Consider the following 57,671-nt stretch of genomic DNA (forward strand, 5'->3'; position numbering starts at 1 on the left):
TGTATTGTTTTTCATATCCGCCTATTTTTATGGATTTTCCTTTATGGACTATGCTGTGGAACGTCGGCAACTCAATGTGCGTCAAAGCGTACGTTATGCTTACCGTAATAAGGTAACCGTCACCGGCATCGGCATTGTCTTTGCCTTGGCGCTGATGGTGCCGTTGTGCAGTTTTGTTGCCTGCGCTTTCGTATCACTGCTTTCCGTGATTGCCGGTACGTTGGCGGTTGAAAAGACCTTTCCCTCTGATACGCTGTCTGTCAGGATTGAATGATACCGTAAAACATCAGGTCGATATACTCCAGAATCGTTCGGGAATTTTTATCCTTGCGTCCGGTAATGATAAATGCTTGTTCCAGGCTTTTGAATGTCAGCAGGAGATTGCGGGCAAAAACCTCCGGGTCGCTTACCCGGAAAATACTGCTCTCTTTCCCTTCCTGGATGATACCGGTCAATAATCTTATTTCTTGTTTATCTATGTCCTTGCGCAAATGTTCGATGCGGATGTTATTGAAAAGAAAATCATAGCGGATATACCGGTTACTGCGCACCAACGAATCGATAACTCCGAAATGTTGTAATATATACAGTTTTAATTTCCGGTCGGCGGGCAAGCATGAGTTTGCCGCCTTTTGCAGTTTTTCGTTAATGCTTTTGACTTCGTCTTCCACTACGTACGTGTACAACTCTTCTTTGCTCTTGAAATGGGTGTACAGTGTACGTCGGCTCATCTGTGCGGCTTTGGCAATATCGCTCATTGTGGCCTTGTAGGCGCTGATTTCTTTGAATAATGCCTTGGCGACATCGATGATTTTGTTTTTGGTTTTGCTCATAGACTGCAATAATACTTATTTTTATTAAGAAAACCATGAAAAATAATTGGGCAAAAAATTATCTTTGCGTTCGTATAGTGCAAACGAATTTTAATAATATGAATGTAATTAAAGCCTCTTTCTACAAGGAAAAAATCTTTTCTGCACAGTGGTTTCGTACATGGGGGACGCTATTGTTGGGCTCAATGGTCATTGCCACGGGATATACATTTTTTATGACCCCTTATCAGATTGTGCCGGGAGGAATCTACGGTATATCCACCATTTTGAATTGGAAACTGGGATTTCCCATCGGTATGGCGGCTCTCTGTTTCAACTTGCCGTTGAGTCTGATAGGCTTTAAAATATTGGGGCGGGATTTCGGGTTCCGCACGTTCATCTGTTTTTGGCTGGTGGCTTTCTTTGCCGATGGTTTTCCGTGGATGCTGGAACATCTGTGCGGTTATTCGTCCGCTTTTGCCCATGATCCTTTGCAATTGGTAAAAGGGGGAATCGACAATCCCGACGCGACCAAAGAGGGCGTTTTGTTGGCGAGTATATTCGGCGGGGTGGTTATCGGTGTCGGTGCGGGATTGATATTTAAAACCCGTTCTTCCAGTGCGGGTACTGATGTGGTGGCGGCTGTATTGCACAAACTGACCCGTCGTCCTTTGGGCATGATGCAGATGACTGTCGATTTGATTATCGTCGTATTGGGATTTGTGGCCTTCCCGGATTGGAAAACACCGTTCTATTCATTGATAACCATATTCATTATGGGTAAAGTCATTGACATCGTTATCGGCGGTTATTCCAGTGATAAGACCTTTTTTATCGTTTCGGAGAAAACCGAAGAGATTCGTAATTTTATCCTGGCGGAACTGCACCGTGGCGGCTCTATCGTGCCGGTTAATGGAATGTGGAACAGACAGGAAAAAGAGATGATTATGACGGTGGTAAACAGAAAAGAGGTGACCACTTTGCAGCGTGCTATTCAGCATATCGACCCGCACGCCTTCACCATGATATTTAATGCGCAGGAAATTATGGGTGCAGGATTCAAAAGAATGGGTTGGGACGATAATAACGGCTAAAACCGGCATTAAATTAATGGTACAACTCGATATCCTCGGCTTTGATAGGAGAGTTGCATAAAATAATCAAACGCTCCACGACGTTGCGCAATTCGCGGATGTTGCCCGTCCATTCGTATTGTTTCATTAAGTCAATAGCTTCCGGGGCAAATTGCTTGGAGGGAATCCGCATCTCTGCGCATATCTCTTCCGTGAAGTGTTGCACGAGGTCGTCAATATCTTCCGTCCGCTCTTTTAACGGGGGAACATGGATGATAATCACACTCAACCGGTGGTATAAATCCTCCCGGAAATTCCCTTTGGCTATTTCTTCTTTCAGATTTTTGTTGGTCGCTGCGATTACCCGCACGTCCACGTGTATATCCGAATCGCTTCCGATGCGGCTGATTTTGTTCTCCTGTAATACCCGCAACACTTTGGCCTGGGCGCTGAGACTCATATCTCCGATTTCATCCAAAAAGATTGTGCCGGTATGTGCCAACTCGAATTTTCCTTTTTTCTGTTTGATAGCGGAAGTGAAAGAGCCCTTTTCGTGCCCGAACAGTTCGCTCTCAATCAGCTCGAAAGGGATAGCGGCGCAATTCACCTCCACAAAAGCGTTGTCGCGGCGGTCGCTCTTTTCGTGCAACTGGCGGGCGACTAATTCCTTGCCCGATCCGTTGGGCCCTGTGATAAGTACTCTTGCATCCGACGGGGCTACTTTGTCGATAATTGACTTGACATGCTCCAGAGCTTCCGAATGGCCTATCATTTCATATTTTTTGCTTACCTTGCATTTTAGGGATTGTGTTTCCTGCACAAGGCGGTGTTTGTCGGTGGCATTCTTGATTGTAATCAGAATACGGTTCAGATCCAGCGGTTTTTCGATGAAATCGTAGGCTCCCTTCTTAATCGCCTCGATGGCGGTGTCGATCGTGCCATGTCCGGAAATAATGATAATCGGTGTTGTGGTGGAAAACTCCTTGATGCGTTCCAATACTTCCAGCCCGTCTATCTGGGGCATTTTTATATCGCAGAATACCACGTCCGGCTTCTCGGTCTTGAACATGACCAGTCCTTCCATGCCGTTTTCGGCCACCAGCACCTCGTGGCCTTCATAGGTAAGAATGTCCTTCATGGTATTGCGTATACTACGCTCGTCGTCGATAATTAAAATTTTAGCCATGTGCACATTGTTATTTACTGTGGTTTCTTTAACTTTACGAAAAAAGTAACGTATCTCGGTTTAGAATCCGGTAAACCACTGTTTCCGACAAAAATAATCAATTATTTATAACTTTTTTGAGTAACTTTGTTTTAATATTTGCTAAAGCATACCTGATGAGAAAAACACTGATATGGGCGGTTATTTTGTTCCTGGCATGTCATTATTCGTATGCTGAGAGGAAAAAAGTCGGTTTGGTATTAAGCGGAGGAGGAGCAAAGGGGGTGGCACATATCGGGGCGTTGAAGGTATTGGAGGAAGCGGGAATCCCCATTGATTACATCGCGGGTACCAGTATGGGATCTATTGTCGGGGGGCTTTATGCCATTGGTTATGATGCTGCTCATTTGGATAGCTTGGTACGGGTGCAGAACTGGCCGTTTTTGTTGAGCAACAAAGTATACCGTTACGACCTTCCTTTCTCCGAAAAGGAAAAAGACGAGAAATACCTCCTTTCCATACCCATGTTGGGCAGCAAGCTCATACAGATGCCTGTCGGGTTTATCAGCGGTCAGAACATTTACAGCCTTTTTTCGGAACTGACGATAGGATACCACGATTCCTTGTCGTTTGCGGATCTTCCCATACCCTTTTCTTGTGTGGCGGCAGATTTAGTCGATGGGAAAGAAATTATCCTCGACCGAGGCAACCTTTCGCTGGCCATGAGGGCGAGTATGGCGATTCCGGGTGTTTTCTCGCCGGTAATCATGGATTCTATGATGTTAGTGGACGGTGGTATTGCCAATAATTATCCGGTAGACGTTCTGCGGGCAATGGGGGCGGATATCATTATTGGGGTGGATGTATCCGCCGGATTGCGGACAATGGGAGAACTGAATTCCGTGTTGGACATCGTGGATCAGCTTACCAATTTTATGGGGATGGAGAAGTACGAAGAGAATATCAAGCTGACCGATTTGTACATCAAACCGGACATAACCCCTTATTCGGCGGCAAGTTTCGAGCCGGAGGCCATAGATACGCTCATACTGCGGGGAGAAACAGCGGCACGGGCACAATGGGAAGAGATAATCGGTCTGAAAGAAAAGATTGGTATACCGGCCGGAGAAATGGGGAAAAACGAGATTGAAAACCTTTTTATCGCCACAGACTCTTTGGCTATCGGCAAAATCGAAATAGAAGGTGTGGGGGCATCGGAAAAAAACTGGGTGAGAAAAAAAGCTGCCTTGCAGGAACATTCTGTCATTTCCATGCGGGATTTACACAAAGCTATAGCCGTGCTTTATGGTACAGGGGCTTTCTCGGCTGTCGATTACCGGTTGAGCGGGCGGCAGGAGTATGATTTGACCTTGATACTAAGAGAAAAAGGTATGAGTACTCTGAATTTGGGGTTTCGCTTCGATACGGAGGAAATGGCGGCTATTCTCGTGAATACCACGATACGCAACAGGCACTTGCGGGGCTTCCAGTTGTCCGTGACGGGGAGACTCGGCATGAATCCCTACGCAAGGGTTGAATATTCCCTGGGTAACACTTTTTTGCGCAAAGCCGGATTGGCGTATATGTACAAATACAATGACATCGATTTATACCGCAATGGATACAAAGTGGACAATGTCACATTTTCCTATCACATGGGGGAACTGGCATTTTCCGATATTTACCTTCGGAATCTGAAATTTGAATTGGGATTTAGATATGAATACTTTGATTTCAGTTCCTTTCTTTACGCGCAACCCGGTGAGCGGGAGAAAGTAAAGCCGGAAGGTTTCCTGAGTTATTACGGATTGATGTATTACGAGACTTACGACCAGAAATACTATCCGGAGAGAGGGTGGTCGTTGAAAGGGGAGTACTCTTTGTACACCAGCAACGGATGGCGTTACGACGGGGGCACCCCTTTCTCTGCGTTGTCGGGCAGTCTTGAAACCGTTCTTCCCGTGACCCGTCGTTTTGTCTGCCTCCCTTCTCTGTATGGGCGGGTATTGATAGGCAAGCGGATTCCTTATGCGTATTTGAATAATATGGGGGGGATGGTGGCAGGACGGTATTTTTCACAGCAATTGCCTTTTGTCGGTATTCACCGTCTGGAAATGGCTGAAAATTCACTGTTGGTGGGAAGTGTGAAATTCCGCTATCGGCTAGGGAGAAAAAACTATTTGACGGCAGTTGTGAACTATGCCAAGCAGAAAGATAATTTTTTTGATATATTGAGCGGAAGCGATATTTGGGGCGGGGGTATCAGTTATTCTTACAATACTCTGATCGGTCCTGTTGATTTGTGGCTGGATATGTCGAATTGGAACAAAACTGTGGGTGTGTATTTTAATTTAGGATATTATTTTTAATTATCATGAAAGCGTGTGCTATTTTTTTATGTGCGATAATCCTTTGCGGATGCGGTCATGACGTATACCGGTATACTGAAGGCAAAATATATGGTACGTATTATCGGGTCGTCTATGAATCTCCCCGTGTATGGGATAAAGAACTCAAAGACTGCATGGAGGAGGTGAATGTCTCGTTGTCTATGTTCAACCCCGAATCTGTCGTTTCCCGGTTAAATCGCAACGAAACCCGGCAGGTGGATTCGCTTTTCGTCCGTCTTTTCCGGATGGCGCAATACGTGAATCGTGAAACGGACGGGGCTTTTGATATTACCGTGGCGCCATTGATTAATGCTTGGGGTTTCGGATACAAACAGGGCGTTATGCCCGATTCGGGGCGCATCGATACCTTGTTGCAGTGGGTGGGGATGGAAAAACTTGAACTGCGGGGGGATACACTTGTAAAAATGGTGAAGGAAACCGAAATCGATGCCAGTTCCATCGCTAAAGGCTTGGGAGTGGACCGGGTGGCTGAATTTCTGGAAAAACAAGGCGTGAAAAATTACATGGTGGATATCGGGGGGGAAATCCGTGTGAAGGGTATGAGCGGAAAGGGCAGACCCTGGAGAATCGGCATTGACCGTCCGGAGGACGACCCCCAGGTGCTGAACCGACAACTGCAATTAATCATTTCCCTGCAGAACGGGGCATTGGCGACTTCCGGCAATTACCGCAACTTCTATGTGAAAGAGGGTAAAAAATACGCCCACACCGTCAATCCTCGCACGGGTTATCTGGTGCAGCGGGATATTGTCAGCTCCACCGTATACGCCTCCACCTGCATGGAAGCCGACGCGTACGCAACCGCTTTCATGGTATTGGGGTTGGAGGAAAGCCGGGAAATCATTGCCGCCCATCCGGAACTGGAGGCCTGTTTCATCTATACCGACGGACAAAACCTGAAGATATGGATGACAGACCGGTTTAAGACCTTTGTTTTGGAATAGCTTATAAACACAAAGTTGGCAGTGGGAAAAAAAGTTATCACCGGAATACTCCTGATTTTTAGCTTGACGGCGGGATGCTTCGTGGCTGCTGCACAACAAATAGACTCGTTGCCTAGGGTTTTTCTGCCTGACAGTCTTATACGGGATACCCTGCGCTATGAATATACCAAAATCAAGAATATGGCTGGGAAAAGCGCTTTTACTAAAGAGCTGTACAAATTGTTTTTTGTAAACCCAAAGAAAAACCGGGTTAATGTCATGCGTACCCAAAACAGTGAGGAGCGTTTTAAGGCATTTGCAGGAGACACAATCCGGAATATAACCATCAAAGTACTGCCGCCGTACGGCACAAGCGTGTACGATACCACCTATTCGGAACAGGATTTGGGCTGGTTGCGGGTAGCTGCCAATAAAATACACATGAAAACGGCCGAGCGGGTCGTGCGCAAACAATTGACGGTCAAATCGGGTGACAGGCTGGTGCCTTTTGATTTGGTACAGAATGAAATACTCTTAAGGCGTCTGGCATACATCGAGGATGTGTCCGTTTGGGTAACCCGAGTACCCGGTACGGAAGGGGAAGTGGATTTGACTGTTATCTGTAAAGATGACTTCTCCTGGGGTATGGATGTGTCCTCCAACTTCCTCAATTCCGCCCGTATTGGCGTGCAAAACAAGAATTTCCTCAAAATGGGGCATCAGGTGGATTATAGAATCAGTTACCGGGGTACTAAAGACCGGAAATGGGGAAACATTGTCCAATACAGGATAAACAGCATACTGGGAAGCCATTTTGATTTGCTGGCCTACTATCAGAACGACTATGCCGCCAAACAGGTTTTCGGAACTCTGGAACGGCAGTTCCTTACGTCCTCCGTAAAATGGGCGGGAGGTGTTACCGTCAGCAGGGTATACAGGGCGGACAATTTGCCGGATGTGGATTTTAGACACGAAGAATATTGTTTCAACTATCACGCACAGGACATTTGGGCGGGGAGATCATTTCTCTTGCGGAACAACAGACGGTATACTCGGAATCTCTATCTGACGGGACGGTTTTCAAACACCATTTTCAACAGCCGTCCGGACATATCGGCGGATACAAACCAGTTTTATTACAACCGCCACGGCTATTATGCTGCCTTGACTTTTCGGAGACTGAGTTATTACAAGGCAAATCTGATTTATGATTTCGGACGGACGGAAGACATCCCTGTCGGACTTTCCTCCGCTTTTATACTTGGATACGAAAACAGCGACTTCCAGAACGCTACCTATTGGGGCTCCCAATTCCGCTATTCCTATTTTAACCGGCACACCGAGCGTTACTATGCGGCGGATGTCGCATTGGGCTCTTATCTGTACGGCGGCAAATTTCAACGGGGTGTTTTCAAAGCGGGATTGCACCATATCAGCAATCTATTGAGCATCGGAAGCTATCGTTTCCGTTTCTATAACGACGTTAGCTATGTGACGGGAATCCGGCGCTATGAAGCTGATTATCTCTACTTTCAGGACAGCGACATATTGGGCTTCGACTCGGATACTCTGCGGGGTAAACAAAAACTCTCCTGTTCACTTTCGACCACGTTCTTTTTTCCCTATATATACAAGGGATTCCGGATGTCTTTTACCAACTTTATTGATTTCGGGGTTATCGTACCGGAAAATACCTCCATACTGAAAGGAAAAACCTATTGGGGGATAGGGGTGGCGGTAAATCTGCGCAACGACAACATTGTGTTTAAAAACATCAGCCTGCGCCTTTCTTTCTATCCCAATGCTCCCGCGGACATGCGGAATTTCGGAGCCTCCATGTCCGGCAATCTGCAAAACGGATTTTACGATTACCAAGTGGGAAAACCGCAGGTAATTCTGTACGATTGATTACTTCTTCTTTTTACCGAACAGGTTGCCTATCTTTCTGAAAAAGCCTTTTTTCTCCTTCTGGGGAGTACTGTCCTGCTCTGTGGCAGGAAGCCTTTTTTCCAGTTTTTGATTCTTTAATCGGTCAAACAGGTTGATATTTTCCTTGAACTCCGGTTTATCTAGTTTTTTCTGCTGGCTGTCAGGAATAAGGGGGAACGTCAGTTGCTGCCATGCCCGGTAAGTAGGACTTTGCAGGCATTTCTGCATGAAAAGGCCGAAAATTGGCAGAGCCATGTTGGCTCCCTGACCCAGACTCGTGGAATTAAAATGAACATTTATATTATTGGCACCCACTCTAACTCCCACGACAAGACGGGGCGTATAACCGATAAACCAACCGTCCGCCTGATTCTGCGTGGTACCCGTTTTACCTGCGATGTCATTTGTCAGCCCGTAGAGCGTGCGCAGCCGTCTGCCCGTCCCCTCATTGACGACGGCCGAAAGAATATCCGACATCAGATTGGCTTCTGCGGCGGGCAACACTTTTTCGGCTTCTTTTTCGGGTGCCCGGTAAATCACGGTTCCTTCGCGGTCTCTGATTTCCGAGAGATAATAGGGAGAAGCCGCTTTGCCTTGTCCTGCAAATACGGTATAGGGTAGCACCATTTCGCTTAATGAAATATCCGCCACCCCTAGGGCGAGGGAGGGATAGGGGGGCAAATCCGACCTGATACCCAGGTTGCGGGCATGCAGCAGCACCTTTTCGATGCCCGTCTGCAATAAAACCTCCACGGCAATTGTATTGATGGACTTGCTGAGCGCGCCTTTCAGCGTGTAATATCCCGTATAATTGTTATCCGAATTGCGGGGACTCCAGTTATCGTACTCCTCATACGTCTTTTGCTCGTTTTTGTAATAAGCGTCCAGCCGGGCGCCGTGGTGAATGGCTGCACTGTAGACCACTGGTTTGAACACAGAACCTACCTGCCGGGAAGCGGTCACTTGGTCATATTGGAAATACTTGTAATCCAGTCCGCCGACCCACACTTTAATCTTACCGCTTAATGGCTCGACGGCAAGCATGCCCGGATGCAGGAGTTTCAAATAGTATTTGACGGAGTCAATGGAGGACATTTCCATGCGTGCTTCGCCTTGGAAAGGGCTGTATACCATAATGGCCTTGGGGGTCTGCAAGGCTGCCTGAATCTCTTTGTCCGAATATCCCTGGTTTTGTAGTGAAAGATACGCGCTACTGCTGCGGATGGCCTGTTCTAGTACTTGCGGATTGTTTTGCCACGGCTCCTGTTCTCCCCAATGGGTGTAAAATTGTTCCTGAAGTTTCTTCATGTGTTGTTCCACAGCTTCCTCTGCATATCGTTGCATTTCGGCATCCAGAGTTGTTGTCAGAATCAGACCGTCTTTATACAGGTTATAGCTGGTCAGGTGCGAGGCATTGTACTCATCAATGAGTTTTACGGCATCCTGTCGGATTTTTTCGCGAAGATAGGGGGCTAAGCCGGAATAGTGGTCAATCGCCTTATATTGCAGGTTCAGTTCCGTATCTTTGTAAGTCTCTCCGGCCTCCTCTGTCAGGAATTCGTATTTCACCATTTGGTTAATCACCGTATTGCGCCGATTCTGTGCCCGCTCCGGATGCAGCCGTGGGTTATACCGCGAAGGCCCTTTCAGTAAGCCGATAAGTGTAGCCGCTTGGGGAATGGTCAAATCGGAAGCCGAAGTGGAGAAATAGCGTTGCGAGGCACTTTCGATGCCGAACGTGTGCTCGCCAAAAGAAACCGTATTCAGGTATAACGTCAGAATCTCGTCTTTGCTGTAGATTTTTTCCAGCCGGTAAGCTGTGAAAATCTCCCGCAATTTTACTACCGGCATAAACTTAATTTGCTGCTCCTCCCGCGGGTAGAGGTTTTTTGCCAACTGTTGGCTGATGGTACTGCCTCCTCCTGCACTGCGGTTTCCCAAAAGCAATGTCTTGAAAAACACTCGGAACATACTGGTTTTGTCAATACCCTTGTGCTCATAGAAACGCACGTCCTCCGTGGCAATCAGTGCTTGTACCGCATAGGGGGAAATCGTATTGTATCCGACATTTGTCCGGTTTTCGATATAATACTTCCCGATAAGTTCCCCGTCATCACTGTACAATTCGGACGCTTCGTAATTCTGGATGCTCCGTAATTCCGCATAATCGGGGAGACTGCCCCACAGACCGGCGTATACCGAATAGACAAAGAGGGCAACACAGGCAGCCCCAGTAAAGAGCAGGAGCAGTAACCCTTTGATGAGCCCGATGTTTCGTCTTTTGTTTTTCCCTTTGGACTTTTTTTTGCTGTTTTTTTTCTGTTTGGTTTTCATGAGCAATTCTTTGAATGACAAAAATAGGGCAAAACCTGTTTTGTTATGCGAATGCGGCGGGGTTTATTTTTCATTTAAACGATTGTTTTTTATCTTTGACAAAATTTATCGGATTAATATAAAAACAGAACGGAGTTATGTTGAACATTGCATTATTTGGACCTCCTTGCGCCGGAAAGGGAACACAGGCTAAACGGCTTGTAGAGAAGTATAATTTGGCTCACCTTTCTACTGGAGATATGATCCGCAAAGAAATTGCGGAAGGTTCGGAATTGGGAAAAATGGCCGCCGATATTATTAATAGTGGACAGTTGTTGTCCGATGAGTTTGTGATTGAGCTGATACAGGACAGTATCAAAAAGAGCAGAGGAGTAGAGGGCTTCCTTTTTGACGGATTTCCCCGTACGGTGGCTCAGGCTGAAAAACTGGACGAAATGTTGAGGGAAAGCGGTTCGCCTTTGCGTTGTCTGTTGAGTATCGACGTGCCGGTGGACGAATTGAAGCGTCGGATGCAAGAGCGGGCGAAGATAGAAGGGCGTGCCGATGACAATGAAGAGGCTATCAACAACCGTTTTAAGGAATACCATGCTAAAACCTTGCCGGTGGCACAACACTACCGTGCCATTTCCCATCCTGTCAAAGGTGACGGCACCATGGACGAAGTATTTGCTGAAATGTGCGCCATCATTGAGAAAGTAAAATAATTGTCACGCGTATCGTATCTGTTGTTCCCGACAAGTGTATCGCGGACGGGTTGAGAAGATAAAAAACGGTATAGAGAACACTCTATACCGTTTTTGCCTTTTATATAAAAGGCTTATTTTATGAATCGGGCTATTTCTTCATATACTTGCTCATCCGTGAAACCGAATTTTTCATCCAATACTTTGGCAGGGGCGGAGTAGCCGAAATGGTTTACGCCGTGTATTTTTCCGTTAGGGCCGACTAAACTTTCCAAGGTAACGGAGAGACCGGCAGTCAATCCGTATTTGGGTTTATTAGCCGGAATTACTTTTTCCCGGTACTCATCCGGTTGTCTGCGGAATAATCCTTCCGATATGACGGATACGACTTGGGCAGATATGCCTTTGCGTGTTTTTAACAGGTTGGCGGCTTCCACCAAGGTGTTTACTTCCGAGCCCGAAGCAATCAATGTTATCTGCGGGTCGTTGCCGGTTTTGCAGAGCACGTATGCTCCTTTTTCAGCCTGTAAAGCCTCCTGATAGCGGTTTTCACCCGGCAGGTCATTGACATTTTGACGGGAGAAAATCAAAGCGGTCGGGGTAACGGTATTTTCCATGGCCATTTTCCATGCCACGGAAGTTTCGGCAGCATCCGCTGGCCTCAAGGCCAGTAAACTCATGCGTCCGGAATGATTTTCTACTTTTTCCAGCAAACGGATTTGTGCTTCCTGCTCGATAGGTTGGTGTGTAGGCCCGTCTTCGCCTACCCGGAATGCGTCGTGACTCCAAAGGTATTTCACCGGTAATTCCATGAGGGCGGAAAGCCGTATGGCGGGTTTCATATAGTCAGAGAAAACAAAGAATGTTCCGCATGCAACAAATATTCCGCCGTGCAATGCGATACCATTGCAGATGGAGGCCATAGTCAATTCCGCTACACCTGCCTGCAAAAATCCTCCGCTGAAATCGCCTTTTACAAGAGGACGGGCACCGCCTTTGATGAAACCGTCGGTTTTATCGGAATTACAGAGGTCGGCAGAGCTGACAATCATATTTTCTACGTGCTGTGCCAGGTAGGTCAATACATCGGCAGAGGCTACGCGGGTGGCTACATTAGCTTTATGCTGAATGACACTGTAATCGAGTTCGGGAGCTTTGCCCGACATGAAACGGTGGTATTTGGCTGCCAGTTCTGGATTGGCTTTTTCCCACGCGGTTTGTTCCGCTTTTTTCTTGCGGGCATATTCTCTTTTTCGCTCCAATACCTGGGCGTAATATTCTTTTACTTCAGGGAATATCTGGAAAGGATTTTGCGGGTCACCTCCTAGGTTTTCCACCGTTTTTTCAATGGATGCGCCCGCTCCCGTCAGCGGTTGGCCGTGGGTAGACACTTTATTGGAAAAATCTTCTCCGTTGGGGCCGAGGGCACCTTTCCCCATCAAGGTATGTCCGATAATAAGGGTCGGGCGTTGGGTTTCGGCGTTGGCTGCGGTCAGTGCTTCACGTATTTGGTTTACGTCGTTGCCGTCGATTGTTATGACATTCCAACCCCAGGCCTCATATTTTTGTGCGGTATTTTCAGTCGTTACCTCTTCGACGGTAGTGGATAACTGAACATTGTTGGCATCATAAAACATAATTAGATTGGACAGTCCCAGCGTCCCGGCAATACGTCCGGCGCCTTGTGAGATTTCCTCCTGTATGCCGCCGTCCGAGATGAAAGCATAGGTTTTGTGTGCCATCCATTCCCCGAAGCGTGCAACTAAAAAGCGTTCGGCAATAGCCGCACCGACAGCCATTGTGTGGCCTTGTCCCAAAGGACCGGAGGTATTTTCGATACCGTGTTTCCGGTCTACTTCCGGATGGCCGGGGGTAATGCTGCCCCATTGGCGGAAGTTCTGCAAGTCTTCCATGGAGTAGGCGCCGACTAAACTTAATACGGAATAGAGCATCGGCGACATGTGTCCGGGGTCTAAGAAGAAACGGTCGCGGTTTTCCCAGCTTAAATCGTCCGGGTCGAAGTTCATAAATTCCGAATAGAGGATGTTGATGTAATCAGCACCACCCATAGCACCACCCGGGTGTCCCGATTTGGCTTTTTCTACCATTGAAGCGGTTAAGATACGAATGTTGTCCGCTGCTCTGTTTATGATTTTGTTCATTATTTTAGGAATATTTGTTGTTTGGACAAAGATAATCTTTTTTCTTATTTAATTGTTTTAATACATACACTAGAAAAACGGCGGTAATGATAGCGGCGATTAAATCGGATAGCGGGTTGGCGAGCCATACGCCGTCTAATCCCATATACAGGGGAAGTATGTATATTATCGGGATAAGGATAATGACTTGCCGGAGGAGTGAAAGGAAGGCGGCAATGCCGGCTTTCCCGATGGATTGATAGTAGCTTCCCGTGATGATTTGGAAACCGATTAGCGGGAATAAGATGGTGAATTTTCGTAGCCCTTCTTTGCCTAATTCCAATAATTCCGGATTGTCCGTGTTAAAGATGCGGACAATGGCATCGGGGAATAGTTGGGTAATTATGCATCCGAGGGTGGCCACAATGGTTGCCGAATACAGGCAGAGGATAAGGGTTTTGCGAACCCGTAGCCAGTGTTGTGCCCCGTAGTTGAAGCCGATAATGGGTTGTGAAGCGATATTGATGGCAATGATACTCATTACCAGCAATTGGGCGATGCTATTGATGATGCCCATGGCACCTACCGCCAATTCTCCGCCATATTGGATAAGCCTTGTGTTTAACACAGCCTGCACGGCGCTTGCGGCCATTTGCATGGAGAAAGGGGCAAAGCCTATTGTAAGGATGTTGTATATAATCTGGCGGTTGGGGCGCAGGTTGGATAAATGAAGTTTTAAAACGGAGCGTTTGCTGATGAAGTGACAGATGACCCAGATACATAAAACGAATTGTGCGATGATGGTGGCGATGGCTGCTCCTTTGACTCCCATATCCAGCCCGATGATGAAAATAGCATCCAGGAGAGTGTTTGTTCCTGCCGAGATAAAGAGTGAATACATCGCGATTTTGGGATTTCCTTCTGCCCGGCAGGCGTTGTTCAGGATAAAGCCGAGGGTGCCGAATACATTGGCAAAAAGTATGTATTCAAAATATTCCAGGGCATAGGGCATGGCTTTTTCGCCGGCACCGAAAAGTGTGAGAAGGGGATAGCGGTATATATGACCGAAGAGGGTGAGCAGTATTGAGATAATGATACCCAGAGTTATGGCATTACCTAGGACCCATTCCGCTCGTTTGTATTCCTGTTTGCCCATGTTGATGGAAATGCGGACATTGGCTCCGATAGCGACGAGGGTACCGAATGCGAATATAATCAGCATGAGAGGAAATACGGCGCTTAATCCGGAAAGGGCCAGGGCATCCACTCCCCGTCCGATGAATATGCGGTCTACGATGTTATATAATGCATTTACAACGACTCCGGTAAAGGCTGGCAGGAAGTATTTCCACAACAATAATTTGATGTCAAGCTCCTCTAATTCTTTTATATTTTTATGCATTTCTTTCATGGCTTCGCAAAGATATAAAAAAGATTATTTAATTTTTTTTTGGCATTATTTTTGTAATATTCTCGTATGCTTTTAGAAAATGAAAAAATATCGGAAAAATGAGACGATTAAACGGTTTAGTGAAACGGAGAATTTTTAGTGTCGTATGTTGTTTGGCGTGTTGTTCACTGTATGCGCAGCACAGACGGGTAGAGTTGTTGAAATACGGGGAATTAGATAAATGGATGGTCCGGGAAATAAAAGAGTCCTTAATCATAGGGGGAGATACGAAATATCTTTACGAAGTGACGGAAGGAGATACGTTAAAGGGGAATGTCCCTTATAAGAGTACGGAATCCCCGTGGGCGACCTCTTCGGTGTTGGCGAAGGTGAGCGGGGTGGTGAAAACCAGTCTTACCGTATTTCCGGAGAAACGGGGTGAGGGTTATTGTGCCCGTTTGGAAACCCGTCTGGAACACTGCAAAGTGTTGGGTTTGTTCAACATTCGGGTATTGGCGAGCGGGACGATATTTCTGGGGGAAATGGTGGAACCTGTAAAGGATACGAAGAATCCGCAGTCGAAATTGGTATCCGGCATAGAGTTTACCGGCCGGCCGGTAGCGTTGGTGTACGATTATAAAGTCATTACAGGGGGGCAATGCCGGTATGTTCCGGGCTTTGGCCGTTCGGAAGTGCGGGCGGAGTCGGATATGGCGGAGACGTCCGTGTTATTGCAGAAGCGCTGGGAAGATGAGGCTGGGAATGTATATGCCAAGCGGGTGGCTACCGGTTGGGAGCGTTTCGACAAGTCGCAGGAGGAGTGGCAGAACGGGCATCGGTTGAAACTCCGTTACGGCGATATAAGCCGGGAAGAGGATTTCGAGCCGTATATGGGACTGGTGAATGGGGAGCATGCCTATTATACCCGTAACAGCAAGGGGCAGATGGTGCCGATACAGGAGTCGGGATGGGCGGATGCAGAAGAAGAGCCTACGCACATTGTATTGCGCATGTCGTCCAGTAACGGGGGCGCGTATATCGGCAATACGGACAGTAAGTTCTGGGTGGATAATGTCGGGTTGGAGTATGAAGACCAATAGGATGATGATATTAAAAAGATAAGACAGATGTATGCAGTTATTATTACAATCGGGGACGAGATTTTGCTCGGACAGATTCTGGATACCAATTCCCGCTATATGGCGAATTGCCTCACGGGAATAGGCGTGGAAGTGGTGGAGATGCTGACGGTGTCGGATAAACATGAGGAGATATGGAAAGCGGTGGACCATGCGATGCGCGTGGCGGATTTGGTGTTGGTGACGGGGGGATTGGGGCCGACGAAGGATGATGTAACGAAGAAGGTATTGGCGGAATATTTCGGGTGCCGGCTGGTGTTTAACGAGGAGGCGATGGAATGGTTGAAGGAGTTACTGAAAGGGCGGGGTATTGCTTTGAATGAGAATAATAGAGGGCAGGCTGTTTTGCCGGATAATTGCCGGATATTGCGGAATTTTAAGGGGACGGCGTCGGGCATGTGGTTTGAACGGGAGGGGAAGGAGTTGATTTCCATGCCGGGTGTTCCTTTTGAGATGGAACATTTGATGACGACGTATGTTGTGCCCGATTTACAGAAAAAATACCCCCGTTTGCAGGTGGCGTACCGGATGTTGCGGGTGTATGATATTCCGGAGTCGGAATTGGCGGAACACCTGGAAGCATGGGAGGATGCCTTGCCGCAGGGGATAGGGCTGGCTTATTTGCCTTCTCCCGGTTGGGTGAAATTGCGGGTGACTGCCAAAGGCGAGGCGATGGGATTGCTGGATACCTATTACGGGACGTTGAAAGAGGCTTTGCAGGGCTTGCATTATAATGAAGGAGAAGAAGAGAATATAGAGAAGCGCTTCGGGCGGGTTATGCGGGAAAAAGGCTTGACGGTGGCGACGGCGGAGAGTTGCACGGGGGGCTATATCGCCCATCTGATTACACAGGTGGCGGGTTGTTCGGATTATTTCAAAGGGAGTGTGGTGGCTTATTCCAATGAGGTAAAGGCCGGAGTGTTGGGAGTGGATGCGAAAGATATAGAGACGTATGGAGCGGTAAGCGAAACGGTTGTCAGGCAGATGGCGGAAGGGGTGAGACGTGTGACGGGTGCCGACTGTGCCGTGGCGACTTCCGGTATTGCGGGACCCGGTGGCGGTACGGAGGAGAAACCGGTGGGAACGGTATGGATTGGTGTGGCGATGCCCGACCGGACGATTGCCCGGAAGTTTGTTTTTTCGTCTGTACGGGAGAGGAATATCGCCAAGGCGGCGGTGAAGGCGCTGGAGCTATTGATGGAAGAGATGTAGTGCCATTATGGCAGTATTTTTCTTTTGGCACAACAATTGTCGGGAGAGTGTCGTAGTTTATATACAGTACGTTTAAAATATAAAAACATAACGATATGACAACAGGTAAAATTGGTGTTTCAACAAAAGATTTATTCCCGATTATCAAGAAGTTTCTTTATTCCGACCACGATATTTTCTTGCGGGAAATTGTGTCGAATGCAGTGGATGCCACGCAGAAACTGAAAGTGCTGGCTTCCGGCGGCGAGTTCAAAGGGGAATTGGGCGATGTGAAGATTCGGGTGAAGGCTGACAAAGAGGCAGGTACTTTGACGATTTCCGACCGGGGTATCGGTATGACTAGGGAAGAGGTGGAAAAGTACATCAATCAGATTGCTTTTTCCGGTGCCGAGGAGTTTTTGGAAAAGCACAAGGATGATGCCGCTACGATTATAGGCCATTTCGGTTTGGGATTCTATTCCGCTTTCATGGTGAGCAGCCGGGTGGATATTGTCACCCGTTCTTACAAAGAGGGTGCGCAGCCTGTGAAATGGAGTTGCAGCGGTGACCCGGAATACTCGTTGGAAGATGTGGAAAAAGAGGAGCGGGGAACGGACATTGTGATGCACATCAACGAGGAGGACAAAGAGTTTTTGGAGGAGAACAAGATTAGCGAACTGCTGAATAAATACTGCAAATTCCTGCCGGTAGAGATTGTGTTCGGAAAGAAAAAGGAGTGGAAAGACGGCAAGCAGGTGGATACGGATGAGGACAATGTAATCAATGATGTGAATCCGGCATGGACCCGCAAGCCTTCCGATTTGAAGGAGGAGGATTACCTGAATTTCTATCATCAGTTGTATCCGATGGCGGAAGACCCGTTGTTCCATATCCATCTGAATGTGGATTATCCGTTCAATCTTACCGGAATCCTTTATTTCCCGAAAATCAACAATAAGTTCGAGATACAGAAGAATAAGATACAGTTGTACAGCAACCAGGTGTATGTGACGGATTCTGTGGAAGGAATTGTGCCGGAGTACCTGACATTGCTGCACGGGGTGATTGATTCGCCGGATATTCCGCTGAATGTATCGCGTTCGTATTTGCAGAGCGACCGGAATGTCAAGAAGATTTCCAACCATATTACCAAGAAGGTGGCTGACAGCTTGAGCGATATTTTTTCTTCCACCCGGGAGGATTACGAGAAGAAATGGGATGATTTGAAGATTTTCATCCAATACGGTATGCTGACGGATGAGAAGTTTGCGGAGCGTGCAAATACTATTTTCCTGTTTAAGGATACGGACGGCAAATATTTCACTTTTGATGAGTACGACAATCTGGTGAATACCAACCAGACGGACAAGGATAAGAATATCGTGTCTTTGTACGCGACGGATGCGACGGAGCAGTTCAGTTACATCGAGCGGGCGAAGGCGAAAGGCTATAACGTGCTGTTGATGGACGGGCAGCTTGATACCCATTTCATCAATTATCTGGAGCAGAAACATGCGGATCACAAATATTTGCGTGTGGATTCGGATGTGTTGGAGAAACTGATACAGAAGGAGGAAGTACGCGGCACGGATTTGAGTGAGGCGGAACAGGAGGAGTTGCGACCGGTATTCTCTTCCCAATTGCCGAAAGAGGGAGGCATGTTCTTCGTTAATTTCGAGGCATTGGGAGCAGACGGTGACCCGGTGGTGGTGACCCGTTCCGAATTTATGCGCCGTATGAAAGAGATGGCGGCAATGAATGGCGGTATGGGATTTTACGGAGCCATGGGTGACCAGTATACTTTGGTGGTGAATACGGACCACAAGTTGGTGAAAGGGGTATTGGAGAACGAGAAGAGCGAAATGACCGCCAAACTGGAGCCGATTAATTTTGAGATAAAGGAAGTGGAGGGAAAGAAGACCGAGTTGGACGAATTAAATAAGGGCAAGAAAGACGAAGAGATTCCGCAAGTAGACAAAGACCGGTTGAAAGATTACCGGGAGAAACTGGATGAATTGAAGAAGCAGAAAGAGGGATTGTTGGAGGAATACGGTAAGGGCAACAAGATTGTCGGTCAGTTGATAGACCTGGCCTTGTTGGCGAACGGTCTGTTGAAGGGGGAAGCTCTTAATAACTTTGTGAAGAGAAGCGTGGATTTGATAAAATAAGTAGGGAAGAGCGTATAGATAAAAGAGCCGGTGGTAACACCGGCTCTTTTTTTATGGGTGTAAAATAGCCATCTGTGAAAATGGTTAATACTGCTTATAACTGGTTGTTTTTAAGTGGAATACATGACCAAAAAAAGGGTAGGTTTAAATAAGCGAAGAGTTTCGCAAAATTAACAATTTTTTAAACGTGTCAAAGTCTTCATACTCAAAACGATAATTTTTTTCCCTGTTTCGCAAAACTCCGTCCATTTAAACCTACGTTTTTTTGGGCGGAGTTTCTCGAAAACCCCGTATTTCCTAAGGAAGGAGGTTTATAAAATGGAAGTACGTTTATTTATTCATCATTAAAAATTAAAGACTATGACAAAAAAAACTTCCTTTTGGTCCGGTTGGTTACAGGATAATGCCGTAACGGAAGACCCGAACGATTTTTATTTTCAGGTGAAATCAAGCAAAATGTTTACAACGGAGGATGTCGCCAAGGCGCTGCAAGCCGAGGGGACGGAGTTTAAACTTGAAACCCTTGTCGATATTCTGAACCGGGGAGACCGTATTATCCGGAATGCGCTGCTTGCCGGTACGTCTGTCGGTACCGGCGTTTTTTATGCCTATCCTTCGGTGAGCGGCACGTGGTATGGCAAAGACGATACATTTGACGACACGAAACACAAAGTGGGCGTTAATTTCCAACTTTCCGCTTCTCTGCGGGAAGGCCTGAAGGCTGTCGGTGTGGAAGTACTGGGGCTGGCGGAGACCGGCCCGGCTGTTTCCACCGTTACCGACCACTGGACGGGAGAGGTGAATGGTGTGATTACGCCGCAGGAGGATTTGATTGTGAAAGGACGTTGCCTGCGGGTGGACGGTGATAAAGAGGGGGTTGGCATACGGTTTGTGCGGGTGGATGACGGTACGGAAACCCCTGTGGAAATACGGCGGCTGACGGTAAACAATCCGTCGCAGCTGCAATTCCGTATTCCCGCTCTGCAACCCGGCGACTACTGGCTGGAGGTGACGACCCAGTACAGCCAGGGAAGTGTGCTGACGAAAGAGCCGCGTACCGTGCGTTTCAGAAAAGTGTTGAATGTGGCCGTGCCCGAAGCGGCACAGGAGGGATAGCCTATACCGTCTTATAGAGGGAGCCTTTACAATGCAGTAAAGGCTCCCTTTACTGACCGATAGACCGATGTTATCATGTACAGTATATACAATCACTATTAATTTTTAGCTATGAAACATGTTTATTTTTTGATTTTCCTGCCATTGCTTTTATGGATAGGAACGGGGTGTGGTAAAGACTCAAGCATAGAAACCCCCGACGAACCGGATGTACCGGTGACTCCGGTTACTGTCACCCTGGAATTGTCTGACGCGGATTTGGTTTTTGATGCGGAAGGCGGACAGAAGACGTTCACCATTACAAGCAATGCGGAGTGGACGATTACCAACGAGAGCGAATGGTGTACGACGGATGTTACTTCCGGAACGGGCAACCGGACGGTGACGGTCACTTCCCAAACTTACGGGGAATTGGAAGACCGTAATATGAACCTGACGGTGAAAGCGGGTGACAAGACGCAGGTGTTGGGCGTGACGCAGAAAGGCAAGGACGCCATTATCCCCGACAAAGCGAAATTCGAGGTGCCGCAAGGGGGAGGTGATTTGGCCATCAAGGTGAGAAGCAACGTGAGATACGAAGTAGTTATCCCCGAATTTTGTAACTCCTGGATACAGCCGGCACCGGAAACGCGGTCGGAGGTCAGCGACACGACATACCGTTTCCTTATCGCCGAGAATGAAGAGGACGACTCCCGGACGGGTTTCATTGTCTTCTCCGCCGCTTCTTTTCAGGACACTGTCCGCATCTTTCAGGCACAGAAAGACCGGTTGGTGCTGACGCAAACGAAATACAACCTGCCGGCAAAGGATACCATGATTACGGTAGAACTGAAAACCAATGTAGATTATGAAGTCAGCATCGTGGGAGATGACATTTCGTGGATTAGTCGGGTGGAAACGAGAGCCAGCCGCGTAGACCGTCTGCTGTTTCACATCGATGAAAACACCTCCGGCGTCCTCCGCAGTGCCAAGATAGCCGTACAGGATAAAAATGGCACACTCTCCGATACGGTCTACGTCCGGCAGTCTCCTGAAAATACGTTGGTTTTAAGTGAAAAAGAGTTTGAGGTGGCAGCAGAAGGCGAAACAATCAGCGTCGAACTGACAACTAATATCGAATACGACGTCGTAATTCCCGACAGTGTGAGCGGATGGATTTCCTGCCCGCCGGAAACACGGACGTTACGTACGGACATCCTTAAATTCCTTATTGCCGAAAATGACCGGCCGGATGAGCGTTGGGCCGTGGTCATTGTCAAAGACCGGAACAGCGGACTGACAGACACGTTGCGCATACGGCAACTATCAAACGATACGGACATTACGGATAAGTTTGACCCGGAATTTGCCAAAGTATTGCAGGAAAAAGGCTATATCCCCGATGCCACCCATATCACATTGGGAGAGGTAAATAAAATAACAGACCTCTCTATTTATAGTGACACGGAAGATACCCCTCTTCCTCTCACGTCTTTACGAGGAATAGAATATTTTACTGCATTGACAGAGCTGGGAATCTATACTACTTCGCTTACGTCATTGGATGTAAGCAATAATACAGCATTGACAAAGTTGTATTGCAATTATAATACTCAACTCACAACATTAGATGTAAGCGGTTGTGCGGCATTGGAGTATTTACAATGCTGTAATAACACCCAACTCACATCATTGAATATAAGTGGTTGCACGGCATTGACATTTCTGCACAGCTATGACACTCCTCTCACGTCGTTGAATGTAAGCAATTGTACGGCATTGACACAGCTAGTCTGCGCTAATAACCAATTCACGACGTTAGATGTAAGCAACAACACGGCATTGACAGAGCTACAATGCGATAACAACCAACTCACGGTGTTGGATGTAAGTAAGAATACGGCCTTGACAAGGCTACAATGTGGTAATACCCAACTCACTTCATTGAATGTGAGCGGTTGTACGGCCTTGACAAGTCTGTACTGCAATAAAAATCAACTCACGTCGTTGGATGTAAGTAGTTGTACGGCATTGACAAATCTGTACTGCGTTGATAACCAACTCACGTCGTTGGATGTAAGTAAGAACACTGCCTTGACAAGGCTAGACTGCGGTGGTAACCAACTCACGTCGTTGGATGTAAGTAAGAACACTGCATTGACAAATCTGAACTGCGTTTATAACCCACTCATGTCATTGGATGTAAGTAAGAACACTGCATTGACAAATCTGAACTGCGTTTATAACCCACTCATGTCATTGGATGTAAGTGCCTGTACGGCATTGACAGAGCTACAATGCGGTTACTCCCAACTCACTTCGTTGAATGTGAGTGGTTGTACTGCATTGACAGGGCTAGCCTTCACTGATACCCAACTCACGTCATTGGATGTAAGCAGTTGTACAGCATTGACAACTCTATGGTGCCTGCGCAACCAACTCATGTCATTGAATGTGAGTGGTTGTACGTCATTGACAGAGCTGCACAGCGATGATAACCAACTCACGTCGTTGGATGTGAGTAGTTGTACGGCATTAACAGAGCTGTGGTGCTCTAACAACCAACTCTCATCGTTGGATGTAAGCAACAACACAGCATTGACAAATCTAAGCTGCGGAGGAAACCAACTCTCATCGTTGGATGTGAGCAAGAACACGTCCTTAACAAATCTAGGCTGCTCTAATAACCAACTCTCATCGTTGGATGTGAGCAAGAACACGTCCTTAACAAATCTAGGCTGCTTTAACAACCAACTCTCATCGTTGGATGTAAGTAAGAACACAGCATTGACAAGGCTAGACTGCGAAGAGAATCAACTTACGTCGTTGGATGTGAGCGGTTGTACGGCATTGACATACTTGGCCTGCTACAACAATCAACTCACATTGTTGGAGGTAAACAGTTGTACGGCATTAAATTCTTTAACTTGCGAAAACAATCAACTCACATCGTTAGATGTAAGCAACAACACAGCATTGGAAATGTTACTGTGCGAAACTAATCCTGGAGATGGAACCATTTTCCCGCTTACAGTTTGGTCTGGTGAAAGCTATAACTCTGCAGACCTGCCATATCGCAAACAATGGACATATAACGGTAATTCTATCACTATTCAATTAATAAAGAAATAAAACTATGGAACAGCCATTACTGGATCTTTGGGCGGCATACCGCGGACAGATGGTTACGAAGGAGTTGAACAAGATTCTGGAGCGGGGTATTTGCTATTCGGAAATCAAGGAAGCGCACCGCATCTTGGTGACGGGAATGAACCCGTCGTCCCGGAAGGGCGACCCGGCATGCAAGGAGTATGTTTCACGATACGACTATCAGGCGGTGGTCAAGGGCGGAAAAGACCGTTATTTCACGACGTTCGACAAGCTGTTCCCCGCGGAGTTCCGGCGGGAAGTCGCCTACCTGGATTTGCTCAATATCCGGAAAACGAACCAGCAGGCGGTGTGGAAGTTCTGCAAAGACCCGCAGGGGCTGCAATTGGTGGCAAATAACCTGCGGATAACCCAGTTGTTCATAGAACAGGTGGTGCGCCCGCGGCTGATTATGGTGAAAAACCGCGGCTCGTGGTGCTTCTGGGGCAAGGAGGCGACAGCGGACGCCAATATTTGGATGGGCTACCGCTTTGAGCGGGTGGAAGGTTTCGAGCACCTGTCCTGCGGCGAACTGCTCCGCATCACCGGCCTTATCGACCACCCCGACCGCGTAAGCCATTCCGCCCTCCAGGAAACCAACCTGCGGGGAACGCTGGTGCTTTTCACCAACCACTTCCAATACCGCTCCGCCGCCTTGCTTCCCACTCCGGAGCTATTGGCGGAACTATGCAAAAAGATGGGATGATGACATCGTCCGGCAATCATTGAAAAAGGGGGAATTTTTCCCCCTTTATTTTTTTCTTACGATATATAGTATTTCGTTGCGGAGACCGTACATAAGCCGTTCCGATTCAGAGAAGCGGGCGGCATAGTCTATTTCCTCAACGTCGAATATCGCTTTTTGTGAAAAAATTCTTAATTTCGTTGGGTCAATTCCGGAGGATTCCGGGTAATATTAAAAAGATATGAGAATAATTTATAGTAAAACGACTTTCCGGAATGTTATCTATCGGGCGCTGATTTCGATTGCCGTCGGGATTGTTTTGGTTGCCTGGCCGGATGTGGCATTGAAGTCACTGGTGATGTTTATCGGGTTCCTGTTTTTATTGAGCGGCGTGATGTCGTTGCTTATTTCTTATCGTCAGCAGCAGCTGGCGGAGCATGCCGGCGGCGTGGTGCCGTTGAATGGGCTGGGAAGTATCCTATTGGGCGTGCTGTTGATTTCGATACCCCTGTTTTTTACAACGGTGTTGATGTTTCTGTTGGGATGCGTGTTATTGCTGGCGGGGACGGCACAGTTGGCGACGCTCTCCATGGCAAGGCAACTGGGAAAAGTGGCTTCCGTCAATTATCTTTATCCGGTAGTGATATTGCTGGCGGGGTTGGTGGTTATCTTCAAGCCTTGGGGAAGTGCCGCTTACGTGGTGATTATCCTGGGATGCACAGCTATCTTTTACGGCATTACGGATTTAATCAGCCAGTACCAGATTAATAAGTTGCGCAAATTGCATGATACAGAGGAGCATCAGCACCGGGGCGCCGATAATGCCGAAATAGAAGATGCGGAATACGAGGAGGTGAATTAAAAGAAAGAAAAAAGGAGCATCAAAAAGAAAAATACAAAGACTGCCAAAATAACGCCCTTTGCGGCGTTATTTTTTTTCTCCCGCAGGAACAGGTAAAAGATACCCAAATCGGCAAAGAAAACACCGATGGCGATGATTTTCAGATATACTTTCAGCACCAATGCCTGCCGGATAAATTCACCCGGAGTCAGGTACGTGAAGCGGAAAAGGTAGAATAAAACAATGACTAAAAAAGGAGCCAGGATGCCGGTAGCCAGACCGAGATAGAGATTGTCTTTCATGGGTATTATTTTTGAAATTCTACTTCCGTAAAAAATGCCGGAACGTGAAAATTGGGGGCAGGCGTGTCAATGGGCTGCCAGGAGAGGAAATGAGGTTTGCTCAAATGGTCTCCGCATTTGTATACGTTGGCAGTTGCTTTAAGTCCGCCGAATTGCCGGATTTTATGTTTGAACAGGGCGGTAGCGGGAATGGCGACGGTCAGCGACCAGCAGTTGTCGCCGGTGCGTTCGTCGAAATTTTTGTTGCCGAGAGAAGAATGGCGCTTGATGGTGTGCATGACTTCCGGCGTGCCGTGGGTAGCGTTGTGCCGCTCTTTCCGGAATCCCGCCAGAGCTTTCCCGATGCAGGAGAACTCGAAATTATAGTAACCGGTGTCGTCCAGTGCCAAAAAGAATTCGACACAAGAGTCTGTCCATACTTCGCCGTTGTCTTCCGTTACTTTTGCCATGGTATAGTTTTCCCTGACATCGAACCGGATGAATACGGCTTCGTTGTTGTGGGCTATCCGGAAACTCACCTGGGGCGCATAGGGAAACTCTTTCTCCCAGTTGTTGCATGCGACAGGTTGTGCGGGAAGGGTATCAAATAAATTATCTTCCTCTTGCATGCAGGAGGAAGATAATTCGGGTAGGTAGGGTATAGAATACATGAAATTATTTTCTTTTCTTGATTTCTTCTTTGACTACCTCGCACATTTGGGTATATTGCGCTTCCATGCTTTGCAGAAGCTTGTATTGTGCCCGTGCGCGAACGAGGTTGTGCTCTTTGCTTTTCACTTTGTAATAGTGGTCTCCGTCGATGTAATCCATGAGGAAGCGTAATACCTGTTCGTAGGTGATATATTTGGCAGAGAAAGCCAGGTAGTCGATTTCGCTTTGGTTAAGGAAACTGGCTGTTTCGGACAGATAGCCCTGGGTATATCCCCGGAAAATATCCATATTCATGGATACGTTGTCCAGATTCTCGTCGTCTTCCAGTCCTGTGTTGGTATAGGAACGCATGGCGTCTCCGTAGTCATTCAGGCAAGTGCTGCTCAATACGGTATCGAGGTCGATAACACAGAGAACATTGCCCTGTTTGTCAAACAGGATATTGTTGATTTTGGTATCGTTGTGGGTAACACGTGTCGGGATGGTGCCTTTTTCAACCAATTCCCAGAAGTGCAACATTTCTTCCCGGCGGCTTTCTATCCATTGAATTTCGGTAGCAACGGCAGCTTTCCGTCCTACGGGGTCTTTCGCCAATGTTTCGTCCCATTGTTTGAAACGGTAGCGGATATTGTGGAAGCCGGGCAGGATGTCAGCCAACGGTTCTTTGAAATCGGACAGCATGGACTGGAACTTTCCGATACCTTTTCCGCCCTGATAGGCAAGTTCGGGAGTGTCGGCCTTCTGGTAAGCGATGGTATTGTCGATGAATACGCATACAGCCCAATATTCGCCATCTTCGTCCTGATAGTAGAATTTACCGTCGTGGGTCGGAATAATGGTCATGGCTTCCCGCATGGGGTCTCCGCCTGCTGCAATGATTTTTTCTTTCAGGTGCGTGGTTACCCGATAGATGTTGTCCATCATGGCAGGTATGTCCTGAAATATATTTTTATTCTTCCGTTGCAGAATATAGTTGGGGGCGGTCGCCTCCGAGGTCGTGATAAGTAAAGTGTCGTTGATGAATCCTTCGCCGAGCGGTTTTACGGATAAGATTGTGCCTTCCAGCCGGAATTGTTTGCAAATATTGTTTAGTTTGTTTTCCATGGTTTAATATGTTTTATTTTGATTTTTTGCTTATGCGTGGTAAAGATATTAAAAAAGGATAAAAAACCACGCTATAAATAAAAATAAACATTGCCTGCGCCGTTTACGTATCAGTTGTTTTATATCGTATGAATTATGGACTTTGTCGGTATTTTACGTTCTCTGGGAGTTCCTGTCCGGGGAGAGCATGCGGAAGCTACGGCAACAATATTGGGTGAATTTGTCATGATTCTCCTGATAGCCTTTCTGGTGACATGGGTATTGCGGAGATGGCTTTCGCTGCTGATTTGGAAAATAATGCAAAAAAAGCCCAACAAATGGCATGAGGCGTTTTATCAGCAGCGTTTTTTCAGTAAACTGTCGTATCTGGTGGCACCGGTGGCGTGTTATGTATTGTTATCCAAATTAACACGCTGGGAATATGCTGATATTGTGCGGCGGTTCCTGGATATATGGCTTGTCCTTGTCTGTATGGTCATATTGTTTTCCTTACTGGAGATTATCAATCGGATTTATGACAGCTACCCGGTGGCGAAAAATCGTCCTATAACCGTTTTTATTCAGGTGTTTAAAGTATTTATATATACAGTGGTTTCTATTCTGATTATAAGTATTCTGGTAAATAAATCGCCGGAACATCTGTTGGTCGGAGTGGGGGCGTTTGCTGCCGTTGTGTTATTGGTTTTCCGGGATTCGATACTGGGCTTTGTCGCCGGGGTACAATTGATAGCCAATAAGATGGTGCGGATAGGGGATTGGATAGTCATGCCGAACAATCACGCTAACGGGACGGTGCTGGAAATTAATCTCTATACGGTTAAAGTGCGGAACTGGGATATGACGATTTCCACCATACCCACGTATCAGATGGTATCGCAGTCTTTTATTAATTGGCGGGGCATGCAGGAATCCGCCGGACGGCGTATAGAACGTTATGTGAATATAGACATCGGCACGGTGCATTTTTTGAGTGAGGAGGAAATAGAGGTATTTCGTAATTCGCTTTTTCTCCGGGATTATATCGGGCAAATGGAGGAGACCCTGGGAAATTACAATAAAGATAAGAATAACTTCATTGATGAGCGGAAATTAACCAATCTGGGTGTCTTCCGGCAATATATGGAACTGTGGTTGAATGCTAACCCGAATATAAACAAGGATATGACGCACATGGTAAGGCAGTTGCAACCGACAGCTACCGGAATACCGATAGAAATCTACTGCTTTTCCGCTAAACAGGAATGGGTCTCTTATGAAAAGATACAATCCGATATTTTCGACCATGTGCTGGCGATTATTCCTCATTTTAATTTGAAAGTATTCCAATACCCGAACGACTGTCTGCCCTTGCAAAAGAATTGAAATAGTTTTCGTTTTTTCAATTTGTTGTGCTAATTTTGAAGGCTAAAAATGAGGGTATGACGAAAAAGAAAAAAGTAGGTTTCTGGGGTAAACTGAAAAATAGATATAAACTTTCTATTCAGAATGAGGCCACCTATGAGGAGGTTTTCAGAATGAAACTTTCCCGTTTACATGTTTTGATTGTGTTGTGTATGTTGGCCGTTATTTTGGTATCGTTGACAACATTGCTGATTGCTTTTACCGGATTGAAGGAATTTATTCCCGGGTTTCCTGATGGGAATATGCGTCATGTGATTACCGAACATGCTTTGCGGGTGGATTCGCTGGAAGTAGAGTTGAAAAAGCGGGATAATTTCTTGAAATCCATTCAATTGGTGCTTCGGGGAGAGGATGAAGGACAAGTGCAGCACCAACAGCATTTTGTACGGGGAAATTATGATACCATACAGTTTAATATCACACAGGAAGAAACTGCTTTCAGATCGGCAATAGAGGAAAAAGAACGTTTTAATTTGACGGTAGACCAGCCTAAAAGTGAGAGTGGTGGTTTTTTCCATTTTTTCCCGCCCATAGCAGGAATCGTTACGCGTAGCTTTGATGAAAAAGTCGGGCATTACGGTACTGACTTAGTGGCCAAAGCAAGTGCCAAAGTGAATGCCGTGATGGATGGGGTGGTCATTTTTACGGACTGGACGATAAAAACAGGTTATGTCATTCAGCTACAACATGCCAACAATTTGGTCTCCGTTTATAAGCATAATTCCACCTTATTGAAGAAACAAGGGGATTATGTGCGTGTTGGGGAAACAATTGCCGTGGTGGGAAATACCGGCGAGGAGACAACGGGACCTCACTTGCATCTGGAGTTATGGCGTGCGGGTAATCCGTTGGATCCGGAACAGTTTATTCAGTTTAAATAGTTTATGGCGAAAAATATAGCGATACTTGGTTCCACTGGTTCGATTGGAACCCAGACTCTTCAGGTAATAGAGGCACATCCGGAACTTTTTACGGTAGAAGTCTTGACGGCGAATAATAATGTGGCGCTATTGATAGAGCAGGCGTTGAAATTCAAGCCGAATGCAGTGGTCATCGGTAACGAAGGGAAGTATGCGGAACTAAAAGAGGCATTAAAGGATGAAGACATTAAAGTGTTTGCCGGTAAAGAGGCTTTAGCTCAAATCGTTGCTTTCGGTACGGTCGATGTTGTGGTAACGGCAACTGTCGGGTATAGCGGATTGCTGCCTACCGTAAACGCTATCAAAGCGGGTAAGGTGATTGCTTTGGCGAATAAAGAAACACTCGTGGTCGCCGGAGAATTGATAAATGAATTGGTGACCCGGCATAACACGGCTATTCTGCCCGTGGACTCCGAACATTCGGCCATATTTCAGTGCTTGACGGGAGAAAGCGGTAATCCTATAGAAAAGATAATATTGACGGCTTCCGGAGGCCCTTTCCGGGGAAAGACTTACGAAGAGTTGAAGCACGTGACGCCCCGGCAGGCGTTGAAGCATCCGAACTGGAATATGGGAGCGAAGGTTACCATCGATTCGGCTTCGATGATGAACAAGGGATTTGAGATGATAGAAGCCAAATGGCTGTTTGGTGTCAAGCCGGAACAAATACAGCCTATTATCCATCCGCAATCCATTATTCATTCTATGGTACAGTTTGCTGACGGAAGTATAAAAGCCCAGCTTGGCGTTCCTGATATGCGATTGCCGATACAATATGCACTGACCTATCCCGATCGCCCCAAATCCGCCTTCGGAAGAGTAGATTTTTCACAATATACTTCTCTTACTTTTGAAGAGCCCGACCGGAAAACATTTCGTAATTTACAACTGGCATACGACTCCATGTTGCAAGGAGGAAACAGTTCCTGTATTTTGAATGCGGCGAATGAAATTGCCGTGGAAGCCTTCTTGCAGGAACGCCTCTCTTTTACTGCCATGCCGGAAGTAATAGAAAAGACGATGGAAACAGTGAATTTTATAAAGCATCCTTCCTTGGATGATTATGTAGAAACGGATAAGGAAAGCCGGAAGGTAGCGGAAGAATGGGTGGAAAAAATTAAATAGCAAGGAGTAAAACGATGGATATATTGACAAAAATACTTCAACTTGTATTGAGCCTTTCCATATTGGTTGTATTTCATGAGTTCGGCCATTTCCTTTTTGCCAAACTGTTTAAAACTCGGGTAGAGAAATTTTATCTCTTCTTCAATCCGTTTTTTTCTTTGTTTAAATTCAAGAAAGGAGAAACAGAATACGGTATCGGTTGGTTACCTTTGGGTGGATATGTGAAAATTGCCGGAATGATAGATGAATCGATGGATACGGAACAGATGAAGAATCCGCCCCAGGATTGGGAATTCCGTTCAAAACCGGCTTGGCAACGCCTGTTGATTATGTTGGGAGGGGTATTGGTCAATGTGATATTGGCATTTCTTATCTTTATTATGGTGTTGCAGGTATGGGGTGAGACATATTTGCCTGCCGGAAACGTAAAACATGGGGTTGTTTCGGAATTAGTGTTTAAAAACATGGGACTTCGGAACGGAGATAAAATCATTTCATTGGATGGAAAGAAAATCGATGACTTCTTTGATATCGTTCCGGATATTCTTTTAAACAATCCCCGGTATATGGAAATAGAGCGCGAAGGAGAGTTGATAATCTTGCCGATACCTGAATCATTGGTGGCGGAATTGGTTCATATCTCTTCTGAGAGGAATTTCCGGGCAGCTTCTTTGGTGGCTCCCCGTTGGTTAATGGATAGTGTGTATATTAACGGATTTGCAGATTATTCGGCGGCGTATGATGCCGGAGTCCGGGCTCATGACAGGATATTGAAGATAAATGAAGTAACCCCGCGTTTTTATGATGAATTTATCAGCGAATTGGATGCAGCCAAAGGGAAACAGATAGAATTAACGGTATTGCGTTTGCAGGATACTTTGAAAATTCCGGTACAGTTGGGAAGTGACGGGAAATTAGGCGTTTCTTTTGTCAATATGGAGCAACTTGAATATGTGACAAGGAATTATTCTTTCTCGGAAGCGATACCCGCCGGAATAAAAAAAGGAGTAGGGACATTGTCTTCTTATCTGAAGCAATTGAAACTGCTCTTTACTCCCCAGGTTAAAGCATATAAATCTGTCGGGGGAATGATTTCAATCGGAAATATATTTCCCGGTGTATGGAACTGGCAGGCTTTTTGGGAACTTACCGCATTTCTTTCCATTATGCTGGCGGTAGTAAATGTATTGCCTGTTCCGGCTCTTGATGGAGGACATGTGTTGTTTTTACTATATGAGGTTATAACGGGACGTAAACCCGGAATGAAATTTTTAGAGTATGCCCAGATAACGGGAATGCTCTTTTTATTGGCATTGTTTATTTTAGCGAATGTCAATGATGTACTGCGTTTTTGGAACTAAATGAAAAATATATGAAAATACGAATTCTCTTATTGGCAATAGTGTGGTGCGCTTCCCTTTCGGCACAGGAAGAAAAAATACATTGGTTGACGCTGACGGAAGCAGATAAATTGTATCAGGAAAATCCCAAACCATTAATAATTGATTTTTATACGGATTGGTGTGGATGGTGCAAGCGGCTGGATCAGACAACTTATGCCAATCCGGACGTAATCAGTTTTGTCAATCGGTATTTTTATCCGGTGAAAGTAAATGCGGAGGGAAAGGATACGCTCTATTTTCAAAACAAAGTGTATGCGCCGGTGCAAAACGGTTCTCGTACGCTAAGCAGTTTGGCGATAGAAATGTTGAACGGGAAACTCTCTTATCCAACGACTGTTTTTTGGCATGGCAAAGAAAATGTAAATCTGGTCGTACCGGGATACCTGGAAGTACTTAAGATGGAGGCTTTTCTCGTCTATTTCATAGAGAATGCTTATATGTCCTCCAATGTTAATGACTTTGTATCTGATTTTGAGAAAGTTTTTTCCGCCAAAAATCCGGATGATAAGGTAGTAAAAAACTATTGGACGGACTTCAAAGACTTGGATGACAAACAGAAACAGGAGAAAAAGAAAATATTGCTTTTTATGTCGGCATCCTGGAATAACTCCTCCCGCATGATGGAACGGGAGGTATTTGCGGATTCCGCTTTTTCCGAATTGGCACAGCGGTATTTTTATTCATTGCATCTGGATGTACAGTCTCAGGACTCGATAACATTTATGACCCATAAGTTTGGCAATGCCGGGCAGGCAAATAATAATCTGCATCAATTGGCAATAGCATTAAGCGATAAAGTATTGCGTGTCCCCAGTATCTATATCTTCGATATGGAAGGTAAATTAATGGAGCGTTTATATTTCTATGTAGATAAGCGGCGGGGACGTATGATATTGGATTACATTGGGTCAGATACCTATAAAACCATGTCGTGGGGAGATTATGTGAAAATAAAAGAACGCGAAGGCATGTAATAAAATCAAATAGAGGTGATGTTGCGTAGGTGCATACTAATCGGGAGTATCGGATGGTGCTTGCTTTCCAGTGTTTTGGCACAAGAGCGTTACCGGGTGGTCAGCTATAATGTGGAAAATCTGTTTGATACCCGTCATGATATTGGTAAACGTGATGAGGAATTTACGCCCGAAGGACGGTTGCATTGGACACAGTCACGATATACGGAAAAATTACAGAAAATATCCAGAGCCATTTATGCGTCGGGAGAAGGGCAGATGCCGACATTTGTCGGGCTGTGTGAAATCGAAAACAGGCGGGTTTTGGATGACTTGACGACAAAAACAGTCTTGGCAGAAGCAGATTATGGTATAGCGCATCGGGAATCTTCCGATCGTAGAGGGATAGATGTGGCATTTTTATATAAACGCGCCTGTTTTCGTATATTGAGGGAAAATGTTATCCCGGTGAAAAGTGAGCAGGATACGACTTTTAGGACACGTGAAATATTATATGTTTCCGGTATTCTAACGACGCCGGATTCATTACGTCGGGATACGTTTCACTTTTTTGTGTGCCATTTTCCCTCCATGGCAGGGGGAGAGAGCCAAAGCGAGTGGAAACGTAAACTGGCGGCTTCTTCACTTAAAAATTGCATAGATTCGATTCAACGGCAAAATCCGAAGGCAGCTATAATATTAATGGGGGATTTTAATGGGAAAGCCGACAGACCTGCGCTGAAAACAGTTTTAAAAGCTAAGAGGTCAGATGCCCGTAAAATAGAAAATACGGGATTGTATAATACTGGCTACTATCTGTTGTACGGAACTCATGGAAGTTATAAATACAAAGGCGAATGGCAGACAATAGACCATATCATCGTCTCTGGCATACTCTTGAACGGGAAACATATGTTTCAAGCGGAGAAACATTTAACTCCTTATGCAGCCAAATTCCTTTTGGAAGAAGATAGTTCATACTTCGGATATAAACCCTGGCGCACCTTTGTGGGACCTCGTTATGTGGGCGGTTATAGCGACCACCTTCCGATATACCTCGACTTACATTGACATGCTAAATCAAATCTTCCCGGCCGGAAGTGTAGATACGCCATTTTTCAATCAGCGCTTGCATATCTTGTGGAAGTGGAGAATCGAAATCCATTTTTTCCCCTGTAGCGGGATGGATGAATCCGAGAGTCTTGGCATGTAATGCCTGGCGGGGACAAAGCGTAAAACAATTGTGAACAAACTGCTTATATTTAGAAAAAGTAGTGCCCTTTAAAACCTCGTTTCCACCGTATTCCGCATCATTGAACAGAGGATGTCCGATATGCTTGAAATGAGCTCGGATTTGATGGGTACGGCCTGTTTCCAGTATACACTCAACGACATTCACATAGCCTAGTTTCTCGATAACTTTATAATGCGTAACAGCATGCTTCCCGTGACTGCCGTCGGGAAAAACGGCCATTGTCTTCCGGTTTACCGGATGGCGGCCGATATGCCCCGTTATTGTATCGGTATCTTCTTTCAGATTTCCCCAGCACACCGCGATATATTTACGGTCAGACGTCTTGTTGAAAAATTGAAGAGCCAGATGGGACTTTGCCTCTTCGGTTTTGGCGATAACCAAAAGTCCTGAAGTATCCTTGTCAATGCGGTGGACTAATCCGGGGCGGAAATCATTTCCTTGAAAAAGTGGATTATCCTTTAAATGCCATGCCAAAGCATTGACCAACGTTCCGTTGAAATGTCCGAAAGCGGGATGTACCACCATACCAGCCTCTTTATTGACGACGAGCAAATGCTCATCCTCATAAACTATATGGAGGGGAATGTCTTCCGGTGTGATTTCAAAATCCCGTTTCGGATAAGCCATCACAATAGAAACCACATCATAAGGTTTAACCTTATAATTGGACTTTACGGATTTGTCGTTTACTCGGATATTTCCCGCTTCAGCCGCCTCCTGAATTTTTGTACGGGAAGCATGGGGGAGTTTACTCATCAGGAATTTGTCAATGCGTAGGGGAATTTGACCGCGGTCGGCTTCTATGCGGTGGTGCTCATACATCTCATGCTCACCTTCCCGATTTTCATCATCGAAATCCAGATCGTCAATATCCTCGTATTCTTCTGTCATAAATTATTCTGTAACGATGAGAAGAGAATCCAACTCTTGAATCTTCTGCTTGTCTAATGTGATATATAGATTGACATAGGTTCCTGCCTTTACTTGAGGCTGTTGTTGGGCATCTGGGTTTTGCCTGTAAACAATGGCCATGGAAGTTGGGGTTCCTTTAATGCTATTATCCGGAATGATTTTTCCGATATTAAGGTAATTTTCTTTCAGATTCCCGATAGCTTGATTTAACAACAAACCTTGTACTTTGGGCATAGCGACAAAGTTTTTGCTTCTGCCTTCCCCGAGAACAATATCAATGGTGCTTCCCTTTTGAATTAACGTACCCGGTTCGATATCTTTTCCGTGAAGCTGTAATGTTAGTACTAAATTCTTAAATTGTGACGGAGCATAACTGATATGTCCGATTTTGAATCCTTTGCTGTGTAAAGTTTGCAACGTCTGACGGTAGGGGGCATTATTCAATTGAGGAAAAGGAACTCGCTCAGGTGAATGGGCATTGGTGATTAGCCGAATCATGCGGTTTTCTTTGACATGTGCGCCGTTTAAGGGATATTGTTCCAAAACAACACCCGGTTCTGCGCTGTCATCATAGATAGAATCAACAATCATCACTCGCAGTTGATGTGCAGAAGCAACCTCTTGGGCTTCTTCCGGCGATAATAATTGAAAAGCCGGTACGGAAATATACTCTCCGTGAGATGTATACACATCCAGACGGGACAAAACAAAATATCCGCCTACAAACAATAGAATAACAGCAACTAATAAATTTAAAAAGAAAAAAGTTAATCTCGGATATTTAGACAATTTCGCCATAATTGCTTTAGGTTTTATGAAAATCATTATTGTGCGCAAAAATAGTTCAGATTTTTAAATTTTCCGCTTCTATTTTGTAATTTTGTCACTTATAAGTTGAATAGAATAAACGATGAATAACAGAATTGTAAAAGTTGTATTATTTATATATTTCTTCCTCGTATCCGGAATCCTTTCGGCACAATCTCCGGTCGTAAAAAAATCAACAGATATTGTTGTGATAAAAGGAAAAAGTTACTACTTGCATGTCGTGGAAGAGGGACAAACGCTTTTTGCCATTTGTAAGGCTTACGGAGTGAATATCGAAACGGTAAAACAGGAGAATGACAAACACGACAATATCATTAGTATATTTGATGTATTGAAAATTCCATATCAGGAATCGACTGTCGAGCGAGATGCCAAATATTATTACCATAAAGTGGAAAAAGGAGAAACCCTCTATTCCATATCCAGGCGTTTCGGAGTTAAAATTAAACGAATTTTAAAAGATAACGATCAGTATGTGCAAGGAACATTGAACATCGGCGATTTGGTTCGTTTACCTTTGGAAGAAATACAAACAATCATACCTAAAGAAAAATCCATTGCAGAACATAAAACAGAGCATGAAGCAGAACAGGAATCCGGACAGGAATTTGTTGAAGAGCAGACGATAGATAGTGATACGCTCTATTTGACAGGAGAAGGACCGATATATGCCACTCCGGTTCGCGAAGAAAAACCGGATTTTATTTCCGATACTTTTATTCCGGACAATAAATATGTGAAAGTCGCCTTATTGCTTCCTTTCTATGCCGTGGAAAATATGAATCTGAACTCTCTGAATAAATTGCAAGATAGTTTAGGAACGGGGAAGACAAAAAAACAAATTCTGCGCAAATCGGAACAATTCCTTTATTTTTATGAAGGAATTTTGCTGGCGGTAGATAGTTTGAAAAAAGAGGGATATAAAATAGATTTACACATCTATGATACGGAAAAAAATACAGCAAAAATGTATCGGATTACAGAAGAACTCAATCAATTGAATCCCGATTTGATTATTGGACCGGTCTATGCTTCCGAATACAAAATAATAGCGGAAAACTTAATGAATAAGACGATACCCATAATTTATCCGTTATCGTCAAGAGGAGAAAACTTCAGCCGTTATCCCAATTTCTTGCAGGTAAATCCTTCATTTAACGTATTGACGGGAGAAATGGCTACCTGGGTTGCAGCTCAAAGCGAAAAGGCCAATATAATCAGTATCAGCTGGACGGGAGGGGAATTCAATGACGAACAAATAGTGTCGGAACTGACGGAAAAGAAACTTTTTGCAGACAGAATAAATAGGATACAGGCTATCCAGTTTTATAAATGGGACTTTCAGGAAGAGCAGTCTGACACATTTAAACTGTTATTAAATCCGGATCAAGAGAACATAATCATTTTACCCTCTTCCAAAGAGGCTGATGTAAGCAAAATGTTGCCTGTATTGTCTGCTTTTGCCGATGAATTTAAAATCACTGTACTTGGTTTCCCTGAATGGCAAAACTTTACTTCCGTAGACCATGAGACTTTTTTTAAACTGAATGTAAAGCTCTTTGCCTATAGTTATGTTGATACGCAGAGTGAAAACGGTAAACGTTTTGGAGATACCTATCGTAAATATTTTTATACAGAACCGAACCCGTTGGCTAATAAAGCGTATGATATAGGATTGTATTTTATACCTTTAGCTGCTAAATATGGAAACCGGATGTTGGATGCAGTGTCTTTTTATGAAAAAGAGGGGATATTTTCACGTTTCCGCTTCTTCAAGACCTGTGAAGACTGCGGAAGAGAAAACTATGGTTTTTATATAGTCAATTATGGCTCGGACTATCGATTAAAAATGGAGAAATACCAATAAGTCATTTAAAAAGAATATAATAATATGCAGGAAAAGATTTTGATACTGGATTTCGGATCGCAATATACTCAGTTAATAGCAAGAAGAGTACGCGAATTAAACGTATATTGCGAGATATATCCCTATAACCATTATCCGGTCCTTGACTCCTCCGTTAAAGGAGTAATTCTGTCGGGAAGTCCTTTTTCCGTGCGGGATGAAAAAGCACCGCAGCCGGACTTGTCGGCTATAAAGGGGAAATTGCCCTTATTGGGAGTATGCTTCGGAGCCCAGTATCTGGCACACCATTTCGGAGGAGAAGTAAAAGCCTCCAACAAACGGGAATACGGGCGTGCCAACTTAACTTACATTGATAGACAAAGTTTGCTGTTTGACGGTATAGGAGAAAATACGCAAGTATGGATGTCGCATGGGGATACCATCGAAAAACTACCTGCCGGTTACCGGATTATTGCAAGTACAGCAGATGTTAAGAATGCCGCATTCAAAGTAGAAAACGAAACAACTTACGGCATACAGTTTCATCCGGAAGTCTATCACAGTACAGAGGGAGCGCATTTATTACGCAACTTTGTCGTTAATATCTGTGGGTGCAAACAAAAATGGACGCCCGACTCTTTTGTAGAAACGACTGTTACAGAATTAAAGCAAAAATTAGGTGATGACCGGGTTATACTCGGACTATCTGGAGGAGTGGACTCTACGGTAGCGGCAATGCTGCTTCATCGGGCGATAGGGAATAAATTAACCTGTATCTTCGTAGATAATGGTTTATTGCGCAAAGATGAATACAAAAATGTATTGGAAAACTACAAAGAACTCGGATTGAATGTCGTTGGCTCCGAATCGGGTGACTTGTTTCTCAGTCGTCTGGCAGGAGTTACTGAACCGGAAAAGAAACGTAAAATTATCGGTAGTACTTTTATCGATGTTTTTGATCAGGAAGCCTCCAAAATCAAAGATGCCAAATGGTTGGGACAGGGTACAATTTATCCGGATGTTATTGAATCCTTATCGGTAAACGGACCTTCGCAGACAATCAAATCGCACCATAACGTAGGCGGATTGCCGGATTACATGAAACTAAAATTGGTAGAACCTTTGCGTTTGCTTTTCAAAGACGAAGTGCGGAGAGTGGGGAAAAGTCTCGGACTTGCGGATAAATTTCTGCAAAGACACCCGTTCCCCGGGCCGGGCTTGGCTATTCGTATACTTGGAGAGATAACTCCGGAAAAAGTGCGCTTGTTGCAGGAAGCCGACCACATATTCATTTCAATGCTTCAGGAAGAAGGATTATACAATCAGGTATGGCAGGCAGGCGTCATGTTATTGCCTGTACAAAGTGTCGGCGTTATGGGGGATGAGCGTACCTATGAAAGTGTAGTTGCCTTGCGGGCGGTAGAGTCTACGGACGGAATGACTGCCGATTGGTGCCACTTGCCTTACGAATTTCTTGCACGGGTATCTAACCGTATTATAAATAATGTCAGGGGGATTAACAGAGTCGTTTACGATATCAGTTCAAAACCGCCTGCCACAATCGAATGGGAATAAAATTATCGTATGATTAGAATGAAAGAAGTACTCCGAACGATAGACAGACTGAAAAGATGTCTAAGGAAGAGTGATAATATGCGGGCCGTAATCATTCCTCATATCTCTGCCGACGGAGATGCAGTGGGGGCTTGTTCCGCTTTTTCAATGGCATTGGAAAACAATGGTATCAAAGCTTCTATTATCACGTGTGATTTCTTTCCGGAATACTTGAAATGGTTGAAAAATGCGAATAAAGCCGTCTCATTGCAAGACAGATCGGAGCAGTGTAAAAAATTAATAGCCGAAGCTGATATCATATTCATGCTTGACCATAATACGATATTGCGGGAAGGAGACTTGCAGCCTTTACTACGGGATTATAAGGGGCTAAAAGTGATTATCGACCATCATCCGGAACCGGAAGAGGTAGACTTTATCATATCCAATACCCGGGTATCTTCCACATGTGAGTTATTATATACTGTTATCAGCAGAATATGGGGTGACGAAGCAATTACTCCTGATATGGCAAATGCTCTCTATACGGGAATAAATACAGATACCGGAGGATTAAGCCACAACTCTTCTCATCCGGAAACTTACAGAGTGGTAGCAGATTTATTGGACCGGGGACTGAACAAACAGTATGTACATGAAAATCTTTATCAACACAATCGGCTTTCACGTTTGCGGCTGATTGGAAATGCTCTGTTAAATAAATTGACCATTCATCCCGATTATCCGTTGGCGCTTATACCTATTACCGGACAGGAATTAGAAAAATATGATTTCAAGGAAGGGGATTTGGAAGGACTGGTCAATATACCCTTGTCCATTGAAAAAGTATTGGTCTCCATACAAATTACCCAACGAAAAGAGAGAGTAAAACTCTCTTTCCGTTCCAAGGGTAATATACCGATTAATCTTTGGGCAAAAGAATATTTTAACGGAGGGGGACACCTAAATGCTGCCGGAGGGCAATCAACAGAGCCCTTAGAGCAAGTCGTTCAGAAAATCAATGAGACGGCTGCCTGGTTTTTTGACCAATGCAAATGCCATTCCTCAAAACGTTCCGCTTCAGCCCAGAGTACGGAAAATTAAATAGTGCCGATAAAACGGCTGTCGGAATAGATATTTTCGTATTGCTTTTTGAAAAATGCGAACAGATGTACTTCATTCTTGATACCTGCGGGTAGTTTGAAAGTGTATTCTCCTGCTTTTCTTTTTACCGTCTCCTGTTCGATGCCGTAAATCTTATAATTTCTTTTCTCATTTCTGTCATAAACGGCAAGATACAGTAAATCGCTCGTATCGCTGTCTCCCGGACAACTTGCGTCCCATCGTAAAGTCACGGTATCGGGTGTTGTATGGACCATGGCTATATTGTCCGGTATGTAAAGAGGACCATAGCTGATTTTTAATTTGGCGAAATCTTCCGCTTCCCCTTCAGGGGTGAAATTATGTATATTCTCCTTGATGAAAAGATTATATCCGCTTAAATCTGTTCCGCGGACGGATTCCTGCCAGGATAAACGCATCGGCATACCGATATTCCGGAAAAACAGAGAAGCTCCCCGGAATTTGCTCTTTTGAGAGTTTTGCTCCGGACTGTCAGACTTCTTATAACCTTTCGGCTTACTCCGCATACGTATCTTTCCGTTTACCTCATACACGATAATATTGGCCAGACTTCCGCTCATACTGTTGAATAAAGTTGATTTCGCGATACTCATAACTTACGATTAAAATAAAACATATTCATCTTACATATAAATTCGTAATAAAAGTATATTAAAAATAAATAAAATCCAAATTAAATATCAATTAAAACCTATATTAATTGGATTTAACTTGGATTTGATATGGATTTAACATGGATTTAATATAGATTTAAATATAAGTTGAAGTGAAGATTATATTTTGGAAATAATGCTTTGTTGTTTGAAATTGTGTTTATATGTTTGTGAGTATCGTGTAGTTAAAAGAAAACAGGAAGATTTTATGAAAAAATGCGAACTTGAAATATGTGCTTATTCGTTGGAATCCTGTCGGGCGGCGAAAGAAGCGGGGGCGGACAGGGTGGAATTGTGTGCGGCGATGTATGACGGCGGAACAACACCTTCTGCGGCAACGATACGTATGGCGCGGGAGCTAACAGAAGGAATGGAGTTGTATGTGATGATTCGGCCGAGGGGAGGGGATTTTCTTTATTCGGAATGGGAATACAGGCAAATGTGGGAAGATATTCGTTTTGTCAAGGAAAGCGGTGCGGATGGTGTCGTGTTGGGGATATTGGCGGCGGACGGTATCGTGGATGTGGAAAGAATGACGAAGCTGGTGGCGTGGGCTTCCCCGTTGAAGGTGACTTTTCACCGTGCTTTTGATATGACACGGAATGCCGGGGAGGCATTGGAAGCGGTTATCGGGTGCGGCTGTCATCGTATTCTGACTTCCGGTATGCATAATACGGCAACGGAAGGAGTGGGCGTATTGAGGGAATTGGTACGGCAGGCACAGGGACGAATACAGATAATGGCTGGAAGCGGTGTGAATGTATCCAATGCGCGGCAGTTGTTGGAAACAGGGGTCGATGCGTTGCATATGAGCGGGAAGAGTGTGCGGGATAGTGCGATGGTTTTCCGTAATCCGCATATATTTATGGGAGGAGTTCCGGGTATTCCGGAATATGATATTGCATACAGTGATAAGCGAAAGATAGAAGAGGTGGTCAAGGTCTTGCAGACTTGTAGATAAAATTATCTTTCGGGTCTGGAATTTTATTGGAGTTGAATGGCAAGGAGGGTGAAATCGTCTGATAATTCTGCGTTATTGATGTGTTGATGTAAGTCTTTCAATATGGCATCAACGAGTTTGTTTGGTTGCAGGGAGGAGGAGTTGCGGATGGCAGCTTTGAGTTTTTCCTCGCCGTAAAACAGACCCGATTGGTTTTCTGCGTCGGTGATACCGTCCGTATATAACAGGAGGGTTGTGCCGATAGGCAAGGTATAGTGGCATTCACTGTAAGAATAATTTTCGAGCAGACCAACGGGGGAGTCATGATGACACGTCAGTTTACTTGTTTCGCGGTTGGCATGTATGATTAACGGTTCGGGATGGCCTGCATTGGTGAAAGTCATTTCTCCTGTTTTAATGTTCAGGATGCCTACAAACATGGTGACGTACATATCTCCTTCGTTATTTTCAGCCGTGTAGATATTGATTGTGTTGCAAATATTGGCCGTGGAGGTTTGTATACTGGCGACATAGCGGAATAGTTTTACGACGGAGGCCATGTAGAGGGCTGCCGGTATGCCTTTTCCCGCGACATCTCCGATGGCAAAATAGAGATGGTCATCGGCGAGGAAGTATTCATATAAATCGCCGCCGACGTGTTTGGATTGTTGCAGTTCTCCTTTTACATGGATGTTTTCCGGTAATGGGGAGGGATAAGGGAGGAAACGCTGTTGCAGTTTTTGTGCCAGACGGATTTCATTCCGCATTTTTTCGTTATTGTGTTGCAGGTAACTGAAAGCATCTTTCAGTACTCCTAATTCGTCATTGCTGCTGATACTGATTCCGTCGCTTTGCAGTCCGTTCCGGATTTGCCGGGCGTATCCGGAAAATTCTTTGAGCGGTTTGGATATTTGCCGGGCTATTCTGAATGTGATGAAAATAAGCAATAGCAGGGCTAATCCGCAAATGAGCAACAGCAGTTCGTGAAATTTGTTGGATGTAACGAGGATTTCATCATAGGGACAGGCAAGGCCGAGGCGCCAGTTTAAAAAAGGAATAGAGGTGTAAAACAGAAAATGGTTCAGATGGCATTGCTTGATGGTTATTGCGCCAGTTTGACCTTGTAAAAAGGCTTTTTTTATTTTTTGTCCGTCAGGATGGCAAAAGTAATCGTGCAGTGTGTTTTGGAATGTTGGATGTGGGCAAAAGATGGTTTCGCCCTCTGTGGTGGTGAAAAAGATATGGCCGGAGGTATAGAGTTTGACGTCGGCAGCAAAGTCAATGAACCAGTCAATGGGGAATATAAAGCCAATGATGCCGTCAGCGGCGATGTCGTTTGCAAGGGGGGCACAATAGCAGATGTGTTGTTTTTGGGGGTATTGGATGAAACTCCAGCAGCCTCCGGTGGTGTTTTTGCGAAAGATGCAGGATGTGTCGGCAGAGAAGGGCTGCTGCCCGTTGCAGCAAATAATGGAATCGGATGGGGTACGGACGGCGTGTATGCTGGCAGGATGTGCGGGAGAAGGGGTGTAGGAGATGAAACATTCGCTTAAATAAGGATAGGTGTGCAGGATTTGGGCGGGCAGGAACTGTAGGCCGGAGGTCCGGTGAGTATCCGTAAAGGAGTGGAGTGTTTGCGGGATTTGTTCTATGCTGGTGATTTTGCGATTTAATGTGCGGATAACACTGAAAGATATATCGGATGCCTTGTGGAATGCGTTGTCCCGGATGTATTTCCTTGAAGAAAAGAAGATGCAGATAGATAGTAAGATAAAGATGACGAAGGAGGCGGACAGCAGTGAAAATATCAGTTTATGGGTGACGCTTTTTAAATGTTGTCTTTCCATAGTTTACAGGCTGTAATATTTTCAACAAGTTATTTCCCGTGGTTTTAGTTTAATATGATTTCGTCTATTTGCGGCCGAAGCCCGATGCGTCCGGGGAAGCCTATATATCCTTCCCCTCTTGATACATTGATATAATGGTTGTCGTGATAATACAATCCGTCATATTCCGGATAGAGCAGCCGGGCTGGGCTCCATTTGAATTTGCCGATTTTGATGCCCATTTGCATGGCGTGGGTGTGTCCGGATAAGGTTAAAGGAATAGGATGATTGAGTATTTCAGCTCTCCAGTGGGAGGGGTCGTGTGAGAGAAGTATGACGAAGTGGTCCTCCGTATTTTCCAGTGCCTGGGACAGTTTTCCGAATCTGGGAAAGGGCGGGTTGCCCCAATTTTCCACACCGGCAATGTACAGGGTGTCATTGCCTTTGATTATCGGTATATTGCTGTTGTTTAACATGGTGAATCCGGCATCTTTCATATTGTTGTAAAAATCTCTCATGTTATCCAGACGGGCAGTACTGTCCGGCCACTGGGTGTATAAGCCGTAGTCATGGTTTCCAGTCACAGCGTATTTCCCGTATCGGGCTTTCAGGCGGCTTAACTCTTCTATCCACGGACAGATTTCTACAGCAAAGTTATTAACCATGTCACCGGTGAAGAGTATGACGTCGGGATGCAGGCTGTTTACTTTGTCTACCAATAACGGTATCCCGGAGTAGTATACGGAATGGCTGCCTAAATGTAAATCGGAAAGTTGGATTATTTTGAAATTTTTAAAAGAAGCGGGGAGTTGTGGAAATTCAATGGATATGGTCTGTATTTTGTAGTTGTATCGGTTGTATGTTATACTGTATAATATGGAAAGAAAGAATATTCCGGCGATGATAGTGGCGGTGTAACGTGTTTTTTTACCGGATGAATGTGATAACCGGTTTATTGGCCATGCCAGGATATTGAAGAGGATGAAAATGATTTTAGGTATATAAAACAAGATGAATATGCCTATCCAGAGGCCTACCCAATAATAACTTTCCGGTCCTTTTAAATGGGGAATATATACATAGTACAGGATGAATCCGATGATAAAAAGGAGGGAGTGAATCCCGAAAATAAAACGGCTTAAGCAGGTTCGTAAGAAGCGCTTTAGTTGAAAGTATAGGATTGAATCCGTAACTAAGATGAATAATATGCCCAATAAGAGTATGACGCTGTTACTACGCATCGTATTGTTTTCACTTTCGTTAGAATAGACCTGAAATGTGTCCTTCTTTGTCGATATCTATACGTTCTGCTGCTGGTTGGTCGGGTAGTCCCGGCATGCGCATGATGTCTCCCGTGATAGGAATGACAAAGCCTGCACCGGCAGCTATTTCGATTTGTCTGACGGTTACGATGAAATCTTTGGGGCGTCCCAAAAGTTTCGGATTGTCCGAAAGGGATTTTTGTGTTTTGGCTATGCACACGGGGAGTTTGTCTAATCCGAGTGCTTGTATTTTCTTTAAATCGTTTTTAGCTTGTGAGGTGTAGTCAATGGCAGCAGCCCCGTATATTTCTTTTGCTATGGTCTCGATTTTCTTTTCTACACTCCAGTTCCAGTCGTAGAGGGGATGTAACTGGCAAAGACATTGTTCGGCAACTTTGGCTGTCAGTATGGCTAATTTTTCTGCTCCTTTTCCACCTTCTGCCCATACATCGGCAATTTCTACCGGAACATCCAGTTCTTTGCATTTGTTTTTTATCAATTGTAATTCGGCATCAGTATCTGAAACGAAACGGTTGATGGCGACAATAGGACAGATGTTGAATTTTTTCATGTTCTCAACATGCTTTTCCAAGTTCTCCATCCCTTTGGCGAGAGCTTCCGTGTTTTCTTCTTTTAAGGCGTCCAGTTTGACTCCTCCGTGGTATTTTAATGCCCGGACGGTGGCGACTAAGACGACGGCACTGGGATTCAAATGGGCTTTTACGCATTTGATGTCGAAGAATTTTTCCGCTCCGAGGTCAAATCCGAAACCGGCTTCCGTAACAACGAAATCGGAGAGGGAGAGACCCATTTTGGTTGCGATGACGGAATTGGTGCCTTGTGCGATATTGGCAAAAGGTCCGCCATGTATGATGGCGGGATTGCCTTCGATGGTTTGTACCAGGTTGGGCTTGATTGCTTCTTTCAGCAAGGCGGCCATTGCTCCGTGGGCTTTCAGGTCACGGGCGTATACCGGTTTCTTGTCGTATGTGTAGCCGATGAATATATTGCCCAGTCGTTGTTTCAGGTCTTCAAAGTCTTCGGACAGGCATAGGATAGCCATGACTTCCGAGGCTGCTGTGATGTCAAAGCCTGTTTCCCGAGGAATACCCGAAGTGGTTCCACCCAAGCCGACAATGATGTGACGGAGAGAGCGGTCATTCATATCCATGACTCTCTTCCAGGTAACGGTTCGTGGGTCGAGACCGATAGTGGATGTTTTGCTTTGTATGTTATTGTCGATTAAAGCGGATAACAGGTTGTGCGCTTTTTCTACAGCATTGAAATCTCCTGTGAAGTGGAGGTTGATGTCTTCCATAGGCAGCACCTGGGAATATCCGCCACCGGTGGCACCTCCTTTGATACCGAATACGGGCCCCAATGAGGGTTCGCGCAGGACGACGGTTGTCTGTTTCCCGATGCGGTTTAGTCCTTCGGACAGACCGATGGAAACAGTTGTTTTTCCCTCTCCGGCAGGTGTAGGGGATATGGCTGACACTAAAATAAGATGTTTGTTCCGTATCTGCGATTCATTGATTAAATGAAGTGGAAGTTTGGCTTTGTATTTCCCGTATTGTTCAATGGTGTCCGAAGAGATGCCCAATTTTTCGGCAATTTCGGTAATGGGGCGCATTTTTACGGAATTAGCAATTTCAATGTCGGTCATGGCTACTTATTTTAAGTGTTTTTAGTTTAAGAAAAATTCGGTACTGCCAATGTTTTCATTTTCACTGAATAATTCGGCGGTATATTTTCCTTTTGTCAGACTCCCGTCGTTCGGCCAATAGATAGAAACGGGGTCTAAGCGTTCGCCTTCGTATTCAATTTCCCGTTTCGCTGAATAAGTCAGGCTGACGTTTTGGTATTTGAAGAACGATTTTTCACTGAATGCAATTACTTTTCCGTCGGGACGGGTGAGGCGGAGGTAGATAATACGTGTCCCCCGTTTGGCTGTGATATTTTTCGGTATCACGAAATCGGCACGTAGCTGAAAGCATTTTTTCCAGTTGGTAACCCGTCCTTTTTTATTGATGGGTACTACGGTGAAGTTTTCCGCTGTCAAGGCTCCCGCGCGTGCGATGACCTCTTTCATGTCCTTCTGTTCTTTTTCTAATTTATTGTTCCGTTCTCTTACCCAAGAGATTTGTTGTTTCACCTGGGTATTTTCAGCTGTTAGCTTTTGGTTCAATTGATTGAGGGAATCAATCTGTACAACATAACTACGTAAAACGGTTTTTAAAGTTCCGATTTCTTTTTTGTATCTGCTGATTTCCGCATACGAATTGTCTCTGAATTTCTTCATTTCCTCCAACAGGATGGCGATTTTTTCCTGTTCAACGGTGAGTTTTTCGTTTAGCGTATCGTTTGTTGATTTCAGGTTATCGTAATTGCTGCTTAAATCTGTCAGTTCCTGTTCGAGCAACTCTTTTTCTTCGTGGATGGCGGCGATGTGCTTTTTATTGGCAGAACGTTCTACCATAAAGAAAATGAATAGTACAATCAAAATGAAGCCTAATCCGGCTATAATCCAAACCAGTGTTTTGTCTTTTTTGTTTTGAATCAGCTTGTTTTCTTCCATATTTAAGAGTGTTAAAATTGTTGCAAAGATATGATAAAGAAATGAGATTGACATCTTGATTTTGTTTTTTGCTTTTTTTTACGTAAATTGTAGTAGATTAAATCTTGGTGTCATGAAGGAGGATTTTTTACAGTATGTGTGGGCGAATTCCCTTTATAAAAGAAATGAGTTTACTACTTATAACGGAAAGAAGGTGCGGGTGTTGCGAACCGGAGAGTGGAACAGGGATGCGGGACCCGATTTTTTTAATGCACGTGTTGCGGTGGATGATGTTATTTTGGCGGGGAATGTGGAAGTACATGTGAGGAGCAGCGATTGGTACCGTCACGGACATCATGAGGATGTTGCCTATAATTCGGTGGTGTTGTCCGTCGTGCAGACGGATGATGTGAGGGTGTATGATTCGTCGGGGCGGGAAATTGAATGCATTGTGCTTGAAGCGGTTGATGATTTGTATGAGGAATATGAGTATATGAAGAGTTGCCGGCAACAACCGGCATGTGCCAAGGGTCTTGAAAGTATTGAGGATAGTCGTTTTTTTATCGTCTTGCAAGGTTTGGCATTTGAACGTTTGGAAAGAAAAGTGGGAGATATGCGTCATTTGCTTGAACAGACAGGGAATGACTGGGAGGAGTGTTTTTATCGGTTTTTGTGCAAATATTGGGCAGGCAATGTCAATTCCGCTGCTTTTTATCAGTTGGCGCAGTATTTGCCTTATAAGATTTTATTGAAATATGCCAATCGTCCGGAGATTGTGGAGGCGTTGATATTCGGTGTATCCGGGTTGCTGGAAAAGGCGGGGGACGAGGAATATGTGCAATTGTTGAAACGGGAGTATGCTTATTACCGTGTCAAACATCAATTGATGGAAATACCTGTTCAGATGTGGCGGTTTATGCGGATTCGACCGGATAATTTCCCGACGGTACGATTGGCATTGCTGGCGGATTTTGTTTGCCATTTTCAGATGATTGTTTCCCGATTGATGGAGGCGGAATCCCTAAAAGAAGCATTGGCGTGTTTTGATGTGGATACATCTTCTTATTGGGATAATCATTATGCCTTTCAACGGAAATCTGTCGTGAGGAAAAAGCAGATGGGGATACGTACCCGGCAGATACTTTTAATTAATGCAGTTGTTCCTTTTTTGTTTCTGTATGCCAAAGAGCAGGGGAAAGAAGGGTTGGCGGAAAAAGCGATAAGATGGCTGGAAGAAACAGAGGCGGAAAGCAATTATATCATAGAGGCGTGGAAACGATGTGGTTTTTCTTTTGATTCCGCTTTGCAGACCCAGGCTTTGATACAATTGAGAAAGGAATATTGCGATAAGCATTTATGCCTGAAGTGCCGTATCGGGAGGGAGGTATTGAAGAATAGTTACAAGGACAACGGTATTTAATTCTCCAGTAAATCCAGAGCTTCTATTTTCAGTATTTCCGGAAATTGGATTTCTCTCTTCTCCAAACTGATAAACCAGTCTGTGATTTCTTCTTTGCGCAACGTGTACAATACATCCCGGAAGCGGTCTAATTGTTCGGGGGTATATGCATCAGCGGGAATGCCTTTCATGGCGTCGAGCTCTTCATCTTCAAAATAGTCAATATGCGTATCCATTTTTTTTAGCCCTTTTTCGCATACAGCATGTGCTCCGCAGCATTCGGCATCCGGCAGGGAGGTATTTTCTGTTTCTTCTGATGTAGTACGCTTGCTAAAAAATGTAAACAGGGCTACTATGACAAGAAGCCCTGCAATTCCTATAAGGATATATAGCATACTGCTTATTCGTTATAGAGTTCTTTTTTCAGTAATTTTACTTGATTGTTCAGCTTGGATATTTCCTCGTCTCCCGCAGCTTTTTGTTTCCGTATCCAGGCCAGTTTTTTATTGGCTTCGTCAAGAGTTGTCTGCAATTTTTTGTTTTCATTGCTCAACGCCTGCTGTTTGCTGTTTGCTGTTTCCAGTTCGCTTTTTAGTTTCCGGTTTTCCCATTCCAGATTCGTTTGAACTTCCGCTAAATTTTTTTTCAACTCATCACGTTGTGAGGTAAGCGCTTTTATCCGTTTTTCCAAAGAAGCGATTTTTTGGTCGGAAGTTTGGGAAGTATATTTGATTTCATCGGCAGCGTTGTCAAGTTCGTTTTTCAGTTCGGATTGTTTGGCTTCCAGGTTTCTGAGTTTGGTATACAACTCGTCAATTGTTTTATCTTTGGCGGCATTGTTTTCCGTTAGTTGGTAACGTATTGTATTGAAGTCGTCTTTACTCTTTTGCAACTCTTTTTCAAGATTCTTTTTTTCCTTCTTTACTTGCGACAATTCTTTGTCGATTGTTGTTTTCTGACGAGCCAGTTCGTCGAATTTCTTTTTGGAAACACAGGAGGAGAGGACTGTTGCAGACAAAAAAACTGCTAATATGTATGAGACGTTTCTTTTCATAGAGAGTTTGATTTTACTATTGTGAAAATAGCTTTGGTTTTAAAGATTATAATTACTTACTTTGGGACAAATATATGAAATAAATACCATAATTGCTATGAATAAAAAAGTTCTCTCATTGTTTATTGTGCTTTTTATGTTGGTAATTGCCGTTAAAGCACAGGATGACAGTAGAATAATTATAAAAGGAACGGTAACGGATGCTTCTAACGATATGCCGATTCCTTTCGCGAATTTAGGTGTGTTGGGAACATTGGCGGGAGTTGCTTCCAATATGGACGGAGAGTTTGAGTTGCAGTTACCGGATAGTTACCGGGACAAAGTGATTCGGGTTTCTGTGGTAGGATACAGGCCGCAGGATATAAAAGTGGCGGAGGCCATTGATAAGCCGGAATTGAAGATTGCCTTACAGCCGGTAGTATATACGATTCAACAGGTAGATGTGAATGCCCAGTCGTTGGTGTATCGGAAGATGCTGCGGCAGGCTGTAGATAATATAGGAAAGAATTATTTCGTTACCACTTATAGTTATCGCGGGTATTTTCAGTATTTGGTTTTTAACGAGGATGTGCAAACAGCTTCAACGGAGGCGATTGTGACGATATATGATAAAAAGGGGTATCATCGGAATTCGGTGGAAACGGCATTTAAAGAAGTGAATTACAGATATAATGAAGTAAGGAGAAGTAAGGAACCCCAATCTGTATTGGACGGCTTGACCTATTTTGATGATGTGCTGACCGCGGATATTGTCCGCAATCCCCGTAATATACTGGATGTGGCAAATGTCCGGGATTATAAGCTCACCAACAAGGGACGTTTGTTGTTTGAAGATGATTCTGTACAGGTCATTGGCTATGAAGCGATTAATCCGACGCTTTCAACTACGGGAAGCATCGGTGTGACTAAGTATTCCGGCGAAATTTATATTAATCTGAAAGATTATGCTGTATTGAAGAATAGTGTACATCTTACGGCAACGGATTACAGTACGTTGGGAAGGAATCTGATACCAAGCGGAGAGTACGGCAAGGGAACGGTGAGTATGACAATAACCACAAATTATAAGAAATTGGGATCCCGTTATTTCTTAAGTGGCGTGACGCTTCAGTACAGTTATGTGGAGGGAGAGGACAAGATAAGCGGTAAAATGCAATATGTGACCACACAGGTAAAGACGACGAACCCCGAAACTGTAGAAGGGAGAATGTACTACGAAGATATAAAGTCTAATCCTAAATTTTGGGACAATTATACAGTCTATTTTGAAAATTAATCGAACGTATTAATATCATTTTAGAAAAATGGCCTCTTTGTTAAGGGGCTTTTTTTCTATATGCCACTGAAAGTCTCGAAGACGGGTCTCTTCGGGATTTACTAAAAGCAGCGGACTCATACTGCCTTCCGGTTTCTGAATGAAAATAATATCTTTGACCCTGCGTTCCGATATGTAGATTTTTATATAAGCACCGGTTGCCTTATTCATGCCGATAATGGCACCTTTATCATCAGGATAATAGAGCGTTTCCCCGTTACCGTTCACATCCACCAAATGCAGTTCATTGTTTTGCAGGTGCCCAATCATGTTTCTGCCTTTGATTTGGTTGTATTTGACAGAGTCGATTTGGTTGATAATCATGGATTTTTCGAGCAAATGAAACTCTTTGATGACATTGTTTGCCAATAACATGTCAATGTTGGTGGAGGTCATTTGGTTTCCGCTAGCCCAGACAATGGGGGATCCGATAAGGTGTACCGTGGAATCGGCAACCGGAAATACCATGGAATCGCATAATCCTTGTAAGTCGCGGCTGTAAAATTTCGTATGGTAGTAAGCCCGCATGACATTTTGCCCGGCGGTGTCTTTGGATACAGAAAGGGTATCGCCATGAATAAAAAGAGAATCCTGTTTGCCGACCAGCGTTAATAAAGCTCTGTCCGTAACAAAGGCATAATCGTTGTTTTTCAAGACCTCCCCGTAATTTCCGCCGACAATGATGTTATTGACCGTATCGTACAAATGGAGGTTGTTTTTCATGATAGCCGTACCCGTAAGACTGTCTACGGTAATTGTATCGGCTTTGGCTAAATATTCGTTATAGGTGAGGGTGTTGTTTTTGTACAATTCAGCATGGGAAGTAAGCGTATTGTACCAGCCGTCTTCCGAATAGAGGGTCCTGTTTTCGCCATAGATAGTTGTCGGACCGGTAATGAGGATGATTTTACTGTCCGTGTTGTATTTCAGCGTATCGGAAAACATCTCGTATTCCGGCGTGTATACTTTTACATTGTCTTTAAAAAACATCTCTTTGCTTGTCGTATAATAATATCCGACGTCGCTGATTAGGGTATTGATACTGTCTTTTAAAGTACCGGTATTAAAATAATAGCCGACTTTTCTTTGGGCATCGTAATCCAGGAATTGTGTGGTCAGAGTAATCTTGGGGTCTTTCATGGTCACATTACGTCTGACTTTTGCCAATTGTGTATTGCCGTCGTATATCATGTAATCGCCCCACAGGTGCAGGGAATCGTTTTGAATGGCATGTACATGGCCGAATGCTTCCACATAGTTGCTGTCGGAATATTGGTACAGGCTGTCACACGACATAAGCATATTATCTTGTGTCAGTCTGACATTCCCGATGAGTTTATTCCTCTTTTGTTCCGGTTCCGGTTTGTAAAAATCGGCATGTTGTATTTTAATGACCGCTTTCTTTTGAGCAGAAAGCGGCATAAGTATACCGGAAAGACAGACAAAGAGTAGAAGAGCTTTTGCTATCATTTATTTCAGGAATTCCCGGATTAATTCTTCAACACTGATATGTTCGGCTTCGGCTTTGTAATTTTTAAATATACGGTGTCGTAAAATCGATTCGGCGACATACTGGACATCCGTTATATCCGGAGCGTATTTTCCTTGCAGCGCCGCATGGGTTTTTGCTCCGGCAATTAAGAATTGGGAAGCACGGGGACCGGCACCCCAGTTTAAATATTTCTCCGCCCATTCGTGAGCGCCCGGTTTGCCCGGTCTCGTTTTGGCTACTAATTTTACGGCATATTCCGTAATATGTTGCGGTACGGGCATCGAACGGATTACGGATTGGTATTGTAATATTTCTTCCCCGCTGAGGATTTTATTTAATTGGCATTGATTTTCCCCTGTTGTATTTTCCACAATCGTGATTTCTTCTTCGAGAGTGGGGTAGTCCAGTACGATACTGAACATGAAACGGTCTAATTGAGCTTCCGGAAGGGGATAAGTACCTTCTTGTTCAATAGGGTTTTGGGTTGCCAAAACGAAAAACGGCTGCTCCAATTTGCGGGTCATACCTCCGGCAGTGATTTCACGTTCCTGCATGGCCTCCAGCAGGGCACTTTGCGTTTTGGGCGGAGTACGGTTGATTTCGTCTGCCAGAATAATATTGGCAAATAGGGGCCCATGCACGAATTTAAACTCTTTGTTGCTGTCCAGTATTTCCGTACCGATAATATCTGACGGCATTAAATCCGGGGTAAACTGAATACGGTTGTATTTCAAATCGAGTGTTTCGGAAATAGCGGTTACCAACAGCGTTTTTGCCAGACCGGGAACACCGATAAGCAGACAGTGTCCGTTGCTGAAAATGGAAATAAGTACTTTATCTATTACTTCTTCCTGACCGACAATTGTACGGGAGATTTCTTTCTTTAACTCGTCGTATTTGTTTTTTAACTGATTAATCAGCTCTACATTATCTTGCATTTCTTATTCTTTTGAGGGTTATTTTATCCAGCCGTCATATCTGAATTTGGAGTTTTTATAAGCATCGTCCAAATGAATATAAGTATCGGCTTGTTTTTCTTTAATCCATTTTTCCAATTTATCCATCTGTTTTTCACGTTTCAGCATCGCCTCGAAAATCATCCAGTCATCCTCCAGGTTTGCCTTATGTTGGGGATAAAAGGCCTTTATCTTGATAATTTTGAGTTCTTCGCCGTGTTCGGTTTGTTCGGTGAACGGTTCGGAAATCTCACCGACTTTCATACGGTTGGTATGGCGGGCGGTTTCTCCGGAGATAGCCGCTCTTTCGATTTTGGAATCGCCGTCCATAGATGCAACCAAACCGCCGTTGTTACGTGTTTTCTTATCGGTGGAGAAATAGTGGGCGGCTTCTTCAAATGTCATTTTTTTGTCTGTAATCAACGAACGGACGGTATCCAGCCGATGCAACGCTTCTTCGCGTTCTTCCTGTGATACTTTTGGTTGCAGAATGATATGTCTTGCATTGATTTTTTCACCTTGCCGGTCAATTAATTGGATAATGTGAAAACCGAATTCCGTCTCCACGATTTTTGAAATTCTTCCCGGCTTTAGATTGAAAGCTGCTTCTGCAAATTCCGGCACCATTTCGCTTTTTGCCATATATCCCAATTCTCCGCCACGGCTGGCAGCACCATCTTCCGAATAAAGAACGGCCAGCGTGTTGAATGTTTTTTCTCCATTCAGAATCTGTTCTCTGAATGTACGCAATCGGTCTCTCAGACGCTCTTTTTCAGCTTCGCTGATTGTCGGCTTCAGTACGATTTGCTGGATTTCGTATTTATCGGGGATATCAGGTAAGCTGTCTTTGGCTAATTTCTTGTAAAAAGCTTTGACCTCGGAAGGCGTGTTTCTGATTTTTTCCACAATGCGTTGTTGCATGGATTCGGCAATCAATTTTTCCCGCGTAGGAGCGCGCATATCGTTCTTGATATCTGCCATGTTTTTACTGAAATAGCTTTCCACCCGTTCTTGGGAACCCAGTACGGAAATAAAATATTGAATTCGGTTATTGATTTCCGATTCCACTTCGTCTTCCGTTACGACAACACTGTCTATCTTTGCCTGCGCAACCAACAGTTTCTGAATAAGCTGCTTTTCCAGTATATCGGCGCGGTAATCGCTGGAAGAAGAAATCATTCCCTGACTTTGTTCATTGAGAAACTCGTTTTCTATATCCGATTTCAGGATAATTTCTTCTCCGACAATGGCGACAATCTTGTCGATGACATTACTTTGTGCGAATAGCAATCCAGAAAACAATAAAAGAATAAATAAGAATAAATATTTTCTCATATAGTTGAAGTTTTACATGGATTTTTAGTATATTTTCACATAATTCTTTTGTTCGGCTTCCTCATTGATTTCTTTTTCAAGTTGGGTCTCAAACTGAATTTTTTTCTTGTTCTTTAAAATCAAGGTAATTTCGTCACGGACATAATCCAAAGGTGCAATATTTTGCTCCTTGCATATTTCACTGATTTTTAAGAAATAATAATTCTCCTCGTCGGATTTTTCAATATTTTTTATCTGACGGATTTCATTCTCCAATTTCGTGACGTCTCCCGGTAACAAATTGAAAATAAATTTCAATTCGACCCATTTATTGGAAAAATTGTCGTATTTCTTGGCATGCGTGATGCAATAATCCTCAATGTAGCCCCAGTCGTGGACATCATTCGATTTAAACCATTTGCGTATTTGCTCGATGTGGGGAGCCGTTTTGGGAAGGATGAAAAAAGTAGCTTTAACGATAGGAGTAGGGAGAATAAAATTTATCTTGTTCTCCTGATAATATTTTTCTATTTTTTCATTTTCGATTTCTTTCGACAATTTTTGATTAATCAGCTTTTGTTTGTAGAGATGAATCAATATAGCTGACCGGTAATCTTCCACTTGCTTGTCGATGTCTTTTTCCTCTTCTGTCAAATTATTCATCGCTTTTTGCAGGAGAAGCTGTTTGGTCACCCAATTCCGGATATAATTCTTTGCCATTAAAATACTGTCGTCCTTATTCGTTTTCGACAGAATGGATGTATTGATTTCCGAACGCAGCAGTTCGGAATCGAAAACACGGGCAACCACCTCGTCCTTATTTGGTCTGATAAGGTAGTCACAAGAAAACAACAACAATAAAAAAGAAATAAACAGTATGATTTTCATGAGTCTTATCTACTATAATTAGGAGCCTCACTCGTTATGGTCACATCGTGTGCATGGCTTTCCGCCATACCGGAACTTGTGATTTTTACAAACTTCGCCTGATGTAAAGATTCGATATTATGAGCTCCGCAGTATCCCATGCCGGCTCTTAAACCTCCGATCATCTGGTAAATGACTTCGTACAGCGACCCCTTGAACGGAACGCGGGCTACAATTCCTTCTGGAACCAGTTTTTTTACATCGTCCTCTGCATCCTGGAAATAGCGGTCTTTGGAGCCTTTCTGCATAGCTTCAAGCGATCCCATACCCCGATATGATTTGAATTTACGTCCGTTGTAGATGATAGTTTCACCCGGAGATTCTTCCACACCGGCGAAAAGAGAACCGGCCATTACGGAGCTTGCTCCGGCTGCTAAAGCTTTTACAATGTCTCCCGAATAGCGTAAACCGCCGTCAGCTATAACTGGTACACCCCGTTTTTTCATTTCTTTCGCCACATTGTAAATGGCGGTCAGTTGTGGAACACCGACTCCCGCAATGATACGGGTCGTACAGATAGATCCCGGCCCGATACCTACTTTTACAGCGTCAGCACCAGCATCTGCCAATGCAATGGCGGCTTCGGCAGTGGCAATATTACCCACGACGATTTGTAAATCGGGATACGCACTTCTTACTTTTTTCAACATGTCAATCACGCCTTTGGAATGACCGTGGGCGGTGTCTATTACTATCGCGTCCACATTGGCTTTCACCAAAGCGTCTACCCGTTCCAGCGTATCGCCGGTAACACCGACTCCGGCAGCGACCCGTAATCGTCCTTTGGAATCTTTGGAAGCGAGCGGTTTATCTTTGGCTTTGGTAATATCTTTATAAGTAACCAAACCGATAAGTTTGTTATTTTTGTCCACCACCGGCAGTTTCTCAATTTTATGTTGCTGGAGAATCTCGGCAGCTTTCTGCAAATCGGTGCTTTCAGTAGTCGTAACCAAGTGCTCTTTGGTCATTACATCCTGAATCTTTCTATTCATACTTGCTTCAAAACGCAAATCCCGGTTCGTGACGATGCCGACCAGTGTATTTTCATCATTTACCACGGGAATACCGCCGATTTTGAATTCCTTCATCAGATTCAAGGCATTCTGAACGGTTTTGTCCGGACGAATGGTAACGGGTGCGTAAATCATACCGTTTTCCGCTCTTTTTACCATTTCTACCTGACGGGCTTGTTCGGCAATGGTCATATTCTTATGAATTACCCCGATACCACCTTCACGAGCAATCGCAATTGCCATAGATGCTTCCGTTACGGTATCCATGGCGGCTGAAACAATAGGTGTTTTCAATTCAATGCCTTTGGAAAATCGGGAAGTCAAATCCACATTGCGGGGCAAAACTTCCGAATATGCCGGAACTAAAAGCACATCATCAAAAGTTAATCCTTCGGCTGTAATTCTATCTTCTATGAATGACATGGTAAATAATTTTGAG

49 protein-coding genes (1 of these 49 running past the window's edge) are annotated in these 57,671 nt (G+C 44.6%); 27 read left to right on the forward strand and 22 right to left on the reverse strand.

All coding sequences use genetic code 11. The features are described 5' to 3' along the window. Nucleotides 1-274, forward strand: the 3' portion of a protein-coding gene (locus tag NFR61_RS01050; protein ID WP_251619886.1) for an EI24 domain-containing protein. The gene continues 503 nt to the left of window position 1, outside the view; 274 of the gene's 777 nt are visible here — the last part of the coding sequence; its start codon lies off the left edge, out of view; the stop codon is at nucleotides 272-274. On the opposite strand, the gene NFR61_RS01055 is transcribed toward NFR61_RS01050, so the two are convergent. Beyond that, nucleotides 261-833 carry a TetR/AcrR family transcriptional regulator gene (locus NFR61_RS01055; protein ID WP_251619887.1) on the reverse strand — a complete coding sequence of 191 codons (573 nt, stop codon included), beginning with the start codon at nucleotides 831-833 and terminating at the stop codon, nucleotides 261-263. The genes NFR61_RS01050 and NFR61_RS01055 overlap by 14 nt on opposite strands. A 98-nt stretch (nucleotides 834-931) precedes the next feature. On the opposite strand from NFR61_RS01055, the gene NFR61_RS01060 reads away from it, so the two are divergent. Next, the gene (locus NFR61_RS01060) at nucleotides 932-1,906 is read left to right on the forward strand and encodes a YitT family protein (protein ID WP_251619888.1); all 975 of its coding nucleotides are present in this window, start codon (nucleotides 932-934) and stop codon (nucleotides 1,904-1,906) included. Between the two features lie 13 nt (nucleotides 1,907-1,919). Here the strand turns inward: NFR61_RS01060 and NFR61_RS01065 are convergent, their stop codons facing one another. Continuing rightward, nucleotides 1,920-3,071, reverse strand: a complete 1,152-nt coding sequence (locus tag NFR61_RS01065; RefSeq protein ID WP_251619889.1) for a sigma-54-dependent transcriptional regulator — start codon at nucleotides 3,069-3,071, stop codon at nucleotides 1,920-1,922. Between the two features lie 155 nt (nucleotides 3,072-3,226). On the opposite strand from NFR61_RS01065, the gene NFR61_RS01070 reads away from it, so the two are divergent. The 3 genes from NFR61_RS01070 to NFR61_RS01080 are packed head-to-tail and all read left to right on the forward strand — an operon-like array spanning nucleotide 3,227 to nucleotide 8,292. Beyond that, nucleotides 3,227-5,419 carry a patatin-like phospholipase family protein gene (locus tag NFR61_RS01070; RefSeq protein ID WP_251619890.1) on the forward strand — a complete coding sequence of 731 codons (2,193 nt, stop codon included), beginning with the start codon at nucleotides 3,227-3,229 and terminating at the stop codon, nucleotides 5,417-5,419. 5 nt (nucleotides 5,420-5,424) lie between these two features. Continuing rightward, nucleotides 5,425-6,405 (forward strand): FAD:protein FMN transferase, encoded by a 981-nt coding sequence (locus NFR61_RS01075; protein ID WP_251619891.1) that lies wholly within the window; start codon nucleotides 5,425-5,427, stop codon nucleotides 6,403-6,405. A 21-nt stretch (nucleotides 6,406-6,426) separates the two neighbouring features. Next, nucleotides 6,427-8,292 carry a hypothetical protein gene (locus NFR61_RS01080; RefSeq protein WP_251619892.1) on the forward strand — a complete coding sequence of 622 codons (1,866 nt, stop codon included), beginning with the start codon at nucleotides 6,427-6,429 and terminating at the stop codon, nucleotides 8,290-8,292. Here the strand turns inward: NFR61_RS01080 and NFR61_RS01085 are convergent, their stop codons facing one another. Further along, on the reverse strand, nucleotides 8,293-10,647 hold the full coding sequence (locus NFR61_RS01085; RefSeq protein WP_251619893.1) for a transglycosylase domain-containing protein: 2,355 nt from the start codon (nucleotides 10,645-10,647) through the stop codon (nucleotides 8,293-8,295). 137 nt (nucleotides 10,648-10,784) lie between these two features. On the opposite strand from NFR61_RS01085, the gene NFR61_RS01090 reads away from it, so the two are divergent. Continuing rightward, a complete protein-coding gene (locus NFR61_RS01090; RefSeq protein WP_251619894.1) occupies nucleotides 10,785-11,351 on the forward strand; it encodes an adenylate kinase in 567 nt (188 codons plus the stop codon). A gap of 113 nt (nucleotides 11,352-11,464) precedes the next feature. Here NFR61_RS01090 and NFR61_RS01095 read toward each other — a convergent pair whose 3' ends face one another. Together NFR61_RS01095 and NFR61_RS01100 are read right to left on the reverse strand one after the other, a co-directional pair. Continuing rightward, nucleotides 11,465-13,492: a transketolase family protein gene (locus NFR61_RS01095; protein WP_251619895.1), complete on the reverse strand. Its 2,028-nt coding sequence runs from the start codon at nucleotides 13,490-13,492 to the stop codon at nucleotides 11,465-11,467. Nucleotides 13,493-13,496: 4 nt separating this feature from the next. Further along, nucleotides 13,497-14,882, reverse strand: coding sequence for an MATE family efflux transporter (locus NFR61_RS01100; RefSeq protein ID WP_251619896.1), 1,386 nt, complete (start codon nucleotides 14,880-14,882; stop codon nucleotides 13,497-13,499). A 98-nt stretch (nucleotides 14,883-14,980) separates the two neighbouring features. Between NFR61_RS01100 and NFR61_RS01105 the strand changes: the two genes are divergently transcribed. The 7 genes from NFR61_RS01105 to NFR61_RS01135 all read left to right on the forward strand — a co-directional run bounded on the left by NFR61_RS01105 (nucleotide 14,981) and on the right by NFR61_RS01135 (nucleotide 25,148). Then, nucleotides 14,981-15,961 (forward strand): PCMD domain-containing protein, encoded by a 981-nt coding sequence (locus NFR61_RS01105; RefSeq protein WP_251619897.1) that lies wholly within the window; start codon nucleotides 14,981-14,983, stop codon nucleotides 15,959-15,961. Nucleotides 15,962-15,988: 27 nt separating this feature from the next. Further along, on the forward strand, nucleotides 15,989-17,212 hold the full coding sequence (locus NFR61_RS01110) for a competence/damage-inducible protein A (protein WP_251619898.1): 1,224 nt from the start codon (nucleotides 15,989-15,991) through the stop codon (nucleotides 17,210-17,212). 95 nt (nucleotides 17,213-17,307) lie between these two features. Further along, nucleotides 17,308-19,359, forward strand: a complete 2,052-nt coding sequence (gene htpG / locus NFR61_RS01115) for a molecular chaperone HtpG (RefSeq protein WP_251619899.1) — start codon at nucleotides 17,308-17,310, stop codon at nucleotides 19,357-19,359. Between the two features lie 360 nt (nucleotides 19,360-19,719). Beyond that, complete coding sequence (locus tag NFR61_RS01120) at nucleotides 19,720-20,475, forward strand: DNA-binding domain-containing protein (RefSeq protein WP_251619900.1); 756 nt, start codon at nucleotides 19,720-19,722, stop codon at nucleotides 20,473-20,475. Between the two features lie 111 nt (nucleotides 20,476-20,586). Continuing rightward, on the forward strand, nucleotides 20,587-23,586 hold the full coding sequence (locus tag NFR61_RS01125; protein ID WP_251619901.1) for a BACON domain-containing protein: 3,000 nt from the start codon (nucleotides 20,587-20,589) through the stop codon (nucleotides 23,584-23,586). Between the two features lie 4 nt (nucleotides 23,587-23,590). Continuing rightward, nucleotides 23,591-24,307 (forward strand): hypothetical protein, encoded by a 717-nt coding sequence (locus NFR61_RS01130; protein WP_251619902.1) that lies wholly within the window; start codon nucleotides 23,591-23,593, stop codon nucleotides 24,305-24,307. A gap of 220 nt (nucleotides 24,308-24,527) precedes the next feature. After that, on the forward strand, nucleotides 24,528-25,148 hold the full coding sequence (locus NFR61_RS01135) for an HdeD family acid-resistance protein (RefSeq protein WP_251619903.1): 621 nt from the start codon (nucleotides 24,528-24,530) through the stop codon (nucleotides 25,146-25,148). Here NFR61_RS01135 and NFR61_RS01140 read toward each other — a convergent pair. The 3 genes from NFR61_RS01140 to NFR61_RS01150 are packed head-to-tail and all read right to left on the reverse strand — an operon-like array spanning nucleotide 25,145 to nucleotide 27,184. Then, complete coding sequence (locus NFR61_RS01140) at nucleotides 25,145-25,429, reverse strand: hypothetical protein (protein WP_251619904.1); 285 nt, start codon at nucleotides 25,427-25,429, stop codon at nucleotides 25,145-25,147. The two genes, NFR61_RS01135 and NFR61_RS01140, sit on opposite strands and share 4 nt — an antisense overlap. A 5-nt stretch (nucleotides 25,430-25,434) precedes the next feature. Continuing rightward, nucleotides 25,435-26,079 (reverse strand): carbohydrate-binding family 9-like protein, encoded by a 645-nt coding sequence (locus NFR61_RS01145; protein ID WP_251619905.1) that lies wholly within the window; start codon nucleotides 26,077-26,079, stop codon nucleotides 25,435-25,437. Nucleotides 26,080-26,083: 4 nt separating this feature from the next. Continuing rightward, a complete protein-coding gene (locus NFR61_RS01150) occupies nucleotides 26,084-27,184 on the reverse strand; it encodes a phosphotransferase enzyme family protein (RefSeq protein WP_251619906.1) in 1,101 nt (366 codons plus the stop codon). Nucleotides 27,185-27,319: 135 nt separating this feature from the next. On the opposite strand from NFR61_RS01150, the gene NFR61_RS01155 reads away from it, so the two are divergent. From NFR61_RS01155 to NFR61_RS01180, 6 genes are read left to right on the forward strand one after another with little or no spacing between them, the layout of a single operon-like run. Beyond that, on the forward strand, nucleotides 27,320-28,546 hold the full coding sequence (locus tag NFR61_RS01155) for a mechanosensitive ion channel family protein (protein ID WP_251619907.1): 1,227 nt from the start codon (nucleotides 27,320-27,322) through the stop codon (nucleotides 28,544-28,546). A 56-nt stretch (nucleotides 28,547-28,602) separates the two neighbouring features. Next, the gene (locus NFR61_RS01160) at nucleotides 28,603-29,466 is read left to right on the forward strand and encodes a M23 family metallopeptidase (RefSeq protein WP_251619908.1); all 864 of its coding nucleotides are present in this window, start codon (nucleotides 28,603-28,605) and stop codon (nucleotides 29,464-29,466) included. 3 nt (nucleotides 29,467-29,469) lie between these two features. Next, a complete protein-coding gene (locus tag NFR61_RS01165) occupies nucleotides 29,470-30,630 on the forward strand; it encodes a 1-deoxy-D-xylulose-5-phosphate reductoisomerase (protein ID WP_251619909.1) in 1,161 nt (386 codons plus the stop codon). 14 nt (nucleotides 30,631-30,644) lie between these two features. After that, nucleotides 30,645-31,991, forward strand: coding sequence for an RIP metalloprotease RseP (gene rseP, locus NFR61_RS01170; protein WP_251619910.1), 1,347 nt, complete (start codon nucleotides 30,645-30,647; stop codon nucleotides 31,989-31,991). An 11-nt stretch (nucleotides 31,992-32,002) separates the two neighbouring features. Further along, nucleotides 32,003-33,007 carry a DUF255 domain-containing protein gene (locus NFR61_RS01175; protein ID WP_251619911.1) on the forward strand — a complete coding sequence of 335 codons (1,005 nt, stop codon included), beginning with the start codon at nucleotides 32,003-32,005 and terminating at the stop codon, nucleotides 33,005-33,007. An 18-nt stretch (nucleotides 33,008-33,025) separates the two neighbouring features. Continuing rightward, nucleotides 33,026-34,057, forward strand: coding sequence for an endonuclease/exonuclease/phosphatase family protein (locus NFR61_RS01180; RefSeq protein WP_251619912.1), 1,032 nt, complete (start codon nucleotides 33,026-33,028; stop codon nucleotides 34,055-34,057). Nucleotides 34,058-34,061: 4 nt separating this feature from the next. Here the strand turns inward: NFR61_RS01180 and NFR61_RS01185 are convergent, their stop codons facing one another. After that, nucleotides 34,062-35,132 carry an RluA family pseudouridine synthase gene (locus tag NFR61_RS01185; RefSeq protein ID WP_251619913.1) on the reverse strand — a complete coding sequence of 357 codons (1,071 nt, stop codon included), beginning with the start codon at nucleotides 35,130-35,132 and terminating at the stop codon, nucleotides 34,062-34,064. Nucleotides 35,133-35,135: 3 nt separating this feature from the next. Next, complete coding sequence (locus NFR61_RS01190; RefSeq protein WP_251619914.1) at nucleotides 35,136-35,951, reverse strand: PASTA domain-containing protein; 816 nt, start codon at nucleotides 35,949-35,951, stop codon at nucleotides 35,136-35,138. A gap of 112 nt (nucleotides 35,952-36,063) precedes the next feature. Here NFR61_RS01190 and NFR61_RS01195 point away from each other — a divergent pair, with 112 nt between their 5' ends. Genes NFR61_RS01195 through NFR61_RS01205 form a run of 3 tightly spaced genes read left to right on the forward strand, consistent with a single transcriptional unit; the run spans nucleotide 36,064 to nucleotide 40,485 of the window. After that, on the forward strand, nucleotides 36,064-37,848 hold the full coding sequence (locus NFR61_RS01195) for a LysM peptidoglycan-binding domain-containing protein (protein WP_251619915.1): 1,785 nt from the start codon (nucleotides 36,064-36,066) through the stop codon (nucleotides 37,846-37,848). 24 nt (nucleotides 37,849-37,872) lie between these two features. Beyond that, the gene (guaA, locus tag NFR61_RS01200; protein WP_251619916.1) at nucleotides 37,873-39,402 is read left to right on the forward strand and encodes a glutamine-hydrolyzing GMP synthase; all 1,530 of its coding nucleotides are present in this window, start codon (nucleotides 37,873-37,875) and stop codon (nucleotides 39,400-39,402) included. Between the two features lie 9 nt (nucleotides 39,403-39,411). Further along, nucleotides 39,412-40,485: a DHH family phosphoesterase gene (locus NFR61_RS01205; RefSeq protein WP_251619917.1), complete on the forward strand. Its 1,074-nt coding sequence runs from the start codon at nucleotides 39,412-39,414 to the stop codon at nucleotides 40,483-40,485. Here NFR61_RS01205 and NFR61_RS01210 read toward each other — a convergent pair. Beyond that, nucleotides 40,482-41,117: a DUF6266 family protein gene (locus NFR61_RS01210; RefSeq protein ID WP_251619918.1), complete on the reverse strand. Its 636-nt coding sequence runs from the start codon at nucleotides 41,115-41,117 to the stop codon at nucleotides 40,482-40,484. The genes NFR61_RS01205 and NFR61_RS01210 overlap by 4 nt on opposite strands. A gap of 268 nt (nucleotides 41,118-41,385) precedes the next feature. On the opposite strand from NFR61_RS01210, the gene NFR61_RS01215 reads away from it, so the two are divergent. Then, nucleotides 41,386-42,138 carry a copper homeostasis protein CutC gene (locus NFR61_RS01215; protein WP_251619919.1) on the forward strand — a complete coding sequence of 251 codons (753 nt, stop codon included), beginning with the start codon at nucleotides 41,386-41,388 and terminating at the stop codon, nucleotides 42,136-42,138. 23 nt (nucleotides 42,139-42,161) lie between these two features. On the opposite strand, the gene NFR61_RS01220 is transcribed toward NFR61_RS01215, so the two are convergent. Further along, nucleotides 42,162-43,091 carry a SpoIIE family protein phosphatase gene (locus NFR61_RS01220; RefSeq protein WP_251619920.1) on the reverse strand — a complete coding sequence of 310 codons (930 nt, stop codon included), beginning with the start codon at nucleotides 43,089-43,091 and terminating at the stop codon, nucleotides 42,162-42,164. A 183-nt stretch (nucleotides 43,092-43,274) separates the two neighbouring features. On the opposite strand from NFR61_RS01220, the gene NFR61_RS01225 reads away from it, so the two are divergent. Together NFR61_RS01225 and NFR61_RS01230 are read left to right on the forward strand one after the other, a co-directional pair. Then, nucleotides 43,275-43,670 (forward strand): hypothetical protein, encoded by a 396-nt coding sequence (locus NFR61_RS01225; protein ID WP_251619921.1) that lies wholly within the window; start codon nucleotides 43,275-43,277, stop codon nucleotides 43,668-43,670. 97 nt (nucleotides 43,671-43,767) lie between these two features. Further along, nucleotides 43,768-43,980, forward strand: coding sequence for a hypothetical protein (locus NFR61_RS01230; protein ID WP_251619922.1), 213 nt, complete (start codon nucleotides 43,768-43,770; stop codon nucleotides 43,978-43,980). 28 nt (nucleotides 43,981-44,008) lie between these two features. Here the strand turns inward: NFR61_RS01230 and NFR61_RS01235 are convergent, their stop codons facing one another. Genes NFR61_RS01235 through NFR61_RS01245 form a run of 3 tightly spaced genes read right to left on the reverse strand, consistent with a single transcriptional unit; the run spans nucleotide 44,009 to nucleotide 47,783 of the window. Next, nucleotides 44,009-45,184: a metallophosphoesterase gene (locus tag NFR61_RS01235; protein WP_251619923.1), complete on the reverse strand. Its 1,176-nt coding sequence runs from the start codon at nucleotides 45,182-45,184 to the stop codon at nucleotides 44,009-44,011. A 19-nt stretch (nucleotides 45,185-45,203) separates the two neighbouring features. Further along, a complete protein-coding gene (locus tag NFR61_RS01240) occupies nucleotides 45,204-46,871 on the reverse strand; it encodes a formate--tetrahydrofolate ligase (protein ID WP_251619924.1) in 1,668 nt (555 codons plus the stop codon). 21 nt (nucleotides 46,872-46,892) lie between these two features. After that, nucleotides 46,893-47,783: a coiled-coil domain-containing protein gene (locus tag NFR61_RS01245; protein ID WP_251619925.1), complete on the reverse strand. Its 891-nt coding sequence runs from the start codon at nucleotides 47,781-47,783 to the stop codon at nucleotides 46,893-46,895. 112 nt (nucleotides 47,784-47,895) lie between these two features. On the opposite strand from NFR61_RS01245, the gene NFR61_RS01250 reads away from it, so the two are divergent. Next, a complete protein-coding gene (locus NFR61_RS01250; protein WP_251619926.1) occupies nucleotides 47,896-49,182 on the forward strand; it encodes a DUF2851 family protein in 1,287 nt (428 codons plus the stop codon). Here the strand turns inward: NFR61_RS01250 and NFR61_RS01255 are convergent. Continuing rightward, nucleotides 49,179-49,556: a hypothetical protein gene (locus tag NFR61_RS01255; protein WP_251619927.1), complete on the reverse strand. Its 378-nt coding sequence runs from the start codon at nucleotides 49,554-49,556 to the stop codon at nucleotides 49,179-49,181. The two genes, NFR61_RS01250 and NFR61_RS01255, sit on opposite strands and share 4 nt — an antisense overlap. 5 nt (nucleotides 49,557-49,561) lie before the next feature. Next, on the reverse strand, nucleotides 49,562-50,215 hold the full coding sequence (locus NFR61_RS01260; protein ID WP_251619928.1) for a hypothetical protein: 654 nt from the start codon (nucleotides 50,213-50,215) through the stop codon (nucleotides 49,562-49,564). Nucleotides 50,216-50,312: 97 nt separating this feature from the next. Here NFR61_RS01260 and NFR61_RS01265 point away from each other — a divergent pair, with 97 nt between their 5' ends. Beyond that, a complete protein-coding gene (locus NFR61_RS01265; protein ID WP_251619929.1) occupies nucleotides 50,313-51,491 on the forward strand; it encodes a carboxypeptidase-like regulatory domain-containing protein in 1,179 nt (392 codons plus the stop codon). Between the two features lie 15 nt (nucleotides 51,492-51,506). Here NFR61_RS01265 and NFR61_RS01270 read toward each other — a convergent pair whose 3' ends face one another. From NFR61_RS01270 to guaB, 5 genes are read right to left on the reverse strand one after another with little or no spacing between them, the layout of a single operon-like run. Beyond that, nucleotides 51,507-53,000, reverse strand: coding sequence for an OstA-like protein (locus NFR61_RS01270; RefSeq protein ID WP_251619930.1), 1,494 nt, complete (start codon nucleotides 52,998-53,000; stop codon nucleotides 51,507-51,509). Then, nucleotides 53,001-53,960 (reverse strand): AAA family ATPase, encoded by a 960-nt coding sequence (locus tag NFR61_RS01275; RefSeq protein ID WP_251619931.1) that lies wholly within the window; start codon nucleotides 53,958-53,960, stop codon nucleotides 53,001-53,003. A gap of 18 nt (nucleotides 53,961-53,978) precedes the next feature. Next, a complete protein-coding gene (locus tag NFR61_RS01280) occupies nucleotides 53,979-55,313 on the reverse strand; it encodes a peptidylprolyl isomerase (RefSeq protein ID WP_251619932.1) in 1,335 nt (444 codons plus the stop codon). A gap of 24 nt (nucleotides 55,314-55,337) precedes the next feature. Beyond that, nucleotides 55,338-56,180 (reverse strand): peptidyl-prolyl cis-trans isomerase, encoded by an 843-nt coding sequence (locus NFR61_RS01285; RefSeq protein ID WP_251619933.1) that lies wholly within the window; start codon nucleotides 56,178-56,180, stop codon nucleotides 55,338-55,340. Nucleotides 56,181-56,185: 5 nt separating this feature from the next. Next, nucleotides 56,186-57,655 (reverse strand): IMP dehydrogenase, encoded by a 1,470-nt coding sequence (gene guaB / locus NFR61_RS01290; protein WP_251619934.1) that lies wholly within the window; start codon nucleotides 57,653-57,655, stop codon nucleotides 56,186-56,188. Nucleotides 57,656-57,671 lie beyond the last annotated feature (16 nt).

It is taken from the genome of Odoribacter lunatus (assembly GCF_943193135.1).
GTDB lineage: Bacteria > Bacteroidota > Bacteroidia > Bacteroidales > Marinifilaceae > Culturomica > Culturomica lunata.

Excerpts from the sequence above, each read along its gene's own strand:
- NFR61_RS01055 (WP_251619887.1), bottom strand. The coding sequence starts at position 833 with ATGAGCAAAACCAAAAACAAAATCATCGATGTCGCCAAGGCATTATTC.
- NFR61_RS01060 (WP_251619888.1), top strand. The coding sequence starts at position 932 with ATGAATGTAATTAAAGCCTCTTTCTACAAGGAAAAAATCTTTTCTGCA.
- NFR61_RS01065 (WP_251619889.1), bottom strand. The coding sequence starts at position 3,071 with ATGGCTAAAATTTTAATTATCGACGACGAGCGTAGTATACGCAATACC.
- NFR61_RS01070 (WP_251619890.1), top strand. The coding sequence starts at position 3,227 with ATGAGAAAAACACTGATATGGGCGGTTATTTTGTTCCTGGCATGTCAT.
- NFR61_RS01075 (WP_251619891.1), top strand. The coding sequence starts at position 5,425 with ATGAAAGCGTGTGCTATTTTTTTATGTGCGATAATCCTTTGCGGATGC.
- NFR61_RS01085 (WP_251619893.1), bottom strand. The coding sequence starts at position 10,647 with ATGAAAACCAAACAGAAAAAAAACAGCAAAAAAAAGTCCAAAGGGAAA.
- NFR61_RS01090 (WP_251619894.1), top strand. The coding sequence starts at position 10,785 with ATGTTGAACATTGCATTATTTGGACCTCCTTGCGCCGGAAAGGGAACA.
- NFR61_RS01095 (WP_251619895.1), bottom strand. The coding sequence starts at position 13,492 with ATGAACAAAATCATAAACAGAGCAGCGGACAACATTCGTATCTTAACC.
- NFR61_RS01100 (WP_251619896.1), bottom strand. The coding sequence starts at position 14,882 with ATGAAAGAAATGCATAAAAATATAAAAGAATTAGAGGAGCTTGACATC.
- NFR61_RS01105 (WP_251619897.1), top strand. The coding sequence starts at position 14,981 with ATGAGACGATTAAACGGTTTAGTGAAACGGAGAATTTTTAGTGTCGTA.
- NFR61_RS01110 (WP_251619898.1), top strand. The coding sequence starts at position 15,989 with ATGTATGCAGTTATTATTACAATCGGGGACGAGATTTTGCTCGGACAG.
- htpG (WP_251619899.1), top strand. The coding sequence starts at position 17,308 with ATGACAACAGGTAAAATTGGTGTTTCAACAAAAGATTTATTCCCGATT.
- NFR61_RS01120 (WP_251619900.1), top strand. The coding sequence starts at position 19,720 with ATGACAAAAAAAACTTCCTTTTGGTCCGGTTGGTTACAGGATAATGCC.
- NFR61_RS01125 (WP_251619901.1), top strand. The coding sequence starts at position 20,587 with ATGAAACATGTTTATTTTTTGATTTTCCTGCCATTGCTTTTATGGATA.
- NFR61_RS01130 (WP_251619902.1), top strand. The coding sequence starts at position 23,591 with ATGGAACAGCCATTACTGGATCTTTGGGCGGCATACCGCGGACAGATG.
- NFR61_RS01135 (WP_251619903.1), top strand. The coding sequence starts at position 24,528 with ATGAGAATAATTTATAGTAAAACGACTTTCCGGAATGTTATCTATCGG.
- NFR61_RS01140 (WP_251619904.1), bottom strand. The coding sequence starts at position 25,429 with ATGAAAGACAATCTCTATCTCGGTCTGGCTACCGGCATCCTGGCTCCT.
- NFR61_RS01145 (WP_251619905.1), bottom strand. The coding sequence starts at position 26,079 with ATGTATTCTATACCCTACCTACCCGAATTATCTTCCTCCTGCATGCAA.
- NFR61_RS01150 (WP_251619906.1), bottom strand. The coding sequence starts at position 27,184 with ATGGAAAACAAACTAAACAATATTTGCAAACAATTCCGGCTGGAAGGC.
- NFR61_RS01155 (WP_251619907.1), top strand. The coding sequence starts at position 27,320 with ATGGACTTTGTCGGTATTTTACGTTCTCTGGGAGTTCCTGTCCGGGGA.
- NFR61_RS01160 (WP_251619908.1), top strand. The coding sequence starts at position 28,603 with ATGACGAAAAAGAAAAAAGTAGGTTTCTGGGGTAAACTGAAAAATAGA.
- NFR61_RS01165 (WP_251619909.1), top strand. The coding sequence starts at position 29,470 with ATGGCGAAAAATATAGCGATACTTGGTTCCACTGGTTCGATTGGAACC.
- rseP (WP_251619910.1), top strand. The coding sequence starts at position 30,645 with ATGGATATATTGACAAAAATACTTCAACTTGTATTGAGCCTTTCCATA.
- NFR61_RS01175 (WP_251619911.1), top strand. The coding sequence starts at position 32,003 with ATGAAAATACGAATTCTCTTATTGGCAATAGTGTGGTGCGCTTCCCTT.
- NFR61_RS01180 (WP_251619912.1), top strand. The coding sequence starts at position 33,026 with ATGTTGCGTAGGTGCATACTAATCGGGAGTATCGGATGGTGCTTGCTT.
- NFR61_RS01185 (WP_251619913.1), bottom strand. The coding sequence starts at position 35,132 with ATGACAGAAGAATACGAGGATATTGACGATCTGGATTTCGATGATGAA.
- NFR61_RS01190 (WP_251619914.1), bottom strand. The coding sequence starts at position 35,951 with ATGGCGAAATTGTCTAAATATCCGAGATTAACTTTTTTCTTTTTAAAT.
- NFR61_RS01195 (WP_251619915.1), top strand. The coding sequence starts at position 36,064 with ATGAATAACAGAATTGTAAAAGTTGTATTATTTATATATTTCTTCCTC.
- guaA (WP_251619916.1), top strand. The coding sequence starts at position 37,873 with ATGCAGGAAAAGATTTTGATACTGGATTTCGGATCGCAATATACTCAG.
- NFR61_RS01205 (WP_251619917.1), top strand. The coding sequence starts at position 39,412 with ATGATTAGAATGAAAGAAGTACTCCGAACGATAGACAGACTGAAAAGA.
- NFR61_RS01210 (WP_251619918.1), bottom strand. The coding sequence starts at position 41,117 with ATGAGTATCGCGAAATCAACTTTATTCAACAGTATGAGCGGAAGTCTG.
- NFR61_RS01215 (WP_251619919.1), top strand. The coding sequence starts at position 41,386 with ATGAAAAAATGCGAACTTGAAATATGTGCTTATTCGTTGGAATCCTGT.
- NFR61_RS01225 (WP_251619921.1), top strand. The coding sequence starts at position 43,275 with ATGGCAAAAGTAATCGTGCAGTGTGTTTTGGAATGTTGGATGTGGGCA.
- NFR61_RS01230 (WP_251619922.1), top strand. The coding sequence starts at position 43,768 with ATGCTGGTGATTTTGCGATTTAATGTGCGGATAACACTGAAAGATATA.
- NFR61_RS01235 (WP_251619923.1), bottom strand. The coding sequence starts at position 45,184 with ATGCGTAGTAACAGCGTCATACTCTTATTGGGCATATTATTCATCTTA.
- NFR61_RS01240 (WP_251619924.1), bottom strand. The coding sequence starts at position 46,871 with ATGACCGACATTGAAATTGCTAATTCCGTAAAAATGCGCCCCATTACC.
- NFR61_RS01245 (WP_251619925.1), bottom strand. The coding sequence starts at position 47,783 with ATGGAAGAAAACAAGCTGATTCAAAACAAAAAAGACAAAACACTGGTT.
- NFR61_RS01250 (WP_251619926.1), top strand. The coding sequence starts at position 47,896 with ATGAAGGAGGATTTTTTACAGTATGTGTGGGCGAATTCCCTTTATAAA.
- NFR61_RS01255 (WP_251619927.1), bottom strand. The coding sequence starts at position 49,556 with ATGCTATATATCCTTATAGGAATTGCAGGGCTTCTTGTCATAGTAGCC.
- NFR61_RS01260 (WP_251619928.1), bottom strand. The coding sequence starts at position 50,215 with ATGAAAAGAAACGTCTCATACATATTAGCAGTTTTTTTGTCTGCAACA.
- NFR61_RS01265 (WP_251619929.1), top strand. The coding sequence starts at position 50,313 with ATGAATAAAAAAGTTCTCTCATTGTTTATTGTGCTTTTTATGTTGGTA.
- NFR61_RS01270 (WP_251619930.1), bottom strand. The coding sequence starts at position 53,000 with ATGATAGCAAAAGCTCTTCTACTCTTTGTCTGTCTTTCCGGTATACTT.
- NFR61_RS01275 (WP_251619931.1), bottom strand. The coding sequence starts at position 53,960 with ATGCAAGATAATGTAGAGCTGATTAATCAGTTAAAAAACAAATACGAC.
- NFR61_RS01280 (WP_251619932.1), bottom strand. The coding sequence starts at position 55,313 with ATGAGAAAATATTTATTCTTATTTATTCTTTTATTGTTTTCTGGATTG.
- NFR61_RS01285 (WP_251619933.1), bottom strand. The coding sequence starts at position 56,180 with ATGAAAATCATACTGTTTATTTCTTTTTTATTGTTGTTGTTTTCTTGT.
- guaB (WP_251619934.1), bottom strand. The coding sequence starts at position 57,655 with ATGTCATTCATAGAAGATAGAATTACAGCCGAAGGATTAACTTTTGAT.